Origin of the sequence: Herbiconiux gentiana, from assembly GCF_024978135.1 — a bacterium.
Classification (GTDB): domain Bacteria; phylum Actinomycetota; class Actinomycetes; order Actinomycetales; family Microbacteriaceae; genus Herbiconiux; species Herbiconiux gentiana.
On sequence record NZ_JANTEZ010000001.1, the window covers coordinates 738,301 to 794,148 of the forward strand.

Here is a 55,848-nt window from a genome sequence, read left to right on the forward strand (position 1 = left end):
GAAGCCGTCGATCAGCACCGCGCGCTCGACGGCGAGGCGCAGCTGGGCGCCGGTGACGCTCTCGCCGGCGCCGACGACCGGCATGGGGGTCGAGGCGGCATCGGCGAGCCCGCCGAACCCGGCCGTGGCGAGCAGCACGAGGCCGGTCAGACCGGTGACCACGTACTTCGTGGGCACCTTCTCGCCGAGCGCCCTGGCACGGTCTCGTGCTCGCGCGCGCGTCGGAGGTGCCGGCGGAGTGGTCGTCACCCGTCACATGGTAGCGGGGGTGACGACCACGGCGAGGCGTCGGCGCCTGCCGGTGACGGTGCCAGTGCCGCGGATCAGTACCAGTTGACCGACTGCGAGTGCGACCAGGCCGAGCAGGGCGTGCCGTAGCCGGCCGCGATGTACTTCAGCCCCCAGCTGATCTGGGTCACCGGGTTCGTGGCCCAGTCGTCGGCGATGGTCGACATCTTGCTGCCGGGCAGCGACTGCGGGATGCCGTAGGCGCCGCTCGAGGCGTTCTCGGCCTGGTAGTTCCAGCCCGACTCCTTCGTCCAGAGCGAGTCGAGGCACTGGAACTGGTCGCTGCCCCAGCCGTAGTCGGAGGCCGCGATCTGGGCCGCGGCGGCGCGGGCGCCGTCGGGGGTGGTGGAGGCGGCGAGCTGCTCGGCCGCGGCCTGCGCGGCGGCCGCGGCTTCGGCGGCGGCCTGGGCGGCAGCGGCCTCGGCGGCGGCCTGAGCTGCCGCAGCGGCGTCGGCGGCGGCCTTGTCGAGAGCGGCCTTCTGGTTCTGCACCGAGGCGGTCTGGGTGACGGCCTGATTCGTCAGCGTCTGCACCGTGGTGGTGTCGAGGTAGGCGTAGTTCGCCAGCGAGGCGATCGACGTCGACAGTGCGGTGGTGTCGACCTGACCCTTCGCGGCCGAGAGTACCGAGGTGGCCTGGCTGACCGCGCGGTCGGCCCGCTCGTCGGCCTGCTTCGACGTCGTGTCGAAGAGGGCGTCGACCGCCTTCTGCGCGTCGGTGCTCGGCAGGGCGGTGCCGGCCGCCGTGACGGTGGAGGCGATCGTCGAGCCGACCGAGACGGTCTGCGCGTTCGCGATCGTGGGGTGCGCGAAGCAGGTGAGGGTGACGAGGAGGCCTGCGGCGGCGAAGCCGGCCACCGGCACGGCGGCGGTGCGGTGCTTGCGGCGGCGCTCGTCGGCCTTGCGGGCGGAGGCGCTGCGCTCGTCGGCGCGGCGGTCGCGGCGGGTGAGGGTCGGGGTGGTCTGGGGCCTGTCGGGGGTGGTGTTCTCAGCGGTGCTCATGTGTTCCCTGGGGTGGGCCAACGGATGCACGGCGTGCGCAGATCGGGCAGCCTGCAGTCCAGCCGCGGTTCGAGCTCGGGTGAGAACGACAGCGCAGAGGCCCTCGTGGGGTGGGGGCGCGGTGCCTGGCGGCGATTGGCGGTGACGGTCGGTGTCGGGTTGAAGCCGTCACGGCTTCTGTCACGATCCGCCCGGCCAGGATGGGTTCCCGGCGTCGCAGGCGAACGATTGAAGCCACAAGTATGGGTCGCGTTTCTGGGAAACCTCTCCATACGCGGTAATGGGTCAGAGGCCTCCGCCGCCTCCAGGCGCCGCTTCCGCCGTTCCCGCCGTCTGCGCCGGCCAGACGTAGGGCAGATCGATCGGCACGCCGGGGAAGAGCTCGCCGTAGAACTCGGGATCCTTGCGCAGGAGGTTGGAGCGGTGACTGAGGTGGAAGGCTTCGTCACCGATCCACGGCGGCAGCGCGAGTGCGCTCTGCGGCAGCGCGTCGACCTCCGGCGCGAACGCGAGCACCTGGGGGCGCACGGTGTCGGCGTGGCCCTGCGCGATCCACTCGTCGGTCACCTCGAGGGCGTACTTGGTGAGCGCCGGGAGGTACCCCCGCCACATCGTCGCGGCCGGGTGATTGCGCCACCCGTAGGTGAGGATCGTGACGGCGCGGAGCACCTGCAGCGCCTCGACCCGCTGCTTGCCGAGCCGCGCCCGGTCGAGCGCTCGGGCACTGGCGCGGAAGTCGGGGTACGGCAAGAAGGTCTGCACCCCGACGACCGTACGCCGCGGCAGGCAGGATGGGGGCACCGGGATGGGGTACATCCCGCACGGTGCCGTGAGCGCCCGGCAAAGCGCCGGGAGCCCCTTTGCGGAAGGCGCCGACCGGAGAACGATGGGGGGAAGGGCGGTCTTGCACCGCATCCGCGAACTGAACGGACAGCACTCATGAAGAAGATCCTCGTCATCGTCGCCTTCGCCGCCGGCTACGTGGTCGGCGCCCGCGCCGGTCGCCGCCGCTACGAGCAGATCCGCGACAAGGCCCAGCAGCTCTGGAACGACGACCACGTGCAGTCGGCGGTGCAGAACGCCGGCGACAAGGTCGAGCAGGTCGCGGGCAAGGCCGTCGACAAGGCGGGCGACCTCATCGGCAAGGTACGCTCGCACTGACCTCCCGGGAAGGACCGTCCATGGCGAAGAAGAAGTCCAGCGAGCAGCTCTCGGTGCCGAAGGCCATCTCCGAGGTGGCCCGCGGTGTCGCGACGGCCCGCACCATGCGGCCGCACGACCACTCCGACGCGGGCCCCGCCGGTGCCGACGGCGACGTGGAGCGCGAGGCGCCCCAGCGCAGCCGGGCCGAGCTGAAGGCCGACATCGCGGCGACGCGGGCGCAGCTGGCCGGGCTCGTCGACGAGATCGAGCACCGGCTCGACGTGCCGGCCCGCGCCGAGGTGATCGTCGACGATTTCAAGGCCGACCCGAAGACGGCGGTGGTCACGCACAAGAAGACCACCGTTGCGGCGGCCGTCGTGGTCGCCGCCGTGGGCACCGGGATCGCCCTGCTCGTGCGGGCGATCGCCAAGAAGTAGCACCCTCCCTCAACCAAGAACGCCCGGCCACCGCAGACGCTGCGGGGCCGGGCGTTCTCATTCCCGTGCCGGGGCGGGGCGGGGCGGGGCGGTCGAACCTATGCCACGACCTCGGCCGGCGGTGCCGGGGGTCCGGCCTTCGCCGCCGGATCCTTCTTGCGCCGCTTCCGATGCGGCTCGGGCTCGGGCGCCGGCCCGTTCCAGACCTTGATGATCGCCCAGCCCACCGCCGCGATCGGCACCGACAGCACCGCACCCACGATGCCGCCGAGGATGGTGCCCGCGGTCAGTGCCACCAGGATGACCAGCGGATGCAGCTTCAGCGACTGCGCCATCACCACCGGCTGCAGGAAGTTGCCCTCGAGCTGGTTCACCGCGATCACGATGCCCACCACGACCAGCGCCGCGACCGGGCCATTGGCCACCAGGGCCACCAGCGCGGCCAGCACCCCGGCGAGGGTCGCCCCGATCAGCGGGATGAACGCCCCGATGAAGACGATGATCGCGAGCGGCAGCGCCAGCGGCACCCCCACGATCGCGATGCCGACCCCGATCGCCACCGAGTCGACCAGCGCCACGACGGCGGTGCCGCGGATGTAGCCGCCGAGGGTGCGCACTGCCGTGTGCCCGATGCGCTCACCGCGCTCGTGGCGGTAGCCCTTGAACGGCTTCAGCAGGAAGGCCCAGATCTGCGGTCCGTCTTTCATGAAGAAGAACAGGATGACGATCGCGAGCACGGCCCCGGTGATGACCTCGCCCGCCGCCGACACCCCGGCGAGCGCCCCCGAGCCGAACTGGCTGCTGGTGAGGAAGTCGATGCCGGCGTTCTTCGCGTCGTCGATCTGCTGGGCGCTGATGTCGAACGGCAGGCTCGTCACGAAGTCCTGCAGGTTGTCGACGCCCTGCGACGCCCGGTCGCCGAGCTCGTCCCACTGGCCGCGCACGGCGAAGACGATGAGGGTGATCAGCCCGCCGAACACCACGATCGCGGCCACCAGCGTGACCCACGTGGCCATCATCGCCGAGAAGCCGTGGTGCTTCAGCCAGCGCAGCACCGGGCTCACGGCCGCCGCCAGGATGACCGCGATCAGCAGCGGGATGACGACGAGCTTCAGCTGCACCAACGCGAACACCACCACCGTGGCGAGGATGAGCACCACGATGATCTGCCCGCTCCGCAGCGCGAGCTGCCCGAACTTGTCGGTGAGCATCGACGTGAGCGTGGGGCGCGACACGGGGTCGGCGGACGTCGGGGTCGCGGCGCCCGGCGGATTGGGTCGGGCGAGGGCGGAGTCGTCTGTCGGCATGGGTTCACCTTCTCACGATCGTCGGCCGACCGCGCGGTCAGCCGACCTCGACCAGCACCCGCGGCAGCTCGCTGAGCAGCTCGCTCGCGAGGAAGCCGAGCGGGCCGACCCGCACCGCCAGCCGGTCGCCCGCCGCCGCGTGGGCGTGCGTCGCCCAGACCGCCGCCTGCTCGAGCGACGTGCCCCGGGCGCAGAGCCCGGTGATCGCCCCGGCGAGCACGTCGCCGCTGCCGGAGGTGCCAAGCCCGCCGTGACCGGTGCCGACGACCCACAGGCGCCCGTCGGGGTGCGCGACGTGGTTCTGGCACGACACGACGGCATCGTACTCGCGGGCGACGGCACGGGCCACCGCGCCGAGGTCGGGGTCGTCGCCCTCGGCGAGCTCCGCGTCGTCGGTCGACGCCAGGAGCCGCCCGGCCTCCCCCACGTTCGGCGTCAGCACGAGCCGCCCGGCGAGCGACTCGCGCGCCGAGGAGTCGGGCAGCACACCGAGCGCGTAGGCGTCGAGCACCACCACGGTGGAGTCGTCGAGAAGCTCCGGCAGTCGGTCGAGCATCCGCTTCGCCTCGTCGGCGTCGTCGAGCCCGGGACCCACGAGCACCGCGTCGGCCGAACCCAGGTCGTCGGCGGCGACGTCGATCGAGCCGCCGTCGATGTGCCCCGCGCTCTCGGGCAGCGGCACCACCCCCGACTCGGGCAGGGCCACGGCCGCCGTCAGCGCCACGCTCTCGGCGAGCGCGATGGTGAGCCGACCGGCCCCGACCCGCAAGGTGGCCTCCGCAGCGAGCAGCGCGGCTCCGGGCGAGCGGCGGTCGCCGCCCACGACGAGCACCTGCCCGCGGTCGTACTTCGAGGAACCGGGGCCCGGCAGGGGCCAGTCGCGCAGCACGCCGGGGGTGACGACGACGGGCGGCGGCGCATCCTGAACCCGGTCGGCGGTGGTCGACGCGGTGGTCGAAGCGGTCTCGTCACTGGTCATCGGTGTCTCCCGGATGCTCGGTCGGCGCCGCCAGGGCGTCGAGGTGCTCGTGCTCGGCGAACGTCGCCACCGCCCAGCGACCGCGCCCCGAGGGTCGCACCAGCCGGGTGACGGACGCGTTGGTGACGGTGTGGTCCTGCGCGAAGTCGAGGATCTCCTCCTCGCCCATCTCGCCGCAGACGTAGAGGAAGAGCATCACGACGGCGTCGTGGGCGGCCACCAGCGCGGTGCCCTCGTCGTCGACGTCGTCGACGTCCTTCAGGAACGAGCGGATGCGCAGCGCCACGTCGGCCCACGACTCCCCTCCCGGCGGCCGGTAGTAGAACTTGCCCAGCCACCGGCGGCGAGCGGCCTCCTCGGGGAAGCGGGCCTCGACGCCGACGGCGGTCAGCCGGTCGAGGATGCCGAGCTCACGGTCGCGCAGACGCTCGTCGACGCGGGGTGTCATCGCGACCCCGGCCTCGGCGAGGGCGAGCTCGATGGTCTGCCGGGCCCGCAGATAGGAGGAGCTCCACACCGTCGTCGGCACGCCGTACTCGGCGTGCTCGGCGATCCAGGCTCCGAGGGCCCGCGCCTGCTGCTCGCCCAGCGGCGAGAGCGGCACGTCGGCGTCCCGCCATTCGACGGGGATCTCCTCGTCACCGGCCTCCTGCGCCGCCGTGGCCTGCACGTTCGCCGTGCTCTCCCCGTGCCGCACCAACCACAGCTCTGTCGCGCCCATCCCCTCACGGTATGCCGCCGCCGCGCATCCGCCACCCCCGCCCCCGGCCCCCTTGACGCCGCTGGCCGTCTTGACGCCCTGGCCCCCACGGCCACGCCGGGCCATGATCGAGGCATGAGCACGATCGCGCCGATGCTGGCCAAGGCCGTCCCCGCCGTCCCCGCGCCCGAGAGCGTCGACGGCGGGCTCCTCTACGAACCGAAGTGGGACGGGTTCCGCGGGGTGATCTCCTACGACGGCTCGGGCACGGCCGACGGGGTCGAGATCGGCAGCCGCGGGTCGAAGCCGCTGACGCGGTACTTCCCCGAGCTCACCGAGGCGCTGGCGCGCATCCTGCCCGGGCCCTGCGTGCTCGACGGCGAGATCGTGGTGCCGATCGCGGTCGACGGAGGCCGGGCGAAGCTCGACTGGGAGGCGCTCTCGCAGCGCATCCACCCGGCGGCCTCGCGCGTGGCGAAGCTCGCCGTCGAGACCCCGGCGCTGTTCGTGGCGTTCGACCTGCTGGAGCGGGACGACGAGTCGCTGCTCGAGCGGCCGTTCTCGGCCCGGCGCGACGCGCTCGAGGAGCTCGCCGACGGGCTGCCTGCGCCGTTCCACCTCTCGCGCACCACCGCCGACGTCGAACTCGCCCGGCGCTGGCTCGAGGAGTTCGAGGGCGCCGGGCTCGACGGGGTGGTCGCCAAGCCGCTCGCCGCCGCCTACGCCCCGGGCAAGCGCGTGATGCTGAAGGTGAAGCACCACCGCACCGCCGACGTCGTGGTGACGGGCTACCGCGTGCACACGAGCGGGCGCGGCGTCGGATCGCTGCTGCTGGGGCTCTACGACGGCGACGGGCGGGGCGACCTGCGGGGCGTGGGCGGGGCCTCCGCGTTCACCGACAAGCGCCGGCTCGAGCTGATCGACGAGCTGGAGCCCTACGTCGAGCGCGACGCCGACGGGCAGCCGGTGCGGGGCGAGGGCGAGCGCAGCCGCTTCTCGTCGAGCAAGGACGTGTCGTTCGTGAAGCTGCGGCCCGAGCTGGTGGCCGAGGTGCGGTACGACCAGATGGAGGGGCTGCGGTTCCGGCACACGGTGCAGTTCGAGCGCTGGCGGCCCGATCGCGAGGCGCGCTCGTGCACCTTCGAGCAGCTCGACCGGCCGATCGCGTACGACCTGGGCGACGTGCTCGACTGAGGCGCGCGCCCTTCGGGGGGCAGCCGATCAGTCGTCGTGGCGGGCCCGGCTCGGCTGCACGCGCGGCGGCTCACCTGGCATCTTCGGGTAGTCGGGCGGGAACGGCAGCTCGCCGAGCCCCGACTCGAGGTCGCGGGCCCACCACTCCATCAGCACGTCGATGGTGCCCGGATGCTCGGCCATCCCCGCCCACGGATCGCCGACCGTGCGCAGCCGCTCGGGCACCGTCAGCACGGTGAACGCGGTGGGGTCGGCGTCGGGCAGCTCGTCCCAGGTGATCGGGCACGAGACCGGAGCGTGGGCGAGCGCCCGAGGGCTGTAGGCGCCGGCCATGGTGCGGTCGCGGTTGGCCTGGTTGAAGTCGACGAAGACGCGCTGCCCGCGCTCCTCCTTCCACCAGTTGGTGGTGACCTGCTCGGGCATCCGTCGTTCGAGCTCGCGGGCGGCGGCGATCACCGCGTGCCGCACGTCGAGGAACTCGCGGGTCGGCTCGATCGGCGCGAAGACGTGCAGGCCGCGGTTGCCCGAGGTCTTGATGAAGGCGTCGAGGCCGGCGTCGGCCAATACCTTGCGCAGCTCGAACGCGATCGGCACGGCGTCGCCGAAGTCGGTGCCCGGCTGCGGGTCGAGGTCGATGCGCAGCTGGTCGGGGAAGTCGCTCGTCTCGGCCCGCGACGCCCAGGGGTGGAAGACGACCGTGTTCATCTGCACCGCCCACACCGTGACGGCGGTCTCGTCGATGACGATCTGCGGATGCGCCCGGGCACTCGGGTAGGTCACCGTCTCAGAGCGCACGTAGTCGGGCGCACCCTTCGGCGGGTTCTTCGAGAAGAACTGGTCGCCGTGGATGTCGCCGCCGAAGCGCTGCAGCGAGATCGGGCGGTCGCCGTTGGCGGCGAGGAACGCCTCGCCGACGGCGATGTGGTACTCGGCGAGGCCGAGCTTGGTGATGCCCGCCTCGGGGAAGACGAGCCGCGAGGGGCTCGAGATGCGCACCTCGCGGGTGCCGTGCGGTCCGTCGACGTCGACCGTGGTCGCCTCACTAGCCATGGCGCTCACGCTACCCGGCACCGCCCCGTCCGCCTAGGACGGAGGGGCGGTGCGGCGGCGCAGCGGTGCAGCGGTGCGATCGGGTCAGATGGCGGCGTCGGGCGATGCGGTGCGCGGGGCGGCGCCCGCGTCGGCGAGGGCCTTGCCCGCGGCGGCTCCGGCGGCGGCGCCCGAGGCGCGGCCCGTGACGATCTCGGCGATGTCGATGCCCACGAGGTCCTTCACGATCTGCATCGACGACGCGAGCTGGCTCGCGACGTTGCCGCCGACCTGGTCGACGCCGTTGCCGTCGTTCGAGATGACCGTCATGTTCGAGATCGCCGCGAGCGGCTCGGAGGCCGCGCGCACGATCGCGGGAAGCTGGCCGATCACCTGCTGGCGCAGCAGGTCGTCGGCGCGCTCCTCCAGCGCGTCGGCCTGCGCCCGCGTGGCCTCCGCCTCGGCGGCACCCTTCACGCGGATCGAGTTGGCCTCGGCCTCACCCTCGGCCCGGAGCGCCTCGGCGGCGGCGATACGACGGTTCTTCTCGGCGATGCCCTCCGCCTCCGTCGCCTCGGCGGCGCTGCGGCGGCGGTTGCGCTCGGCGATACCCTCGGCCTCGACGGCCTCGGCCTGCGCCTTGCGGCGGTCGCGCTCGGCGACCGCGGCGGCGACGGCGGCGGCCGCGTCGGCCTGCGCCTTCTTCTCCAGCGAGTACGCCTCGGCGTCGGCCACGGCGCGGATCTCGGCGTCGAGCTCCTGCTTGCGGAGGCCGACGCGCTTCCCGGCGGTGATCTCCTGCTGGGCGATGACCTCCTGCTGCGAGATCGCCTCGGCCAGCGGGCGCGACGCGGCGGCCTCGGCGCGGGCCTTGTCGGTCTCCTTCTGGATCTCGGCGTTCCGGAGGTCGAGCTTGCGCTGCTGCTCGGCGACGGCCTGGTCGGCCTCGATCCGGGCCTCCTCCGAGGTGCGGCGGGCCACCGACTCGGCGACCTCGGCGACCTGCTTCACGCGGGCGGCCTCGGCACGGCCGAGGTCGCGGATGTACCCGTTGTCGTCGTCGATCTCCTTGATCTGCAGCGTGTCGATCTGCAGGCCCTGAACGTCGAGCGACTCGCGCACGGCGTCGAGCACCTGGCCCTGCAGGGCCTGGCGGTTCGTGATGATCTCGGTCACCGTGAGCTGACCCACGATCGATCGCACCGAACCCGAGAGCACCTCCTCGGTGGAGGTCTCGATCTGGTCCTGCTGGTTCAGGAAGCGCTGGGCGGCGGCGCGCACCATCGACTCCGAGCCGCCGACCTTCACCACGGCGACGGCGTTGACCTTGATGGTGATGGCGTCCTTCGTCTGGGCGGTCGCCTGCACGTTCAGCTGGCGGCTGCGCAGCGAGAGCTTGAAGTACGCCTCGACGATCGGCTTGACGAACACGCGCGAGCCGAAGACGACGCGCTGGCCGGCGTTCTCGTCCTCCTCGAGGGAGGGGGTGCCGGGCTTCACGGTCTTCTGACGGGAGGTGACGATGATCGCCTCGTCGGGCTTGGCGACCTTGATGCCGCGGAGCAGGGTGATGACCACGATCAGCGCGATCAGCACCACGAGGCCGATGACGGCGACGATGATGAGGGAGTCGAACGGGAACAAGAGGGCGGCCTTCCTGAAGGAGCGGTCGTGCGGAGATCGGAGCCGTTCGGGTCGAGTCCGCTACCAGTATGTCGGAGGACGCCGTCACCGCGCCTGCCGGTGGGCCTCCTCGATGATCCGCAGCACCGCGACGGCGTCGGAGACCTCGACCGGCACCGGCGCCCCCGACAGCACGGCGGCCGCGAAGCTCGCATAGAACGCCGGGTAGTCGCCGCGCTCGAGCGGCACCTCCTCGTCGGGCGCATCCGGCCGCAGGAGCACACCCGCGGTCGCGGCGAGCCCGTATCCCGGGTCCGCCGGGGTCGCGCCGCCCGCCAGCTGCGCCTCCTGCGGGTCGAGCCCCCGCGTCTCGAACACCCCCGCCGATCCGATCACCCGGAACCGCGGCCGGGGCGACGGCGCCACGACGCTCGTCCAGAGCCGCGACCGCACCCCACCCTCGTGCCGCAGCGTCACGAAGGCGTCGTCATCGGCCACCGCGCCGTCCCGCCGCGCGTCCAGCTCGGCGTGCACCCGGTCGACCGGCCCGAACAGCTGCAGCGCCTGGTCGATCACGTGCGGCCCCAGGTCGAACAGCACTCCCCCTCCCTCGGCCGCCGCCGCGCCCTCCTTCCACTTCTTCGCGCCGAGCGTCGGCTTCCAGACCTCGAACGCCGACTCGAACACGCGCACCTCCCCGACGAGGCCCGACTCGAGAACCGTGCGCACCGTCAGGAAGTCCCCGTCCCACCGCCGGTTCTGGAACACCGAGAGCGTGCGGCCGACCTCCGCAGCGTGCACGGCGAGCGCCGTGGCATCGGCCGCGGTGAGGGCGACGGGCTTGTCGACGACGACGTGCAGTCCGGCATCCAGGGCCCGGTGCGCGAGAGGCGCGTGGGTGGCGTTCGGGGTGGTCACGACAACCACGTCGAAGTCGGCGGCACGGGCGAGGAGGGCGTCCGCATCCGGGATCACGATGTCGCCGTACCGCTCGCGCACCTCGTCGGCCCGCTGCGGCGACCCGGTGACGACCCCGTCGAGCGTGTAGTCGGGCGACGCGGCGAGGAAGGGCGTGTGGAAGACGCGGCCGCCGAGGCCGTAGCCGATGACAGCGGTGCGGAGGGGTGCGGAGGTCATGCCCCCACGCTAGCGAAGGCGCTCCGACGCGAGCGGCTCAGCCCCAGGTGCCGGGCGGCGACGCGTAGACGGGCACCGGCGACTGCGACCAGTGCGAGCCGTTGCCGTAGTGCGAGGTGGCCCACGGCGACGCCCAGATGGCCGCCTCGATCTGCCCGGTCGGCGCCGAGGTCGAGAACCCCTCCACGATCGCCGCGTAGCCCGGGTTGCCGTGCAGCGCGTTGCCGACGTTCGCCGCCGCCGTGACGAGGGTGTCGTAGCTGCCGAGCCCCGACCCGCCGCCCGAGCCCCAGCCGTTGTTCAGCGGATTGTTGCGCAGCCACCAGTCGTCCGGGCCGTTCTCCTGGCGCATCCACCGCATCATCACCGTGATGTTCGACTCGCTCGTCGGGAACCCGGCCATGTAGAGCACGAGTACCGCCCAGTCGCGGTTGGTGCTGCCCTTCGAGAGGTTCTGCAGGCCCGAGACGGCGTCGTACGAGTCTCGGGCGACGGATGCTCCCGCCACCCCGCCGGGCACGGTGAACGTCTGCCCCACCGAATCGGGGCCGGCGGCCGCCTGGGCCTGTTCGATCTGCTGCTCGAACGGCGACTCGACGGGCAGGGGCGGCGGCGCGAGCGCGGTCAGCGCCGCGAAACCGACGACGGTCACACCGGCGACGACGGAGAGCGCGGTACGGACCATACGTCCATCATCCGGTGTTCTGGAGCCCGGCGGCGATTCCGTTGACGGTGAGCAGCAGGAGGCGGTGCGGAGCGTCGTCGGGATCGGTGCTCCCCGTGGCCCGCACCTCGCGGAGCGCCCGCAGCTGCAGCAGCGACAGGGCGTCGACGTAGGGGCTCCGCAGTCGCACGGCGCGGCGCAGCACGGGGCGGTCCTCGAGCATGGTGGCGTGCCCGCTCGTGCGGGCCACCCACTCGCGGGTGAGCTCCATCTCCTCGCGCACCAGGGCCGCGAGGTCGTCGCGGTCTCCGAGCTCGAGGTAGCTCGCGGCGATCCGCGCATCCGTCTTCGCCAGCGACATCTCGACGTTGTCGATCATCGAGGCGAACAGCGGCCAGCGGGCGTAGGCGGCGCGCAACCGCTCCTCGTCGCCCACGGCGGCGAGCGCCGAGCCGAGGCCGAACCAGCCGGTGAGGTTGATCCGGGCCTGGGTCCACGAGAACACCCACGGGATGGCGCGGAGGTCCTCGAGCGACTCCACCGACAGCCCGCGGCGGGCGGGACGGGAGCCGAGCGCGAGCAGGCCGAGCTCCTCCATCGGGGTGACCTGCGCGAACCAGGGCGCGAAGCCCTCGGCCTTGACCAGCTCGAAGAAGCGCGAGCGCGAGGCCACGTCGAGCGCGGCGGCGACGTCGGAGAACTCCTCGGCGGCGGCGCGGTTGCGCTCCTCGTTCGCGGGGCTCGAGGCGAGAAGGGTGGCCGCGGCCATCTGCTCGATGTGCCGGGCGGCGATGGTCTTGTCGCCGTACTGCGCGAAGATCACCTCACCCTGCTCGGTGAGCTTGAAGCGGCCGTCGACCGACCCCGGGGGCTGCGCGAGCACGGCCTCGTTGGCCGGTCCCCCGCCCCGCCCGAGGGCTCCGCCGCGGCCGTGGAACAGCGTCAGCTCGATGTCGTTCTCCTCGGCCCAGCGCGAGATGCGCGCCTGGGCGTCGTAGAGCGCGAGGGTGGCCGAGACGGGCCCGACGTCCTTCGAGGAGTCGGAGTAGCCGAGCATCACCTCGAGCCGGCGCCCGGTGGCGGCGAGTCGCTCCTGCACCGGCGGCAGCTCGATCATCTCGGCCAGGATGCGCGTCGAGGCGTTCAGGTCGTCGAAGGTCTCGAACAGCGGGATGGCGTCGAGCACGGGTGCAGCGTCGGCCGATCCGAGGGCGGCCTCGGCGAGGGCGTAGACCGTCGCGATGTCGGCGGAGGACTGCGTGAACGACACGATGTAGCGCCGGGCCGACCGCACGCCGTAGCGCTCCTGCAGCTCGGCGATGGTGCGGTAGACGTCGAGCACCTCGACGGTCATGGCGTCGAGCTCGCCGCCCGTCCGCACGTCGGCGAGCGCCTTGCGGTGCACCTGCGAGTGCTGGCGCACCTCGAGCTCGGCCAGGTGGAAGCCGAAGGTCTCCACCTGCCAGATCAGGTTCTGCAGCTCGCCGTTGGCGCTGCGGTGCGCTCCCCCGTCGCGCAGCGAGCGCTGCACCACGAGCAGGTCGGCGTGCAGCTCCTCGGGCCGCCGGTAGGCGAGCGGATGCTCGTCCCGCCGCGTCGCCGCGAGACGCTCCGCCACCACCAGCAGCACCCGGCGGTGCGGCTCGTTGGGGGCACGGGTGCCGATGCCCGAGGTGATGTGCCCGGCCATCCGCTCCTGGACAGCGGCCAGCTCGCGGAGCTCCTCGCTCGCCGGCGTCTCCGCCGCGTCGAGGGTGAGGGTGCGGCCGATGCGGCTAGTGGCGTGCTCGAGGCCGAGCAGCACGTGCTCCGAGGCGATGGCCGCCGCGGCCTTGGTGACGTCGGCGGTGACGAAGGGGTTGCCGTCGCGGTCGGCGGCGATCCACGAGCCCAGGCGGAGGAACGCGGGGGCCTCGGCCGGGACGCGACCGGCGTCCGGTCCGAGCAGCCAGTCGTCGAGCATCCGGTAGACCCGGGGCACGACCTGGAACAGGGTCTGGTCGAAGATCGACATCGCCGTGCGCACCTCGTCGAGCGGGGTGGGGCGGGTGGTGCGGAGAGGCGAGGTGCGCCAGAGCACGTCGATCTCCTCGAGCAGGCGGCGCTCGTTGTCGGCCAGCAGCACCGACTCCTCACCCGCGCCGTCGCGCTCGGCGAGCAGCTCGCTGATGCGGCGGATGGCCGACGCCACGGCGCGACGCCGGGCCTCGGTCGGATGCGCGGTCAGCACCGGGTGGAACCGCATGGTGCGGAGCCTCTCGGCGGCCTCCTCGGCGCCGACCTCGTCGACGATCTGCTGCACCGCGGCGGGCAGCGAGTCGGCGCCCGTGGCCGGGCGGGCGTGCAGCACGCGCACCCGGTGGTGCTCCTCGGCGAGATTGGAGAGGTGGAAGTAGCAGGTGAACGCCCGCGCGACCTGCTCGGCCCGCTCCTGCCCGAACGACGCCACGAGCGCCTCGGCGTCGTCGAGGGAGGCTCCGCCGTCCTGCTCGTAGGCGCGGATGACGAGCCCGCGGAGCCGCTCGACATCGGCCAGCAGCTCCTCGCCGCCCGCCTCGGTCAGCACGCGGCCGAGCAGCGCGCCGAGCAGGCGCACGTCGGAGCGCAGGTCGAGGTCGACCTCGTGGCTCACGCTGCGGCGGTCGGCGTCGGCGGGAAGGGGTGGTGTCGCGTCGGATTCGCTGGTCACACGCTCACGGTACTGCCCTCCGAGCGCCCGGAGAAAATCGGGCCCGGCACCCGCTGACACGTGAGGACACGGGGCGACGGGGTACCGTTGTTCCATGGCATCATCCAGCACCACCACGCCCGACGAGGCGACCGACGCCCCCGAGCAGACGACCTTCGCCGACCTGGGCCTCAGCGACCCGGTGCTGAAGGTCCTGAAGGACGTCGGCTACGAGACCCCCTCGGCCATCCAGGCCGCCACCATCCCGCCGCTCCTCGAGGGCCGCGACGTGCTCGGAACGGCGCAGACCGGAACGGGCAAGACCGCCGCGTTCGCGCTTCCCATCCTGTCGCGCCTCGACCTGGCGCAGAAGACCCCGCAGGCCCTCGTGCTCGCCCCCACCCGTGAGCTCGCCCTGCAGGTCTGCGAGGCGTTCGAGCGCTACTCGGCCCACCTCCGCGGCGTGCACGTGCTGCCCGTCTACGGCGGTCAGGGCTACGGCGTGCAGCTGTCCGCGCTCCGTCGCGGGGTGCACATCGTGGTCGGTACGCCCGGCCGCATCATGGACCACCTCGACAAGGGCACCCTCGACCTCACCGAGCTGAAGTACCTCGTGCTCGACGAGGCCGACGAGATGCTCAAGATGGGCTTCGCCGAAGACGTCGAGACGATCCTCGCCGACACCCCCGACTCCAAGCAGGTGGCCCTGTTCTCGGCCACCATGCCGGCACAGATCCGTCGCATCTCGCAGAAGTACCTGCACGACCCCGAAGAGATCACGGTCAAGACGAAGACCACGACCTCGGCGAACATCACCCAGCGCTACCTGATCGTGTCGTACCCGCAGAAGGTCGACGCCCTGACGCGCATCCTCGAGACCGAGAACTTCGAGGGCATGATCGTGTTCACCCGCACGAAGAACGAGACCGAGACGCTCGCCGAGAAGCTGCGCGCCCGCGGGTACGCCGCCGCCGCCATCAACGGCGACGTGGTGCAGGCCCAGCGCGAGCGCACGGTGAACCAGCTGAAGTCGGGCAAGCTCGACATCCTCGTGGCCACCGACGTCGCCGCCCGCGGGCTCGACGTCGAGCGCATCAGCCACGTCGTGAACTTCGACCTGCCGATCGACACCGAGTCGTACGTGCACCGCATCGGCCGCACCGGCCGCGCCGGCCGCACCGGCGACGCGATCAGCTTCGTCACGCCCCGTGAACGACGGATGCTCACCGCCATCGAGAAGGCGACCCGGCAGCCGCTCACCGAGATGAGGCTGCCGACGGTCGACGACGTCAACGCGACGCGCCTGACCCGCTTCGACGACGCCATCACGGCGGCCCTCGCGGAGCCGGAGCAGATCGCGACCTTCCGCGACATCATCGAGCACTACGTCACGCACCACGACGTGCCCGAGGCCGACGTGGCCGCGGCCATCGCGGTGATGGCGCAGGGCGGCACGCCGCTGCTGCTCTCCGCAGAAGACGAGCGCCGCTCGCAGGCGGTCGAGCGCGACCGCGCCCGCGAGGAGCGCGCCGAGCGCGGCGGCGACCGCGGCGGGCGCCCCGAGCGGGGTTCGCGCGACCGCTTCTCCGACGGCGGCGGGGATCGCGACCGCGGGCCTCGCGGCGGTGGCGGCCCCAAGGCGACGTACCGCATCGCGGTGGGCAAGCGCCAGATGGTCGAGCCGCGCCAGATCGTGGGCGCGCTGGCCAACGAGGGCGGGCTGCGTCGCGAGGACTTCGGCGCCATCCAGATCCGGCCCGACTTCTCGCTCGTCGAGCTGCCGGCCGATCTGCCCGCCGACACGCTGCGGCGCCTGAAGGACACGCGGATCAGCGGCAAGCTGATCGAGCTGAAGCCGGATCGCTTCGGCAGCTCGGCGAAGCGGCCGGAGCGGGGCGACCGCGGCGACCGCGGCGACCGCGAGTCGCGCCCGCCGCGCGAGCGCTACTGAGCGACGCGGGCCGGCGTGTCGGCGCCTCAGCCGTTCCCGTCTTCGGCGCCCGACGGGCTCACGGGCAGCCGCAGCTGCGGCGGATCGTGAGCCCGACAGGCACGACGGTCGACGGCTCGTAGCGGGCGCTCGGAGCATTGAACCGCTCGAGCGCGCGCGTCGCCGCCAGCCGGCCGAGACGTGCCGGGTCCTGGTCGATGACGCTGACCGAGGGCGTCAGCCGATCCGCCATCGGGAAGTCGCCGAAGCCGACGAAGGCCGTGCCGGCGTCTTTCAGCGCCGAGAAGGCGTGCATCGTGACACGAGCGTTCGACGAGAAGGCGGCGGTCGGAGCATCCGTCAACCGGCGCAGCCGTTCGAGCTCGCGGGTGGCGCCGTCGTCGCTGCCCGCGTCGAAGGCGATCAGGCGCTCGTCGAGCGGCAGGCCGGCGTCGGCCAGCGCCTCGGTGTAGCCCGCGAGACGACGGCGCGAGCTCGGCGGATGCGTCTGGTCGGCGAGGAACGCCACGCGGGTGTGCCCGTGCTCGATCAGGTGCCTCGTCGCAAGGTAGGAGCCGTGCCGGTCGTCCTCCACGAAGGAATCCGCCTCGAGGTCGATCGGCGCGCGGTCGACGAACTCGATCGGGGTGTGCTCGGTCCACGGCGCGAGCCAGGCGTGGTCGGCCGCGACCGGCGCGAGCACGAGACCCATCAGCTGGGTGCGGAGCAGTGCCTCGAGCACCGGCTTCTCGCGCGCCGGGTCGTCGCCGATGCTGGTGACGAGGGTGGTGATGCCGCTCGCCGAGCAGACCCGCTCGACGGCGCGCACCACGGCGGCGAAGAACGGGTCGACCACGTCGGGCACCGCCACGCCGACGCTCGTGGAGCGTCCCGCGCGGAAGGTGCGGGCCAGCACGTTCGGCACGTAGTTCAGGGTGCGCATGGCCTCGGCGACGCGCTCCCGGGTCTCGGGCAGCACATGCGGGTCGTCGTTGAAGACGCGCGAGACTGTCTTGGCGCTCACGCCGGCGCGGTCGGCCACGTCCTGCATCGTCGCCATGTGCACGCTCCTCTGTCGGGATGCGCCGGGGCGGGCATCCGCTGTTCTGACCCGACGAGAGTCTACGGCGGGCCCGGGCGGGTGGCCCGGCGGCCCCGGCGCGGCGCTCGGCCGGGCCGGGGCCGCTGCCGGGGGCTACTCGCGGTTCGCGAGCACCTCGTCGATGATCGCGGCGAGCTCCTTCAGGCGGGGCACGGCCTTCGTGCTGAGCAGCTCCTCGCGCTTCTCGGACGAGATCGAGAGGCTGTCCTTCCAGAGCGAGCGGCCGGCCATGGCACCGCGGGCGCCGTTGACGACGGCGGTGCGCACCTGGTCGACGAAGGTCGCGTGGTCGACACCGGCCGAGAGCACGGCCCACGGCACACCGGCGGCGGCCTCGGTGACGGCGGCGGCGGCCTCGGCCGACCCGGCGTACTGCAGCTTCAGCACCTTGGCGCCCGCGGCGACGCTGAGCTCGGCGGCACCCGAGATGAGCGAGGGGAAGACCTCGGCGTACTCCTCGTCGCTCTCGTCCTCGAGCTGGTAGGTCAGGATCTCGACGATCAGCAGCACGCCCTCCTCGGCGCACTCCGCGGTGAGGCGGGCGATGTCGTCGAGCACGACCTTCTCGTCGTCGCGGCGGTCGGCGCGCAGGTACCAGAGCATCTTGGCGGCGTCGCCTCCGAGCTCACGCACCTTTCGGGGGGTCATGCCCTCGACGTAGCGGGTGCGCTTCAGGCCGTTCTCGACGGCGAAGCCCGACTCGTCCATCGCGACCACGAGGCCGGTGTCGCTGTCGAGCGTGCCGTCGTCGACCACGCGGGGCAGCGCGGTCGAGGGGTCGAGCAGGATCGCGGGCGCCGCGTTGCCGAGCACCTTCAGCAGGTCGCTCTTGGCGTCGGCGAGCTCGTCGCGGCTGATGCCCTCCGCGCCGTTCGGGGCGTCCTTCATGACGGCCTTCATGCCGTTGCGCTGGTCGGCGGCGACGATCAGCATGCCGCCGGCGGGGGTGCTGATCTTCGAGAGGGCTCGGCGCTCGAGGGTGGTGAGTTCGTTCACGGGGTGGCTCCTTGGTGGGGTGGTGGTTCGGGGGTGGTGGGTCAGGGGTGGTGGGTCAGGGGGTGGGATGGCTTGGGGTCGGTGGCCGACGAGGTCGGGCGGGTCAGGGGGTGGGGTGGTCGGGGCGCGCGCGGGGTCGGCGCGGTCGCGGGCGGTGCCGCGGCGTGGGTCAGGCGGGTCGGTCGGGATGCGCATCCGTCGCCAGCAGACGCGCGGCGAAGACGGCGGCGCCGTAGGCGGTGTCCTGCGAGCGGTCGGACACGCGCACGCCCGCCAGCACCTCGGCCCGGGCGCGCTGCACCGAGCGCATGCTCGCCCAGCCGCCGGTGAGCAGGGCCGAGGTCGCGGGCGGCACCTCCCGGTCCATCGCCTCGACGAGCAGGGCGAGCTCGTCGTTGCCGTGCCGCAGCACCGCTCCGAAGAGGTCGGCCGGGCCGGCGCCGTCGGCCTGCACGACGAGGCGCAGCACGCCGTCGTCGTTGCGGGCGCCGGTCACCTGCACGTCGCCGTCCTGCAGCACGCCCTCGTAGGGCTGCTCCATCACGGCGGCGTCGAGCGCGTCGCGGCCCGCGCGGTCGTTCACGCCGACCAGCTGCAGGGTGCGGCGCATCAGCAGCCCGGTCTTGACGCCGGCGACGAGCACCCAGGTGCCGGGCACCACGTGGCGCACGCAGTTGATCAGCCACTCGGCGAGACGCTCTCGGGCCTCGAACGGCAGCGGCGCGGGGAGCACCCGCAGCAGCACCTCGGCGGTGCCCATCGAGACGTGGTAGCGGTCATCCGGGAACTCGCCCGTCGACACGGCCGAGACGAGATGGTCGTGGCCCGCGACGGTGAGGAGTGCCCCGGCGAAGGCGGCCGGCAGCCACTCGGCGTCGGCCCGACCGAGCGGGGTGCCCGCGTCGACGAAGGGCGGCAGGAAGTCGGAGCTGACGCCGAGGTGCGCCAGCAGCTCGGGCCACGGGGCGCCGGTGTCCTGGTCGAGCAGGCCCGTTCGGGAGCTGAGCGAGTACTCGGCCGCCTGCTCGCCGCCGAGCGCCGCCACGACGAACTCGGGCAGGTTCAGCCAGCGCGCGCCGGTGAGGTCGAGGCCCTGGTCGCGCAGGTGCAGCAGCTTGATCACCGAGACCTGCACGCCGAGCGGCAGTCCGGTGCGTCCGGCGAACTCGGCGCGGATGCTCGGCGGCAGCGCCTCGAGCTGCTCACCGCCCCGGGGGTCGAACCACGCGATCGCCGGGGCGATCGCCTCACTGTTCGCGCCCAGCACCACGCCGGACTCCCCCATGCCCGAGACCGCCACCGCGCCGATGCGGGCATCGCCGCCGCGCAGCTCGGCGAGGTCGGCGGCGACGAGCTCGAACAGCTCGCGCACGGTCTGCACGAGGTCGGCGGCCTCCATGGTCGTCGTGCCGGCGGCGCCCGCGCGCCAGGGCGTCGGCAGCTGCCGGATCAGCACCTCGGCGCCGGCCTCGTCGGCCACGAGGATCTTCACGCCGGTGCTGCCGAGGTCGAGCCCGGCGACGAGGGGTGTGCTCACGGTGGAACTCCTGGATCCCGATGCCTACTCGGGCGCTGCGCCTCTGCAGCCGCCCATGTCATCGATGTCATAGATGACGCTACCACGCCATGTCATCGATGTCACACCCCCATCGCACGCCGGTGATCGCCTCGGGCGCGCCGTGTCCACCCCGGGCGCGCGCCGGTGCCCACCCAAGGCCCGCGCCGGTGCTCGCCCCAGGCACGCGCCGGTGCTCACCCCAGCCGCCCGCCGGTGCTCACCCGGGCGCGCGCCTGCGTTCACCCCGGGCGCGCGCGCCCGTACTCAACCCGGGCGCGCGCCTGCGTTCACCCCGGGGCGCACGCCGGCGATCGCCCAGCCGCTTCACCGCGAGATCGAGTTGCCTCTATCCGCCCTAAACGCCGCCTTTTGGGGCGGATCGAGGCAACTCGCTCCGCCGCCGCGAACCGACTTGGCCCTTCCCGTTCCAAAACGCGGATCTTGCAACGGGACGGGCCAAGTCGATCGTGCGAACGGGGACCGCCGCCTCGGCGTCGGCGCGCGAGGCCGCCCGCCGCGGCGCGTCAGACCGCCGTGTACCCGCCGTCGATCACGATGCTCTGCCCAGTGAGGTACGACGAAGCGTCGGACGCGAGGTACAGCGCCAGCCCGTGCAGGTCGTCCGGCTCGCCCATCCGCCCGGCCGGGATCGTCCCGATCCACTGCGCGGCGAGCTCGGGGTTCGCCTCGGTGAACTCCCGCGTCATGTCCGACAGGAAATACCCCGGCGCGATCGCGTTCACCCGCACCCCCGAAGGCGCCCACTCCACCGCGAGCGACGACGCGAGGTGGCTCACCGCCGCCTTCGAGGCGTTGTACGACGCCTGGAATTGCGGCTGATTCACGATGAACCCCGACATCGACGAGATGAAAATCGCCGACGCCGGCACCCCCGCCCCGAGCGCCCGCCGCCCGAACGACTGCGCCGCGAAGAACGTCCCGTCGAGGTTCACCGCGAGCACCTTCCGCCAGGTGTCGGCCGGTACATCCACGCTCGCGCCCCAGATCGTGATGCCCGCGGCGGTGACGAGCAGCGACGGCACGCCCAGCTCGGACTCCGCAGCGGCGAAGGCCGCCTCGACGGCGTCGGCATCCGTCACGTCGACCTCGTAGCCGCGCGCCTCGACGCCGTACTCACTCGTCAGCCGGGCCGCCGACGACCCCACGATCGGCAGCAGATCGAGCAGCGCGACGTTGACGCCCTGCCCCGCCAGCGCGGTGGCGAGCGAATAGCCGAGCCCGCGGGCCCCGCCGGTGACGACCGCGGTGCGGCCTCTCAGATTCTCGAACACGGGCACTCCTTCGTGATGGATGGCGACGCCACGGTCAGATCTCCTGATCCGTCGGCAGGATGACCAGGTCGCGCACGGTCACGTGCCGCGGCCGGGTGAGCATGTAGAGCACGGCGTCGGCGACGTCCTCAGAGCGGATGCCCGTGCGGGCCCCCACCGCCTGGTCCACCCCGTCGGCGCCCTCCGCGAACCCCCACAGCTCGTTCAGCACGACCCCGGGGGCCACCGCTCCGACGCGCACGCCGGTTCCGACGAGCTGGCGTCGCAGGGTGTGCACGAACGACTGCATCGCGTGCTTCGTGGCGGAGTAGACGGGCTCCCAGTGGATGTCCTGGTGCCCCGACACCGAGCTCGTCACCAGCACGTCCCCCGTGCCGGCGGCGATCAGGTGCGGCAGGGCGGCGCGCACGGTCGCCATCGCGCCGAAGACGTTCACCGACACGAGCTGCTCGATCAGCGCCGGATCCGTGTCGACGAAGTCGCCGCCGGTGTACAGCCCGGCGTTCGCGAGCACGTCGTCGAGCCGCCCGAAGTCGGTGAGGGCCACGTCCACGGCCCGCTCCGAGACCGACGGATGCGCGACATCACCCGCGACCACGCGCGCCTCCCCCGGCAGGGCGTCCGCGACCTGGCGCAGCCGATCCTCGTCGCGCCCCACCAGCACGAGCCGCGCACCCTCGGCGGAGAGCAGCTGCGCGTAGGAGCGGCCGATGCCCGAGCTCCCGCCCGTGATCAGGGCGACGCGCCCGTCCATCCGGCCTCCGGTCGGCGGCGTGCTGGTCATGGGCGGGCTCCGTTCGAGGGGGTGGGAGGGGTGGCGGGGGTGGCCGACGGCGAGGGCGAGGTCGCCGGGTCGGGCGAGGTCGGCAGGGCGCCCGCGCCCGCGGCGGCGAGGGCCGCGCGGCGGAGGAGCTCATCGGGGCGGGTGTCGATGCGCGCCACGTCGTCTGGCGAGAGGAAGACGGGTCCGCCGGCGGGCAGCGAGCCGAGGATCGTCTCCGCCACCTTCACCGCCATCTCCGTGATGCGCAGCACCTCGGCGGGCGTCGCCCCGAGCGCGAACATGCCGTGATTGGCGAGGTAGACCGCCTTGGGCACGGAGCCGGTCGACGCGAGACGTTCGGCGAGCATCCGCCGCACCGCCCGCGCGAGCGGAAGCCCCGGGTCGATGTACGGCACCAGCAGCGGGTCGGTTCCGAGCACGACGATCTGGTCGGGGAAGAGCGAGCCCTCGACGAGCAGCGACGCCCGCGGCGAGCAGAGCAGCGCGTTCACCGGGACCGGATGCGTGTGTCCCACCGCCTCGACCCCCGGCAGCGCCAGGCAGACCGCGTGCAGCAGCGCCTCCACGGACGGCCGCCGCCCGCCCGGACCGCTCCCGCGCGCGAACAACTCCCGCACCGCCTCATCGTCGCCCGCGCCGCCCGCGTGCGCGTCAGCCGCCGAGCCAACGAGCGCGTTGGCCGCCGGATCGACGGGCGCGTTGGCCTTTGGGTCGACAGGCGCGTCGACCGCCGGGCCATCGTGCCCGTGGGCCGCCAGGTCGTCGGCGGTCGGGCGGGCGGGCGGTTCGACGGGGTCGACGGCCGCCGGCCCGGTGGGCGTGTCGGTCGAGGTGCTCTCGGCGTCGACCAGGGCCAGCACGTCCGGCAGGCCGACGGCGACGAAGTCGGTCGGGTCGGCGATCGCCATCGACGCGCCCGAGGCCTTGACGAGCATCCGCCCGTCGCCGAGGGCGATCGAGGTGTTGCCCTCGGCCAGCACCGCCCACCGGCGGTCGGGGCGCCCGAGCTCGCGCGAGAGCTCGACCAGCTCACTCCGTGCGACTGCGTCGTCCATCATCGCGTCACCACCTCTCCCGACTGATCCTGCGCAATGCCGTCGCCCACGCCGCGCGAGTCCGCGCCACCGGTGACCCCGCCCGGCTCGTAGCGCACGATGCCATCGGTCGCGGCGGCCACGGCGGGACCGGTAGCATCCATTCCGCCGGACGCATAGACCTCGGCGAGGGTCGCGAACTCCCCCGCCGCCACCAGCTGCACCGCGAGGTTGCCGAACGCGGACGCCTCGGCCGGCCCCGCCACCACCGGCAGCCCCGTCAGCGCGGCGGTGCGCCGGCAGAGCAGTTCGTTCCGCGACCCGCCGCCGACGATCCGCACCGAACGGAGGCGCTCCCCCGTCACGCGCTCGAGCAGCCCCACCGACTCGGCGTACGCGGCGGCGAGGCTCTCGACGATGCTCCGCACGGTGCCGAGCACCCCCTTGGGCGCCGGATGCCCCCGCTCCACGCAGAGGGCGGCGATGCGCTCCGGCATCCCACCCGGCGCCAGCAGCCGCGGATCGCCCACGTCGAACACCGGGACACCCGAGTCCGGCAGGAGCGACGCTTCGCGCACGAGGTCGAGGGGGTCGAGCATCCGCCCGCTCTCGTTCGACCACTGGCGCGCGCACTCGGTGAGCAGCCACAGGCCCGCGAGGTTGCGCAGCAGCAGGGTCGAGTCGCCGACCCCACGCTCGTTGGTGAGCCCGGCGGCCAGCGCCTCGGTCGAGAGCACGGGCGCGGCGACGCTGATCCCGGCGAGCGACCAGCTGCCGCTCGACACGAGCAGCTGCCCGTCGCCCGGCGCGGCGAAGGCGAGAGCGGATGCGGTGTCGTGCCCGGCGACCCGGTGCACCGGAACCGGCCGTGCGGCTCCGAGGCGGGCGGTCACCCACGGCAGCGTGACGCCGGCGGGGGTTCCGGAGGGGGTGACCTCGGGGAAGTCGACCGCGCCGAGCCCCCAGGCGTCGATCAGTTCGCGGGACCACGTACCGGTTCGGGCATCGAGCAGCTGGGTCGTCGAGGCGATGGTGCGCTCGGCGCCGATCGTGCCGGTGAGCAGCCGCACCCACAGGTCGGGCACGAGGAGCAGGGTTCCGGCGCGCGTGTGTCCATCAGGCTCCGCACCCGACATCGCGGCAGGGCCTGCAGGACTGGCCGTGTGCGCGGGGCGGGCGGATGCGGCGGTGCCACCGGGTGACGTCACAGCGGCGCGGAGGCGCGCCGAAGTATTGATCGGATGCGGCGGTATGCCCGTGACGGCATACACCCGCTCGTCGCGCACGACGGCCGCCGCCTCGGCAACCCACGCAGGGTCGGCGCCGCGGTGGTGCGCCACGGACGGGATCGACACCGCCCCGCCACCCTCGGCCGCCACATCGTCCAGCGCGTAGTCGACGCCCCAGGAGTCCACGCCGATGCCGGCCAGCACGCAGCCCGCTGCCGCTGCCGCGTCGACCGCCGCCGCCAGGCCCGTGAGCGTCTCGTCGAAGAGACGATCGACGTCCCACTCCAGCGTCGCCCCGGGCGCGAGCGAATCGGGGCGTGGGCCGTTGGCGAAGCGGTGTACCTCGGTCATCCGGATGCGCGGCGACCCGTGCGAGCGATCGATGAACCCGAGCATCACCCGCCCGCTCGACGCCCCGAGGTCGACCGCCGCGTAGGCGCGCCCCGCTCCGCCAGGTGCGGCAGCAGCGCCGGAAGCGCCAGGTACGCCGACAGCGCCAGCAACGCCGGAAGCGGCCGGCCCGTCGGTGCGATCCATGTCACGTCCTCGTGATTGATGTTATTTCGTGTGAAATGTATCATCGGCGAACAGGGCCGGGCAAGGGCCCGCACGACACCCGACCGGAGGACGGCATGGCACTGAAGGGCACGCTCGACGGCGAGACCCGCCGCGCCGCCCTGCTGGAGCTCGCCGAGGAGCGCGGCGGGCTGCCGCTGGCCGAGGCGGCCGAGCTGTGGGACGTGCATCCGATGACCATCAGGCGCGACTTCGAGCTGCTCGAGAGCGCCGGCCGGGTGCGCCGGGTGCGGGGCGGGGTGGTTCCGGTGCAGGCCGATCCGTTCGCGGCGCGGCAGGCGCAGAACGTTCGGGCGAAGCAGCGGATCGCGGCGAAGATCCTGCCTCTGCTGCCCGCGGGTGCCGCCGTGGGGCTCGATTCGTCGACCACGGCGTTCGTGGTGGCCGAGGCGCTGCCGGCCGAGCATCCGCTCACCGTCGTGACCAACGGCCTCGCCGCCTTCGACGCCCTCTCACGCAAGCCCGGCGTGCGTGGCTACCTCACCGGCGGCGAGCGCGAGGAGCAGAACCTCAGCCTCGTGGGGGCGCTCACCGAGTCGGCGTTCTCGGCGTTCCACTTCGACGTCGCCGTGGTGTCGGCGCTCGGCGTGCACGGCGAGAGCGGCACGAGCGAGAGCACGCTCGCGCAGGCGGCGGTGAAGGATGCACTCGCCCGCGCCTCGGCGGAGGTCGTGCTGGCGCTCGACGCCTCCAAGCTCGAGTCGCGCGCCCGGGTGCGCTCGCTCACCCTCGACCGCGTCGACGTGCTGGTCACCGAGCTCGACCCGGCGGATGCCCGCCTCGACCCCTACCGCGCGCACCTGCCCCGCATCCTCTGACCCGCAGCAACTCCTCCGACAAGTGCGACGCGTCGCGCAAGGTACTCCTGGCGGGTGAAGCAGGGCCCGCTCAGGGCGCGGCGGGCGCCGTGGTCAGGGCGCGGCCGGCTCCGTGAGTGGCGTCGACGGGTCGGGGTCGCGCACGAGGGAGGCCCGAGGCGCCGACTCCACCGACGACAGCAGCGTCGTCGCCTGCCCAACCGCCAGCGCCCCCCACGACGCCGCGAGCCGCACCCCCGAGGCCACATCGAGCGCGCCACCCGCCCCCGCCGAGCCCACGAGGAACCCCGCCAGGGACGCGTCGCCCGCGCCCGCCGTGTTGACGACCCGGGCCCGCGCCCGGGCGAGCTGCAAACCCGACTCCGACACGGCGAGCGCCCCGTCGGCGCCCATGCTCACGTAGACGACGTCGCAGCCGGCCTCGTGCAGCGTGCGGGCCGCCGCGACGACGTCTCCCACGGTGCGGAGCGCCGAGCCGGTCAGCTCGGCGAGCTCGTGCGTGTTCGGCTTGATCAGCGTGACGGCCGAGAGGTCGGCGACCACGGCGGCCAGCGCCGCCCCCGCCGTGTCGACCGCGACCCGCACGCCGCGAGCGGCGGCGCGCTGCACCAGCTCGAGAAACGGCACCGGCTGCGAGGTGCCGGCCAGCAGCGGGATCGACCCCGACACCACCAGCCAGGACGCGTCGAGCCGGACCAGCTCCGCCTCGGTGCGGTCGACGATCGCCGCCCACAGCTCGGCGGAGACGGGCGGCGCCGCCTCGTTCACCTTCGTCGTAGTGCCGGAGGCGTCGACGAGCGTCGTGTTCACGCGCGTGCGGCCCGCATCGGGCACCCCCGCGAGCAGCTCGGCGAAGCCGCCGTCGCGCGCGAGCTCGGCTCCCTGGGCGCTGAGCGCGAGCACGGCCGAGACGGGAAGCTTGGAGAGGGCGATCGCCCGGGCGACGTTGACACCCTTGCCACTCAGCTCGGTGTGCACGGCGTCGGCGCGGTTGACCTCGCCGAGCTCCAGCCGGCCCACCCGGTAGGTCAGGTCGATGGCCGGCGCCGGCGTGACGGTGACGATGGCGCTCATGCCGCCACCTCCGTGACCGGGGTGCCGCGTTCGGCCAGCAGCTCGAGCGCCGCGCCGTCGAGGGCGCCGGGGACGACGACCGCGTGGTCGATCCGGTCGAGACTCATCGAAGCGGCGAGACCCTCCGCCTGGTGCGCCGCCAGCACCAGCACGACGGTGCCGGCCGTGGCGGCGACGGCGCCCGTCACCGCGGCGCGGTCGGGGTCGCTCGCGAACAGAGCGCCCCCGGCCACACCGACCGGCTCGATGACGGCGACGTCGACGTGCACCGATCCCGCGAGCTCGCGCGCCCAGTGGCCCGACGCGGTGCCCTCGGCGCCGACGACCCCGCCCAGCAGATGCGTCTCGGCGGGCTCCGGCACCAGCGCGGCGGCGAGCGCCACGGCGACCGAGGCGGTCACGATCCGCACACCGCTCCCCGCATCGAGCATCCCGGCGAGCGCCTCCCCCACGGCCCCCGCCTCGAGGAACACCGAGGCCCCCGCGGGCACCAGCCCCCGGGCAGCCCCGGCGATGGCCCGCGCAGCTCCGTCCGGTTCAGGATGCTCGCCCACCGAATCCACGGAAATGGCCCCGCCGTGGGCCCGGCGCAGCATCCCCTCGCCCTCGAGCGCACGCAGATCCCGCCGCACGGTCTCCTCGGCGACCCCGAGTTCGACGGAGAGCTCCCCCACCTCGACCCGCCCGACCACGCCCAGCGCCGCCACGATCCGCTCCCGCCGCCGCGCGCCCGCGGACGGCCGCTGATCGTCTGTGGACACCCGCCCTTCGGCCACGGACAGGCGCCCATCGCCGGCGCCCGCAGCTGAACCCCTATCGACCGCGGCGCTCTCCACCCCGCTCACGCCCCGGCCCCCTCGCCCCGAACGGCCGCCGGCCGCCCATCGACCTCGACCACCGACCCGCCGGCCGAGCCCGCGTCGGCCGCGCCCGCAGCAGCGGACACGCCGCCCGCCGCACCCGCGCCACCGCCACCGCCACGGGCATCGGCAGCCCCGCCGCCCACCGCACCCGCGCCACCGCCACCGCCACCGGCACCGCCACCGGCAGCCGCGCCCGCCGCACCGGAACCACCCGCCTCACCCGCGCGCGCCTCCCACCACGGCCCCAGCGCCTCCACGGCCTCGTCGAACGCCCGCACCACCCCCGCCCAGTACCCCGCCGACGCCGTCGTCGGCCGCACCGGCGCCGCCCGCGTCACCAGCTCCTGCGCCTCCTCCACCGACGCGAACACCCCCACCGCCGCCCCCGCGACCGCCGCAGCCCCGAACGCCCCGGCCTCCTCGTTCTGCACCACCGTCACCGGCGACCGCAGTGCGTTCGCCACGAGCTGCACGTACAGCGGCGCGCGGGCGATCCCGCCGCCGAGCACCACCGGCTCGTCCCAGTCGAACCTCTCCCCCAGCGCCCGCGTGTGCCACACGTGCATCAGCGCGATCCCCTCGAGGGTGCCGCGCAGCACATGCGCCGGCGTGTGCCAGCCCCGCACCCCGGCGAGGGCCGCCGAGCTCGAGGCCCCGAGCGGCGAGTCGAACAGGAACGGCAGCACCAGCGGCACCGCCTCCTCGGGGTCGAGCGCCGCGGCGGCCGCGAACAGCCGGTCGCGCGCCTCCTCCCCGCCCGGTGCCGCGAGGTCGACTCCGAGCAGTCGCAGCACCCAGTCCAGCGCCGGAGACGCCGTCGCCGACGTCGACATCGCGATCCGCAGCGACGGCGTGATCGACAGCCGCGACTGCCACCGCACGTCCACGTCGGGCCGCGTCGTCGTCACCCCGTTGGTGCTGAACGACCCGGCGACGAGCGCGAGCCGTCCGGGCACGAGCGCGCCCATGCCGATCGACGCGGCCTGCACGTCGTGCATCCCCGCGATCACCGGCGTGCCCTCGGCCAGCCCGGTCAGCGCAGCGGCGGCCGGAAGCACCGTGCCGACGACGTCGCCGCTCGCGTGCAGCTCGGGCAGCAGCCGCATCAGCGACGACGGCAGCCCGTACGCCGCCAGGATCTCCGGGCTCCACTCAGCCGTGGCGGTATCGAGGAAGGAGGCCGTCGCATCCGAGTAGTCGGTCGCCACGACGCCGGTCAGCCGAAGCCGGATCACGTCCTTGCAGAACAGCATCGCCGCCGCCCGATCGATCCGAGAGGGGTCGTGCGCGAGCAGCCAGCGCAGCAGGTTGCCCGCGGCCCCCGGCGTCGGCTCCTGGCCCGAGCGCTCGAGCACCACGCGCATCCGCGACTGGTCAGCCGCGAGCGAGGCCGCCTCGACGTGCGCCCGCGAGTCCATCGCGGTGATGGCCGGCCCCACAGGCGCGCCCATCGCGTCGACGAGGTGCAGGCCGTCGCCGTGCCCCGTGATGCCCACGGCCACGATCTGCGCCGGGTCGACGCCCGACGCGTCGACGGCCTCCCGGATCGCCTCTGCCGCGGCCTGCCAGAGCGCCTCCTGCGGCCGCTCGGCGAAGCGGGGCGTCGAGCGGTCGACGGGGCTCGAACGCCGCCCGATCCCCACGGGCCGCAGCTGCTCGTCGTGCACCACGGCCTTCACCGCGGTTTGGCCGGCGTCGACCCCCAGCAGGTAGCGGGGGCCCTCGGGTCGTGCAGCCATCTCGATCCTCTCCGATCGACGTGCGAGATCGCGGGTCCGACAGCGACGAGCGGATGCTCGCGCCCGACTTCGCCCGCTTCGAAAAGCATATCAACCGAATCGGTCACTCTATCGGGCGAATTCGGGTAGAGTCGCGCTGTCACGACCCGGATCGGCGGAGCAGATGTACCCAGCGGAGCGGCACACCGCCATCCTCGCCGCCGCGCGCGAGCACCCCGACGGTGTCGCGGTGCAGCAGTTGAGCGCGCAGCTCGGCGTGACCCCCGAGACCGTGCGCCGCGACCTCGCCGCCCTCGAGCGCCGCGGCCTCGTGCGCCGCCGCCACGGGGGCGCCGTGCCGGTGACCCGGGCACCCTTCGAGCCCACCCTCTCGCAACGCGCCCGCGAAGACGCGGCCGAACGCCGTGCCGTCTCCCGGGCCGTGGTCGACGAGCTGCCGCAGGAGGGGGTGCTGCTGCTCGACAGCGGCTCGATGACGCTCGAGATCGCGTCGGCGCTCCCCCGCCGTTCCGCGCTGGTCGTGGTGACGAACAGCCTCCCCATCGCGTCGGTGCTGGGCGCGCATCCGTCGATCACCGTGCTCGCGCTGCCCGGCGCCGTGCGCGCCGTCACCCAGGCCGTCGTCGGCGCCTGGACCGAGCAGCGGCTCGACGAGCTGCACGCCGACGTCGCCGTGCTCGGCGCCAACGGCGTGCTGCCCGGCCGGGGCGCCTACACGACCCTGCCCGACGAGGCCGCGGTGAAAGAGCGGATGCTCGCCGCCGCCGACCGCCGCCTCCTCGCCGTCACGGCGCCGAAGTTCGGCACCGCCTCCCTCTGCCGCTTCGCGACCCTCGACCGCTTCGACCGGATCGTCTCCGACGACCGGCTCGACCCCGCCACCGCCCGGCAGCTGCGCGACGACGGTGTCGACCTCGTGCTGGCGAACCCCCGAGCATCCACCCCCGAGAGGAACCCATGACCCTGGTCACCACCGGCGACGTACTCGCCCGCGAACGAGCCGTGCTCGCCTTCAACGTCATCCAGCTCGAGCACGCCGAGGCCATCGTGCGCGGCGCCGAGGCCGCCGGCCGTCCGGTCATCCTGCAGATCAGCGAGAACGCCGCGCGGTATCACGGCGGGCTGGCCCCGATCACGCTGGCGACGCTGGAGCTCGCGCGCACGGCCGGCATCGATGCCGCCGTGCACCTCGACCACGCCGAGAACGAAGCCCTCGTGCGCGAGGCCGTCGAGCTCGGCGCCACCTCGGTGATGTTCGACGCCGCGACCCTGCCCGACGACGAGAACGTCGCCCGCACCGCCCTGATCGCCCGGGCCGCCCAGGAGCGCGGCGTCTGGGTCGAGGCCGAGCTGGGCGCGATCGGCGGCAAGGGCGGGGCGCACACCCCGGGTGTCCGCACCGACCCGGCCGAGGCCGCCTCCTTCGTGGCGGCGACCGGCGTCGACGGGCTCGCCGTCGCAGTGGGCTCCTCGCACGCCATGACCTCGCGCAGCGCCACCCTCGACTTCGGGCTCATCGCCGAGCTCGCGGCCGCCGTTCCCGTGCCGCTCGTGCTGCACGGGTCGAGCGGGGTGGCCGACGCCGATCTCGTGCGGGCCGTCGAGCACGGGATGCGCAAGATCAACATCTCCACGCACATCAACGGCGTCTTCAGCCGCCGGCTGCGCGAGGTGCTCGCCGCCGACGAGAACCTGGTCGACCCCCGCAGATACCTCGGCCCGGCCCGGGACGCGGTGGCCGCCGAGGTCGAGCGCCTGCTGCGTCTCGTCGCCTGAGCGGTCGGGCATACGCCAGAGGCGGCGCCGGGGAGAACCCCGACGCCGCCTCTGTTCGTGCGTGCTGACTAGCAGCTGGACTTGTAGACCGCGTCCGCTCCGTCACCGTCGATGTTGTCCTTGGTGAGGATGGTGAAGCCGGTCTGGATCTCCTTCTCGGGCGAGCCGCCGTCGAGGGCCGCGATGGCCTGCTCCACGCCGTCCTGGCCGATGGTGGCGGGCTCCTGGGCGACGAGCGCCTGAACCGTGCCGGCCTTCAGCTGCTTGACCTGGGCGGGGCCCGCGTCGAAGCCGACGATGGTGACCGAGTCCTGCTTGCCGGCCTGCTGCACGCCGGTGGCGGTGCCCTCGGCGGCGAACAGGTTGGCGGCGAAGATGCCCACGATGTCGGGGTCCTTCTGCAGCGCGGCGGTCACGATCTCAGCCGCGGTGGCCGGCTCGTTGTGGCTGTACTGCACGCCGAGGTACTCGAACTTGCTGTCCGCCTCGGCCGCCTTCTGGAAGCCCTCGACACGGGCGTCCGTGGTCGAGATGCCGGGGTCGACCGACACGACGAGCACCTTGCCGCCGTCCGGGTGGGCGTCCTGGATGGCCTTGAAGGCCGCCTCTCCGCCACCGACGTTGTCGGAGGCGATGGCCGAGACCGCGAACGAGGGGTCCTCGACCGTGGTGTCGACGAGCACGACCTTGATGCCGGCGTCGGCGGCCGCCTTGAGCGGAGCCTCCATCGCCTTGACGTCGGTCGGGGCGATCAGCAGGGCGTCGGGCTTGGAGGCCACGACCGAGTCGACCAGCGGCTTCTGCAGCGTGGGGTCGAACTTCTCCGGGCCCTGGGTGGTGACGGTCGCGCCGGCCTCCTTGGCCGCGGCCTCGATGCCGCACTGCATGGAGATGTAGAACTCGTCTCCGGCGACACCCTGCACGAACGCGATCTTGTAGCCGTCGCTGCCGGCGGCGCCGGTGCTCGAGGCCCCGCCCGAGTCGCCGCCCGCACATCCGGCGAGAGCCAGACCGGCGGTCGCGCCGATGGCGACGACTCCCAGGATCTTCTTGTTCCACTTCATCGTGTTACCTGTCCTTCTTCTAGTGATGCAATTACGGGAGTGGTGCTGTTCACTTGTTGTTCCGTCTGGCGAAGTGGCGCCAGAGGCTGGTGGAGGCCCCGCGGGCCGCGGAGGCCCGTCGGACCTGGTCGACGTAGACCGCCGCGATCAGCACGGCGCCCACGGCGACCTGCTGCCAGAACGGCTGCACGCCGGTGATGACGAAGCCGTTCTGCAGCACGGCCGGGATGAAGAGACCGACGACCGTGCCGAAGATCGTGCCGTAGCCGCCGAACAGCGAGGTTCCGCCGATGACGACCGCCGCGATGACGTTCAGGTTGGTCTGCGACTGGCCGGCGATGGCCGTCGTGCTGAACTGCGACAGCGACAGGATGCCCGCGAGGCCCGCCAGGGCACCCGACAGCGCGTAGACCTTGATCAGGTGCCGGTCGACCTTCACGCCGACGCGGCGCGCCGCCTCCTCGCTCGAGCCCACCGCGTAGGTGTAGAGGCCGAACTTGGTCTTGTGCAGCACGATGGCGCCGATGATCACGATCACGAGAGCGACCACCGAGATGATCGGGATGCCGCCGAAGATGTTGCCGTAGCCGATCGAGTTCGTCAGCACCGAGGGCACGTCGCGGATGTCGACGCCGCCGGTGATGATCTGCGAGAGGCCGAGCGCCATGCCGAGCGAGCCCAGCGTCACGATCAGCGGCGGCACCTTGGCCTTCGAGATCAGCAGGCCGTTGAAGATGCCCCAGGCGAGGCCCGACAGGATCGACACGATGATCCCGACGGTGGCCGTGCCCCAGTCGTCGCCGCCCATGGCCCTCATCACGATCGCCGAGACGACACCCGAGAACACGAGTACCGAGCCGATCGAGAGGTCGATGCCCGAGGTGATGATGATGAAGGTCATACCGACGCCGAGCACCGCGAGGATCGAGGCGTTCTGCACCACGAGCCGGAGGTTCGACAGCTGGGCGAAGGTGTCGGGGGCGAGCGCGCTGAAGATCGCGACGATCACGATCAGCACGATCAGGATCTGGAAGGCCTGCGCCTTCAGCAGTCGGGTGAGCGCGGTCTCCTTGGACTGCGCCATGTTGATGGAGGTCGTCTCCGGGCCGGCCGCATCGGTCTGGCCGAACTCCGCCTTTTTCAGGTCGGCGTCCCTCACGTCGTCGGTCATGCCACACCCCTCGTGCTCGCGCCGGTCATCAGGCCGACGAGTTCTTCCATGTTGGTCGTCTTGGTGTCGATCGCCGCGGCGCGGTGACCGAGACGCAGCACCTGGATGCGGTCGGAGACCTCCATCACGTGCGGCATCGAGTGGCTGATGAACACGACGGCGATGCCCTTGTCGCGCACCCGCCGGATGGTCTCCAGCACGTTCTTGGTCTGCCGTACGCCGAGGGCCGCGGTGGGCTCGTCGAGGAAGACGACCTTGTTCGCCCAGTGCACCGCACGGGCGATGGCGATCGCCTGGCGCTGACCGCCCGACATCGATCCGACGGGCGAGGTGAGCGAGCGCACCGTGGCGCCCAGCTCGTCGAACGCCCGGCGGGACTCGGTCCGCATCTCGGCGACGTTCATGAAGCCGAACGCACCGCCGATGCCCTTCTTCATGACCTCGCGACCGAGGTACATGTTCTGCACCGGGTCGAGGTGGGGGGCGAGCGCCAGGTCCTGGTGCACGGTCTCGATGCCGAGCGCGCTCGCCTGCATCGGGTTGGTCAGCTGGAGGGGGTTGCCCTCGAACTTGATCACGCCGGTGTCGACGGCGAGGTTGCCCGACAGCGCCTTCACGAGCGTCGACTTGCCGGCGCCGTTGTCGCCGATCAGGGCGGTCACTTCTCCGGGGTAGACCTCGAAGTCCACGTCGTCGAGAGCACGGACGTGTCCGAACGCGCGGGAGAGGCCTCGGGCCTCCAATACGGGGGTGGTCATGTCAGTTCACTCCTTTCCGGCCGGTCGGGGCCTGCGGGTGGTTCCGGGTGTGGTCATCGGGTGCTCCTGGATCTTGGGATGCTCTGAAGTGGTCGGGGGTCTCGCGCTCGGGGGTCATTCGACTCCTCCTGCGGCCAGCGAGTGCGGCCAGCCGACGCCCGGGGTGGCGACGAGCACGCTTCCCGTGCCCCGCACCTCCCAGGGGCCGAATCCAGCGGGCACCGCGACGACATGGCCCGCGCGGTAGGCGAGGCGCTCGTCGGTTCCGACGAACTCTCCCTCCCCCTCGAGCACGAGGGCCACGGCGAAGCCGGGCCCGAGGGCGACGGTCTCGCCGGCGGGTGGCGCCGCGTGCAGCACGCGGAAGTAGGGATCGGCGGCCGGGGCGAGCACGCTCGTGGCCCGCCCGCTCCGCGCCGACAGGTCGTGGCGGCTGACGAGCCGCTGCAGCGCATCCGCCCCGAGCGCGTCGACCGAGACGGCGGGCATCACGGTCTCGAAGCCGAGACCGAGGTGCGACTCGTCGCGGGTGGAGGTCGTGATCGACCACTCCAGCACGATCGAGAAGTCGGTCGGCTCCTGCACCTCGGCGAGGAAGATGCCCTCGTCGATGGCGTGCACGGTGCCGGCCGGCACCACGACACCCATGCCGCGGGAGACCTCGATGCGGTTCATCCGCGCGAGCATCCACTCGGAGTCCTGCGCGTCGCGGCGGCGGTCGAGCTCGTCGCGGTCGACGGGCTCGCTCCAGCCGAGGTGCACGGCGGCTCCGGGCTCCGCGTCGAGGATGAACCAGGCCTCGGTCTTGCCGTAGGGGCAGTCGAGGTGGCTCGTGGCGAAGGCGCGGGAGGGGTGCACGTGCACGGGGAGGCGCTGGCGGGCATCCAGCAGCTTGACCAGGATGCCCGTGTCGCTCGTGCTCGCGGCGTCGGCGTGGTCGGGGCCCACCCAGGCCGCCGGGTCGGCGGCCACGAGGTCGCGCAGCAAGTCGCCGTCGACGGTGCGGCTGAGCCCGATGTCACCGTGGTCGGCGCGGGAGACGGTGGCGCCCAGCCATTCCTCGGGCTGGTACTCCGAGGTCTGCTCGATGCCGCGCAGGGCGGCGATGCGGTCGCCGCCGCGGTAGAAGTGCTCGATCTGGTTGGGGGCGAGAATGGTCGGCTTCATGCGACGTCTCCTTCGGCGAGGCGGGCTGACGGGGCCGGGTGGGTCGAGGCGGCGGAGGCGGCGGGCACGGCGGCGGGTGTCGACGCGGCGGGCACGGCGGCGGATGTCGAGGCGGCGGACGCGGGGGCGGGTGCCGTGGCGGATCCCCCGGCGAGCGGCCCGGTGATCTCGCCCGAGCCCCGCTGCAGCAGCGCGGTCGGCACGATCCATTCGCGCGGTTCGCCCGACGACTCCTCGCGCAGGGCCAGCAGCCGCTCGATGGCGGCGTTGCCGATCAGGAACGGGTCCTGGTCGATGCAGCTGACGCCCGGCCGAAGCACGTCGGCGAACGAGAAGTCGCCGAACGCGATCATCGCCGTGTCCTGGCGGTGGATGCGGTGCAGCGCGGTGGTGAGGCCGATCGCCGCCTTCGCGTTGGAGGCGAAGAAGGCGGTCGCGGGGTTCGCGAGCCCGAGCAGCCGCCTGGCCTCGCCGAGGTAATCGAGGTCGCCGTCGACAGTCGACGACACCAGCTCGGGGTCGAACTCGATGCCCGCTCCTTGCAGCACGTCGAGGTAGCCGCTCAGCCGCCGGTGGATGGTGGAGAAGCGCTCGTCGCGGTCGAAGAAGGCGATGCGCTCGTGGCCGAGGTCGACGAGCTGCTGCACGGCGAGCGCCGCCGCCCCGCGGTCGTCGACGACCACGCTGTCGTAGCCGGCTCGCGAACGGTCGACCGCGACCACCGGCGTGGTGGTGCGGTAGGGCGCGAGGTACGGATGCTCGGACGCGACCGGCGCGAAGATGACGCCCGCGACCTGATGCCCCGCCACGAGGCTGAGCAGCTGCTCGCGCTCCCGGTCGGGGTCGAGGCTGGACGAGGCGACGAGCACGCTGAGCCCCTCGTTCAGGGCGCGGGTCTCGATGGCGCTCACCAGGGCGGCGAAGAACGGGTCGGCGAGCGAGTCGATGACGACGCCGATGGCGCCGCCGGTTCCCGACTTGAGCGAGCGGGCCGCCGTATTGGGCACGTAGCCCAGCTGCTGGATGGCGTGCAGTACGCGCGCCCGGGTCTCGGGGTGCACGGCCTCCTCGGCGTTCACGACGCGGGAGACGGTCTTGATGCTGACGCCGGCGCTGGCCGCGACGTCCTTGATGCCGGGTCGGCGGTTCATGAGCGCACCGCCGGAGCGGAGGCGGTCAGCGAGTTCGGGGTCGTACCGGGCATCTCGCCCACCTCCTTTGACAGCGTTGTCATTCGCGGAGAGATCCGGGATTCCCGAACCTCGTCGTTCTCGTGTCCGCCTATACTGACTCGCGGCGACAACGTTGTCAAGCAGTCGCGATGTCTCAATTCGATAACCTCGGGAGCACCATGATCATCGTCGTCGCCGGAGCCGCGGGAAGCGGCAAGAGCACCCTCGGGCTGGAGCTCGCCCGCGCCCTCCCCGCCGCCCTGCTCGACCTCGATTCGCTCACCAACCCGGTGCTCGAGGGCCTCGGCCCGGAGCTCTCGGGCGGCGCCCACTGGAACGACCCCGCCCTCCGTCCCGTCGTGCGGCCCGCTCGCTACGCGGCTCTCCGTGCCGCGGTCGCCGACCAGGTGCGCGCCGGGGTCGATGCGGTCGTCGTGGCCCCCTTCACGGCCGAGCTCGCGGGCGGTGAGGAGTGGCGGCAGCTGGTCGACGCGGCCGGAGGCGTGCCCGAGGTGGTCTGGCTCCGCGCCTCCCCCGCCCTGCTCACCGAGCGACGCGGGCTCCGGGCTGCCGCGCGCGACGTGCACGTCGTCGACCCGCCCGCCGAGGCCGAGCCGGCCGTGCCGCACCTCCTCGTCGACGCGTCCCTCTCCACCGCCCAGCAGCTGGCCTCGGTGCGCCGGCGTCTCGGCGGCGGTCGTCGGCTGCCCGCCGACTCCCCCGTCTTCGGGCGCACCTTCGCGGCCGGACTGTTCGACCTCGACGGCACCCTGATCGACTCCACCCCCTCCGTCGTGCGCTCCTGGCAGCAGCTCGCCCGCGAGTACGGCCTCGAGGTCGACCTCCTGGCCGAGGGGCACGGGCGTCCGGCCGCCCAGGTGATCGACTCCTTCTTCTCGGGCGACCAGGCCGCCGAGGCACTCGCCCGGGTGACCGAGATCGAGGTGAACGACCTCGGCGACGTGATCGCGCTCGACGGCGCCGCCGCGCTGCTCGGCTCCCTGCCCGACGATGCCCGCGCCATCGTCACGAGCGGCACCCGCGTGATCGCCACCAGCCGGCTGCGCGCCGCCGGGCTGACCCCGCCGGCGGAGCTCGTGACGTTCGACGACGTGGTGAACGGCAAGCCGCATCCGGAGCCCTTCCTCACGGCGGCCGAGCGCCTCGGCGTCGACCCCGCCTCCTGCGTCGTGTTCGAAGACGCTCCGGCCGGTCTGGCGGCGGCGAAGGCGGCCGGATGCACGACCGTCGCGATCGCGGGAACCCACGACCCGCACGAGCTCCACGCCGACCTCGTGATCGACGGCCTGTTCCAGCTGCGGGTGGAGCTGCAGGCTGGCGGAGGCTTCCGGCTCAGCGCCGGCTGAGCATCCGGGCCCCCTCCCGCGCGGCGGGTGCCCTGTGGCAGAATCCGGAGCGTGACCACCGCATCCGCCGACCGCCTGCGCGAGCTCGCTCGCTTGCGGAGGGTGCGCGACCGGATCGACCGGGAGTACGCGCAGCCGCTGAACGTCGAGGCGCTGGCCCGCGGCGAGCACGTCTCGGCCGGGCACCTCGGCCGGGCCTTCAAGGAGGCGTTCGGCGAGTCGCCCTACAGCTACCTGATGACCCGGCGCATCGAGCGGGCCATGGCGCTGCTGCGCCGAGGCGACCTCAGCGTCACCGAGGTGTGCACCGCGGTCGGCTGCTCGTCGCTCGGCACCTTCAGCACCCGCTTCAGCGAGCTCGTCGGGGTGCCGCCGAGCGTCTACCGACGCCAGGCCGCTTCGGCCACCGTCGCCCTGCCTTCGTGCGTCGCCCGGCAGGTGACGAGACCGGTCAGGAATCGAGAAGCGCCGGCGCTGCCCGCGCCAATAGTGTGACGGCCATGGACATCAGCATTCAGTCGACCTTCCTCCCGCAGAACGACCCGGAGGCCTCGCTCGCGTTCTATCGCGACGTGCTGGGCTTCGAGGTCCTGAACGACGTGGGCTACTCCGGCCTCCGCTGGATCACCGTCGCACCCGCCGGGCAGAGCGCCCCCTCGGTGGTGCTCTACCCGCCCGAGGCCGGCCCCGGGCTCACCGACGACGAGCGCGGAACGATCGCGGCGATGATGGCGAAGGGCACCTACGCCACGCTCATCCTCTCGACCCCCGACCTCGACACGACCTTCGACCGCATCGTCGCAGCCGGCGCCGAGGTCGTCGAGGAGCCCACCGACCAGCCCTACGGCATCCGCGACAGCGCGGTGCGCGACCCCGCCGGCAACCTGCTGCGCATCCAGCAGGCCCACTGAGCATGGCGGAGGTCATCCGGGTTCGCGGGGCGCGCGAGAACAACCTCAAGGACGTCTCGATCGAGATCCCGAAGCGGCAGCTGACGGTCTTCACGGGAGTGTCGGGCTCGGGCAAGAGCTCGCTCGTGTTCGACACCGTGGCGGCCGAGTCGCAGCGGCTGATCAACGAGACCTACAGCACCTTCGTGCAGGGCTTCATGCCCACACTCGCCCGGCCCGACGTCGACCTGCTCGAGGGGCTCACCACGGCGATCATCGTCGACCAGGCGCGCATGGGCTCCGACCCTCGTTCGACCGTGGGAACGGCCACCGACGCGAACGCGCTGCTGCGCATCCTGTTCAGTCGGCTGGGTGAGCCGCACATCGGTTCGCCCCAGGCCTATTCGTTCAACGTGGCGTCGATCTCAGGGGCGGGAGCCGTCACCACCGAGAAGGCGGGCGTGGTGACGAAGGAGCGGCGCAGCTTCTCGGTGACCGGCGGCATGTGCTCGCACTGCGAGGGCCGGGGCAGCGTCTCGGACATCGACTTGGCGCAGCTCTTCGACGAGAGCAAGTCGCTGAACGAGGGCGCCATCACCGTGCCGGGGTACACCGCCGACGGGTGGATGGTGCGCATCTTCGTGAAGTCGGGCTTCCTCGACGGCGACAAGCCGATCCGCGACTACACCGCCGCCGAGCGGCAGGACTTCCTCTACAAGGAGCAGGTCAAGGTCAAGTTCGACAACATGAACATGACCTACGAGGGTCTCGTGCCGAAGATCCAGAAGTCGTTCCTCGCGAAGGACCGCGAGTCGATGCAGCCGCACGTGCGCGCCTTCGTCGACCGGATCGCCACCTTCACGGCCTGCCCCGAGTGCGGCGGCACGCGCCTGAGCGCGGCGGCCCGCTCGTCGAAGGTCGCGGGGCTGAGCATCGCCGACGCCTGCGCGATGCAGATCAGCGACCTCGCCGAATGGGTGCGGGGCCTAAACGAGCCGTCGGTCGCGCCGCTGCTCGAGGGGCTCGTGCACCTGCTCGACTCCTTCGTCGGCATCGGGCTCGGCTACCTCTCGCTCGACCGCGCCTCGGGCACGCTCTCGGGCGGTGAGGCGCAGCGGGTGAAGATGATCCGGCACCTCGGCTCGGCGCTGACCGACATCACCTACGTCTTCGACGAACCCACCACGGGGCTCCACCCGCACGACATCCAGCGCATGAACGGGCTGCTGCTGCAGCTGCGCGACAAGGGCAACACGGTGCTCGTCGTCGAGCACAAGCCCGAGGCCATCGCGATCGCCGACCACGTGGTCGACCTCGGCCCGGGCGCCGGGGCGGCCGGGGGCACGGTCTGCTTCGAGGGCACGGTCGACGGGCTGCGGGGCTCGGGCACCGTCACCGGGCGGCATCTGGATGATCGGGCCGCCCTCAAGGCCTCGGTGCGCACGCCCTCGGGCACGCTGCCGATCCGAGGCGCGACCTCGCACAACCTGCAGGGGGTCGACGTCGACGTCCCGCTCGGCGTGCTGGTCGTCGTCACCGGGGTCGCCGGGTCGGGGAAGAGCTCGCTCATCCATGGCTCGGTCTCACCGCGCGAGGAAGTGGTGACGGTCGACCAGACGCCCATCCGCGGGTCTCGGCGCAGCAACCCCGCGACCTACACGGGACTGCTCGAGCCGATCCGCAAAGCGTTCGCGAAGGCCAACGGGGTGAAGCCCGCCCTGTTCAGCGCGAACTCCGAGGGCGCCTGCCCGGTCTGCAACGGTGCCGGGGTCGTCTTCACCGACCTCGGCATGATGGCCTCGGTCTCGACCACCTGCGAGGAGTGCGAGGGTCGGCGCTTCGACGCGTCGGTGCTCGGCTACCACCTCGGCGGAAAGGACATCACCGAGGTGCTGGCGATGCCCGTCTCCGAGGCGCTGCCGTTCTTCGCCTCGGGCGACGCCGCTCTGCCGGCGGCTCACGCCATCCTGACGCGCCTGACCGACGTCGGGCTCGGCTACCTCGCGCTCGGCCAGCCGCTGACGACGCTGTCGGGCGGCGAGCGCCAGCGCCTCAAGCTCGCCGCCGACATGGCCGGCAAGGGCGGCGTCTACGTGCTCGACGAGCCCACCACGGGCCTCCACCTCGCCGACGTCGCTCAGCTGCTGGGGCTCCTCGACCGCCTCGTCGACTCGGGCAAGTCGGTGATCGTGATCGAGCACCACCAGGCGGTGATGGCGCACGCCGACTGGATCATCGACCTCGGCCCCGGCGCCGGCCACGACGGCGGCCGCGTGGTCTTCGAGGGCACGCCGGCGTCGCTCGTGGCGGCCGGGGACACGCTCACGGCGCAGCACCTCGCGGCCTACGTGGCCCCCTGACCCTCCTCCCCCGATCGAGCCGTCGCAAATCGCCCTCTCAGCGCTCTGGAAGGGCGATTTGCGACGGCTCGATCCCGACCGGGCGCGGGGCGGGCGGGGGTCAGCGTGTCGCGAGCGACTGGAGGGCGCCGCGCGCGCCGCGGGACGCGAGGAGCGCCCGCGCCTCGACGAAGGCCGCGCGCAGGCGGGCGTCGGAGCCGAGGTCGCCGAAGACGGGGGCGTAGTCGAGGAAGCTCCCGGGAGCATCCGCCTCGCCCGCCACCGCGACCCGCAGCTCGTCGAGCCGCTTGTCGACGGGCGAGAGCGCGCTGCCGTCGTCGGCCACCCCCTCGAGAAACCGGCTCCACGCGGCGAGCACCAGCACCGAGCGCTCGATCTCGCCACCCGACGCGAGCTGCGCCCGCACCACCGGCAGCAGGAACTTCGGGATGCGGTCGGAGCCGTCGACGATCTGGCGCATCAGCGTGTCCTTGATCGCCTCGCTGCCGAAGCGGCGCATCAGCTCGGCGCTGTACTCGTCGAGGTCGACGCCCGGCACCGGAGCGAGCGTCGGCCGCGCCTCGTCGCGCATGTACCCCAGCAGGAACTCCGCGAACAGCTCGTCGCGGCAGACCTGGTGCACGTACTCGGCGCCCGAGAGCAGCCCGAGGTAGCTCATCGCCTGGTGCGAGGCGTTCAGCAGCCGCAGCTTCATCAACTCGTAGGGCTCGACGTCCGAGACCACCTGCACCCCGACCTCCTCGAACGCCGGGCGGCCCGCGGTGAACGAGTCCTCGAGCACCCACTGCACGAACGACTCCGAGAGCACGGGCCACCGGTCCTCGACGCCGAACTCGTCGGCGACGCGCTGCCGCGACTCGTCGGTGGTGACGGGCGTGATCCGGTCGACCATCGAGTTCGGGAAGGCGACCGTCTCGCCGATCCACGCGGCGAGCGCCGGGTCGACCCGCTCGGCGAAGGCGAGCACGGCGGCGCGGGCCACGTGCCCGTTGCCCTGGATGTTGTCGCACGACATCACCGTGAACGGCACCGCCCCGGCGTCGCGACGCTCCCGCAGCCCGGCGACGACGAAGCCGAGGGCGCTCTGCGGCGCGGCTCCGTCGGCCAGCCCGTCGAGGTCGGCCAGCGTCGCCGCATCCCGTGGCTCGAACGCGCCGGTGGCGTCGTTGATGCCGTACCCGCCCTCGGTGATCGTCAGCGACGCGATGCGGGTGGCCGGGTCGCGCAGGGCCGCCAGCACGGCCTCGGGCTGCTCGGGCGCCAGCAGGTAGCGGATGATCGACCCGACCACCCGCGCCTCGACCACCCCGTCGGGCGCGGTCGTGACGAGCGTGTACAGGTCGTCCTGGGCCGAGAGCGCGTCGCGCATCGCCGCGTCGGACGCCAGCGTGCCCACCCCGACGATGCCCCATCCCTCGGCCCCGGCCGACAGCAGCCGGTCGACGAACATCGCTTCGTGCGAGCGGTGGAACGCGCCCACCCCGAAGTGCACGATGCCCGGCCGCACGGCGGCGCGGTCGTAGGAGGGGACGGCGACGCGCGGGTCGAGGTCGCTGAGGGTCCGGGCGCTCAAGGTGGTCATCGTGTCTCCAGTCGGGTCGGGGTGGGGCGGATGTTCACGTCAGAGCACCGTCGTCAGGTGCAGCAGCAGGTCGGCGTTGGCCCGCGAGCCCTCGACGATCTGCGCGTTCTTCTCGTCGACCTCGCGCACCCAATCGGCCGAGTCGCGCGGAGTGTGCCCGTACGAGACGCGTCGCCGCACGAGCCGGTCGTGACGCACATCCGGCGCCACGTCGAGGAACCACGACTCGTGCAGGTGCTCGCGCACGCGCTCCCAGCCGTGACCATCACCGAGCAGGTAGTTGCCCTCGGTGATCACGAGCGGAACCTCGGCCGGCACGGGCACCGCGCTGCCGATCGACTCCTCGAGGGCCCGGTCGAACACGGGGGCGTGGACCACGGGGGCGTCGGCGCGGGCGAGCCGGCCGAGCAGGGCGACGTAGCCGTCGACGTCGAAGGTGTCGGGGGCGCCCTTGCGGTCGCGCCGGCCGAGTCGCTCGAGCTCCTGGTTGGCGAAGTGGAAGCCGTCCTGACCGACCAGCACCGCGTCGCCGTCGAGCGCGGCGATCAGGGCCGCGCACAGCGTCGACTTGCCCGCGCCGGGCGTTCCCGCGATGCCGAGGATGCGCCGCTCACCGGTTGCGACGAGCGCCCGGCACCGCTCCAGCAGCTCGTCGAGCCCGGTCGGCCGCGCCTCGGGCAGCGGTGGGGTGGGGTCGCTCACGGGTCCTCCTGGTCGTCGTCGACGGATGCTCGGCGGCGGCTCCCGAAGGCCCTCCGCCGCGCCTACCGTACGCACCGCGGCGGCCGCTGTCAATCGCGATGACACCGGTGTCAGGAATTTTCGTGACACGGGTGTCATCGCCGTCGTTCCGCCGCTATGCTGATGCCGCTCCGACGTCGCGACGACGCGCCGTCCCGCCCACTCGAACGGACTCACCATGACTGACTTCACCGGCCGCACCATCCTCGTCACCGGCGCCAGCGGCGGCATCGGCGGCGCCGTCGTGCGCCACCTCGTCGCCGCGAACGCGACCGTGCTGGCCGCCGGCCGCAACCTCGAGCACCTCGAGGCCCTCGCCGCCGAGACCGGCGCCACCCCGCTGCCCTTCGACCTCACCTCGGAAGAGAGCGTGCGCGAGGCCATCGAGGGCAAGGACATCTGGGGCGTCGTCAACTCGGGCGGCTGGGGCGGCGAGATCGCCACCCCGCAGGACACCGACATCGATGTCTTCGACAAGGTCATCAGCATCAACGCCCGCGGCTCGCTCCTCGTCACGAAGTACGCCTCGCGCGAGATGATCCGCCTGGGCGGCGGCGGCGCGATCGTGAACATCTCGAGCCAGGCCGGCCTCGTCGCCCTCACCGGCCACATCTCCTACGGCTCCTCGAAGGCCGCGCTCGACAACATCACCCGCGTCTCGGCGCTGGAGCTCGGCAAGTACGGCATCCGCGTCAACAGCGTGAACCCCACCGTCGTGATGACGCCGATGTCGGCCTGGTACTGGGGCCGCCCCGACATCGAGGGCCCCTTCCTCGAGGCGATGCCGCTCGGCAAGTGGGCGACCGAGGACGACATCGCGGGCCCCGTCGTCTTCCTCCTCTCCGACGCGGCGGGCATGATCTCGGGCGTCTCCCTCCCCATCGACGGCGGCTACACGGCCCGCTGACCGGGCCCGCCCGGCGCGCGTGGGCCGGGCGGCCCGGCGCGCATGGGCGGCCTGGCGCGTATGGGCCACCCCGCCCGGGCGACGCAGGCGACCCACCCCGCCCAGGCACCCACCCCACCGCGCGCTCCCACCCACCGGGTGCCCCACGATCCGGGCACCCCACCCGCACCCGCCCGCGGTCACCATCCCCACCCCATCCGCACCGAGCCCCACGAGGAGACGCCATGGCCACCATGCGCGAGGTCGCCGCCGCCGCCGGCGTCAGCCCCAAGACCGTCTCCCGCGTGCTGAACGACGACCCGCACGTGTCCCCGGCGACGCGCGAGCGGGTCGAGGCGTCGATGCGCGAGCTCGCCTACGTGCCGAACGCCCTGGCCACGACGTTCCGCTCCGGCCGCTCCCCCGTGATCGGCGTGGCCGTTCCCGACCTGATCGACCCGTTCTTCGCGGCCATCGTGACGGCGGTCGAGGAGGAGGCCCTCGCCCACGACCTCTCCACCCTCGTCACCAGCCTCGGCCACGACCCGTCCCGCGAGCGCACAGTGCTGGAGTCCGTCCTCCGCCGCCAGCTCAGCGGCCTGGTCGTCGCGCCCACGACGAACGACCACGCCTACCTCGAGGCCTGGGCGGCGCGCATCCCGATCGCCTTCGTCGACCGCGCGCCCGGCCGACTCGAGGCCGACGCCTTCCTGCAGGACGACCACGGCGGCGCCCGCGACGCGACCGCCCACCTGATCGCCCACGGCCACCGCCGCATCGGCTTCCTCGGCGACTCGCTCGCGGCTCCCACGATCGCCGAGCGCCTCGAGGGCTACCGCGAGGCCCTGGCGGCCGCCGGCCTCCCGTTCGACGACGACCTCGTGGCGCTCGACGCGGCGACCCGCCCCGGAGCCGCCGAAGCCCTCCGCCGGCTGCGTGCGCCCGATCGCGCGGTGACGGCCGTCTTCTCCTCGGATGCCCGCTGCACCATGGCCGCCGTCCCCACCGTCACGGCGCATCCGATCGCCCTCACCGCCTTCGGCGACTTCCCCCTCGCCGACTCGCTCACCCCCGCGATCACCGTGATGGCCCAGAACCCGGCGGCACTCGGCCGCCTCGCCGCCGCTCGCCTCGTCGAGCGCGCCGCGCATCCGACCCGCACCCTCCCCCGCCGCACGGTCCTCCCCGTCACGCTCGTCGAACGCGCCTCCTGCCGCGTCTGACGGCATCGAGTTGGCCCTATCCGTCCCAAAAACAGAGCTTTAGGACGGATAGGGCCAACTCGATCGTCCGCTAGGGCGCGACCGCGCGGCCCTCGGCGTGCGAGGTCGCCGCCGCGCGGTAGATGCGGTGCGTGAGCGCCGCCTCCTCGGGGCGGGCCGCGCCGAAGCGGTCGCCGAGCGACCCGTTCCGCTCCGCGAGGAACACAGCCCACATCTGCAGGATCGAGTCCGAGAACCCCGACTCGAAGATGCCACCGGTCACCGTCGGCCACACCGACTGACTGCCCACGTCGATCTGCTGCCAGACCTGCTCGCGCCCACCGCCCGGAACATCCGTCACCGTGAACACCGACACCGTCTTGGGATTCTTCGTGCTGAACCGCACGCCCCCGTCGAGCCCGATCGCCTCGAACTCCCAGGTGTTCTTCTGCCCGGGGTCGATGCGCTTCGTCTCGGTGGTCAGCGGGAAGAGCTGCCCCTCGTGGCGGGCCCAGCTGTGCAGGGCGGCGTTGTCCCAGGTGTCGCACGGCACCGGTTCGCCCGAGGGACCGGGCCGCGTGGGCACGAGGTTCTGCAGCACGCCGTAGACCGTCTCGGGCACCCAGCCGAGCCGCAGTGGAACGTGCCAGGTGTGCATACCCAGGTCGTTCATCACGCCGGCCTCGCCGCAGAACTGGGTCTGCCGCTTCCAGTTGATCGGCTTGTCGACGTCGAGGTCGCTGGAGTGCAGGAAGCTGTTGCGCGCCGACACGATCGTCCCGAGCGCGCCCGATCTCACGTAGTCGATCGCGAGCTGCGCCCCGGGGAAGAAGGGCATCTCGCTCGAGACCCGCACGAACGACTCCGGATGCTCGGCCATCGCCGCGAGCACCGCCTCCGCCGCGGCCTGGTCGATGCCGAACGGCTTCTCGGCGAGCAGGCTCTTGCCGCTCGCGACGACGTCGCGGTAGATCTGCTCGTGCAGGTCGTGGCGCACGGCCACGTAGACCACGTCGATGCTCTCGTCGGCGAGGATCTCGGCGTAGTCGGTCGTCTTCGTGACCACCGTGTCGATCTCGTCGAACCAGTCCATCGCGGCGGGGTTGATGTCGCAGACGGCGGTCAGCCGCGGCCGCACCGGGTGGTCGATCAGGGCAGGCCAGCGCTGGATGGCCGCGGCGATCTCGCGGCCCATCAGCCCGCCGCCGACGATGGCGACGTTCACGGTCTGGGGCCGGGTCTCGGCGCTCATGCCGACACCGCCTCGGTGCCGGTGCCGGTGCCGCTCGTGCCGCTCTCGCTGCCGGTGCCGGCAGCAGCGCTCGTGCCGCTGCCGCTCTCGCCGCCTCCGGCCGGGGCTCCGGATGCCCGCCCCGCCGACTCCGCCAGGATCCCCAGCCCGTCCTCCACGCTCGCGCCCTCGTGCAGCACCGCGAGCAGAGCCGCCGTGATGCCCGCGGGGTTCTCGTGCTGCACGATGTTCCGCCCGTAGACGATGCCGCGGGCCCCCGCCGCCAGCACCGCCACCGTGCGCTCGAGGAGGGTGCGATCATCCACCCGCCCCCCGCCGCGCACGAGCACCGGAACGTCGCCGGCGACCTCGATGACCCGCCCGTACTCACTCAGGTCGTCGCTCGGGTCGGCCTTGATCAGGTCGGCCCCGAGCTCGACGCCCTGGCGCACCAGCGTCACGATCTTCTCGATGTCGCCGTCGACCATGTAGCCGCCGGCCACCGAGTTGTCCTGCATCACGAGCGGCTCGACCATCAGCGGCATGCCGTACTTCGTGGCCTCGCGGCGCAGCTCGAGGATCGAGGTGATGTTCGCCTCGCGCACCTCCGGATGCCCGGGCAGCTCCATCAGGTTGACGCAGACCGCGACGGCGTCGAGCCGCACGGCCTCCTCGATCGCGTGCGGCACGTGCCGGCTGAAGAGCACCGGGTCGAGCGGGTTGCCGTAGACGTTCGCGATGTCAGTGCGCAGCACGAGCCCCGGCTTCTGCTTGCCCGGGATGCTCTGCAGCCGCCGCGCCTGGCCGATCGTCAGCTGCACGGCGTCGGGGCCGGCGTCGACCAGGGTGCGCACGACCTGATCCATGTCCTCGATGCCGGTGATGAACGAACGCTCCCCGAAGAAGCCGTGGTCGACGGCCACGTCGAGGGCGCGGCCGGAGCGCGGATTGAAGAGGCGATTGAGGCGGTACAGCGTCATTGCGGTGCTCCTGATCATCGAAACGTCGGGTCGGGGCTATCACAACGGCCCTCGATGTGTCAGAGTAGCCCCGTGAGACAACGTTGTCTAGCCGGTCGCACCGGCTCGTTCGCCCACCGTCGAGAGGATGCCCGATGACCCCCATCGTCGTCGCCGGCCACATCTGCCTCGACCTCACCCCCGCGCTCGGCGCCGGCGTCCGACTCGACCCGGGTCGCCTGATCGACGTCGGCGCCCTGCGCATCGGACTCGGCGGCTGCGTCGCCAACACCGGCCTCGCCCTGGCCGACCTCGGCGCCGACGTCTCGCTGCACTCCACCGTCGGCGACGACGAGCTCGGCCGCATCGTCGCCGACACCATCGCCCGCCGCCCCGGACTCACCGCCGACCTGCACGTCGACCCCGGCCACGCCACCTCGTACAGCCTCGTGCTCGAGCCCGACGGCCACGACCGCACGTTCTGGCACCACACGGGCGCCAACGCCGTCTTCACGGGCGAGCACCTCGACGTCGGCGACGCCGACCTGCTGCACCTCGGCTATCCGCCGCTGCTGCCGGCGCTGCTCGCCGACGGCGGGGCTCCGCTCGAGGCCGTGCTGGCGCGCGCCCGCGCCCGCGGCGCCACCACGTCGCTCGACCTGGCGGTGGTCGACCCGGCGTCGGCGGTCGGCGCGGTGGACTGGGCGGGCATCCTGAAGCGCGCCGTCGCCGTCACCGACGTGCTCACGCCGAGCCTCGACGACCTCACCTCGGCGCTCGGCCCGACCCTCGGCATCGCACCGCTGCCGGCCGCCCGCGCCGCGGGGCTCTACGCCGACCTGCTGCTGTCGTGGGGGGGCGCGGTCGTGGCGATCTCGGCCGGCTCCGAGGGGCTGCTGCTGCGCACGGCCTCCGCCTCCCGCCTGGCCGCTGGGGGCCGGATGCTCGCCCCGCTCGCCGACCGCTGGGCCGACGTGTCGCTGCGGGTGCGCCCCGTCGCCGTCCCCCGTGTCGCCACCACCAACGGGGCCGGCGACGCCTCGACGGCGGGGCTGCTCTTCGCCCTCTCCCGCGGATCCTCCCCCACCCTCGCCGCCCACCTCGCCGCGGCCACGGCCGCCGCGGTCATCGCGGGCGACCGCCCCACCCCGGCGACCCTCGCGGCCCTCCTCCCGGCGACCGCCTCCCTCTTCCGCCCCTCCCCGGCCCCCGACCCGGCGGTGGCGCCCGCCCCACTCGCTTCCGGCACGTCACGCGACTCCGCGGCGTCGCCCGCCCCACTGCCAATCACGGATGCGCCCGCATCCGCGCCACCGTCCGGCACGTTCCAGCCCGGCACTTCCCCCGCCGCGCCCACTGATGCGCCCGCATCTGCGCCACTCTCCGGCACGTCCCAGCCCGGCACGTCCCCCGCCGCCCTCTCCGATCCACCCGCGGCATCACCCACCCTCCGCACACCCATCGCCGCGCCCGTCCCCAGCGCGCCCGCACCCGACGGGCCGCCGCACCCGCCACAATGAACCCCATGCCCAAGCCGCCCACCATGAAGGACGTAGCGGCGGCCGCGGGCGTCGCCCTCAAGACCGTCTCGCGTCACGTCAACGGCGCCACCAACATCGACCCGGCCCTCGCCTCGCGCATCGCCACCGCGATCACCGAGCTCGGCTACCGCCACAACCTCGCGGCGGCGAGCATCCGCCCCGGACGCTCCGCCAAGGTCATCGGCCTCGTCATCTCCGACCTGGCGAACCCCTACTGGTCGGTCCTCGCGCGCTCGGTCGAGCGCACCCTGAGCGAGAACGGCTACCTCCTCATGACGGTCAGCTCCGAGGAGGACGCCGACCGCCACCGCCTCCTCGTCGACCGCCTGATCGCCCAACGCGTCGACGGCCTCATCGTCTCCCCGCCCCGCCGCGACACCACCGGCTGGGCCGCCGACGCCGCCCCCCTCCTCCCCGTCGTCGCGATCGACCGCCCCCTGGCGCCCCTCCTCCCGAGCCCCACGGATGCCCACCCCGCCGCCGCGCCGACCCCCACCCCGCCCGCCGCCGAAGCCAGCGCCCCGCTACTCACCTCGCCCGGTGCCGACGCCGACGCCCCGCACCCCACCCAGCCCGGCGCCGCAGCCGACGCGCCGCTCGTCGACACGATCCTCGCGGATAACGCCGGAGGCGCCGAGGCCGCCACCCGCGAACTCCTCCGCCACGGCGCCCGCCGCATCCTCTTCCTCGGCGACTCCCTCGAGCTCTACACGATGCGTGAGCGCAACGCCGGCTTCCGCCGCGCGCTCGGCCTCGATCCCGCATCCGACGACGACCGCGCATCCGTCGCCACCGCCCACACCGCGGCCGAGGCCGCCGAGGTCGTCACGGCCCTCCTCGGCACCGGACGCATCGACGCCGTCTTCGCCGCGAACAACCGCGCCTCCACCGGAGCCGTCGACGCCTTCACCCGGGCCGGCACCCGCCTCCCCCTGATCGGTTTCGACGACTTCGAAGCGGCCACCCTCGTGCGCCCCGGCATCTCGGTCGTCGCGCAGGACGTGGCCCAGATGGGCGAAACGGCCGCCCACGCCGTCCTGGCGCGCCTCGCGGGCGAGACCCCGCCGCCCACCACGACGACGCTCCGCACCCGCCTCGTCCTCCGCGGCTCCGAGCTGCCGTAGGTGGTCCGGTCTGATCGCGACGATGCCCTCAGCGCGTTGCCCGGGCCAGCTCGAGCAGCGCCAGGTGCGCGGCCGAGGCCGACCGGACATCCGCGGCTGAGACGGAGTTCGTCGAGTATCCAGCCTTCGTCTTCACGGCGAGCAGACGACGCAGATGCTTGACCGCCTCGCGGTCGCCCTTCTCGAGAAGCTTCAGCGACTCTTCGTGGTTGCCGGACGCGTTGTAGCCGAGGCCCCGGCGAATGCATATGACGTCAGCGGCCGCGATGCCGGCATGCACGGCGAGCGTCACGTAGGCATCGGGGGCGTCGGCAGAACCGCTATCGGAGTCGTGAAGAAGAGCCGCCGCGTCGGCGAACTCATCGGCCTTCCTCATCCGAGCGTCAGCGTCCGCCGCCGAGGCGCCTCGCACCGGAGGGGTCACAGGCCGACCAGCTTCGTGAAGTCTCCCCGTCCGCCGGCGATCGTCACGCCCTCCGCGGCGATCTCGCGGAGGACTGCTTCCCGATCCCCGCGTCCACGGATCTCCTCCGTCGTGAAGACGAGGGGCCGGACGTCGTTGCCCGTCCAGTTCTCCAGTGCTCTCGTCAGGTGGGCGACCTGATCCTCCCAGAGAGCAGAGTCGACGTCGTCGACCACGAGCAGGATGTCGATGTCACTGTCAGGACGCATCTGCTGCCGTGCGACGGAACCGAAGAGGGCGCCATAGACGGGCTGCTCCACCCAATCGGCGATGTGGTCACGAATCCGGTTGCGAAGCGTCGTCGGGAGCTCGGCGAGAGCGGTGATGGCCGGGGCCGCGATATGCGCGCGATTGAGTCGATAGGACGTCGCTCGTCCGATCGACTGCCTGATGACGATGCCTTGCTCGACCAGGCGCTCGAGTGCGCGCCGCACTCCCTCGGTGGAACGGTGGAGCTTCACGTGCAGCTCGCTCACTGTGAAGTCCTGATCGGCACGAGCGAGGACAGCGAGCACCTCCCCGTCAACCGAGGCGGTGACCACTCGAAAGGGCGATTGGATCTGCACGGTTCAATCGTACAGAAGTACGTGGTCGCGTACAATAGTACGCCACGGTCCTACTGGGTGGTGGTGGTCTCGATGCTCATGACGAGCACGACGCGGTCGGGCGAGTCGGGCGGCGGGGTCTGCGCGGGGTTGCCGTAGCGCTTGCCGAGCACCACGTAGAAGGCGCCCGTGGGGTCGGGCTCGACCGCGATGAGGCGGCCCCGCACCTCGAGGTAGCGGAACGGGTTCGCCGGGTCGACCACCGACAGGCTCATCGACGGGTTGTGCTGCAGGTTGCGGTACTTCGCGCGCTTGGTGGTGTGCGTGAAGCGCAGGGTGTCGCCATCGCGGAGGTACCACATCGGGTTCACCTGCACGGTGTCGTCGGGGCGGATGGTGCCGAGGTGCCCGTAGTTGGGCTGCTCGAGCAGGTCGGCGTAGTCGGGAGGGATGATGTCGCTCATGCGGGCATCCAATCACCTGCCGCCGACGGTGCGGTAGGACTGGGTGCGGAAAGCCGTGGTGAGCAAGTCACCGGCCCTGCACAAGGCGGGGCGCTAGACGTGGCGCCGGATGCAGCGCGGGCGTGTCGGGCTGACAGGTTGTGACTCCCCACCGGCGCCCTCCACTCGCCGCTGGACGCGGCGTGCGGAGCCTCTGCGCGGCGTGGGCCCACGGGCAGCTTCGCGTCCGGGCAGCACGTCAGTAACGAAGAAGAGAGCCGCCCGGATGGGCGACCCTCTCTTCGTTTCTGTCGGGCTGACAGGATTTGAACCTGCGACCCCTTGACCCCCAGTCAAGTGCGCTACCAAGCTGCGCCACAGCCCGTGGCCGTCACCCGGAGAAGCGGACCGCTCCAGACAACTTGTCCATGATAGCGCCTCCCGAGATGCCCCGCTGACACCTCACCGAATCCGCCGACGGAACGGGAAAACGCATGCCCGGGAAGTTCGTCCGAAAGTTTGGGACTCGGAGTCCTAAAACAGGGCAAATCCTGATCTTCGGCATTGCATAATTGAGCATGCCCCAGTCAACCGCCTTACCCGCGACTCCATCCCGACGTCAGGGCGCATCCGTCAACCCGGCCGAACCCCGAGCGGCCCGCACCCACGAAGCACTGACGACTGCCCTGTTCGAACTCCTCCGCCAGCACGATCTCACCGCGATCTCCATCTCCGAGCTCTGCCGCACAGCAGGGGTGCACCGCACCACCTTCTACGGCCACTACGCCGACATCTTCGCCTTCGCGGCCGACTCGTTCGCGCACATCCTCGACGAGCTCGGCACCGTGCGCGAGGGAACCTTCGACGGCTACACCCCCGAGGCCGTCACCGAGGTCTACGCCGATTCGATCCGGCGCGAGCTCGGCCACATCGTCGACCACCGCGCGGCCTACCGCATGATGTTCGGCACCCGGGTCGACGCCGGCTTCCGCCGCGAGCTCTACCAGCGCTCCCTGCGCCGGGCCTCGCTCGCGATCGCGGTCTGGCAGCGCCACGGCTACGGCGTCGGCCTCGACACCACGACCGCCGCCGCCTACATCGCCGGCGGATCGGTCGGCGTGCTCGAGGCCTGGGCCTACAGCGACGCGGTCGACGTCGACGCCCACACGGATGCCGTCATGGCCTCCTGGCCCGCCTGGTGCGCCTCGTCGGCGCCCACTGCCGCGTTGGCCGAGAAGGCCGGCTAGCCCCGACCCACCCGACCCGCCGATTGCGCGCCGACCCGAACGGTGCGCACCCGGTGCCCCCAGGAGCCCGGCCCGTCCCCGACAGGCCGGGCTCCTGCACGTCCGCCCCCGCCTCCACGCACCGAGCGACGTGCGTCCCCTCCTGCACAGGCGGGGCCCTCCCCGCGCCCCTCCCCACGACCCGGCGGGTGCGCCGACCCTCCCCCGCCATGGACTTGAATGGATCCGTGACCCCCACCGCACCCGCCGCCCGCCCGCTCGCCCTCGCGGTCGACGTCGGCGGCACCAAGGCCGAGGCGGCCCTGGTCGACGTCGACGCCCGAATCGTCCCCGGCACCCGCTTCCGGGCCCCCACGGGTTCGACCAGCAGTCGCGAGCAACTGGCGGATGCTGTGCGCCACGTCGTCCGCGAGGCCGTCGCCGCCCTCCCGACCGAGGCACACCTCCTCGGCGCCGGCATCGGCAGCGCCGGGCCGATCGACGCCGAGGCCGGAACCGTCTCGCCCCTGAACCTCGCCGCCTTCCAGCGCTTCCCGCTGCGCGATCTCGTCGCCGACGCGTCGGGCCTGCCCGAACCGGTGCTCCGGCTCGACGGCCTCTGCATCCTGCTCGCCGAGCACTGGGCCGGAGCGCTTCAGGGCTACCGCACCGCGATGGGCATGATCGTGTCCACCGGCATCGGTGGCGGCCTTCTCGTCGAGGGCCGACTGGTCGGCGGACGCACGGGCAACGCCGGCCACGTGGGCCAGATCCAGCTGCACACCCACCGCGAAGAGGGTCGCGACCTCTCCGTCACGCTGGAGGGCATCGCGGCGGGCCCCCGCATCGTGGCCTGGGCCAACGCGCAGGGGTGGGAGGGGTCGAGCGGCGAGGAGCTGGCCGAGAGCTACCGGAACGGGCATCCGCTCGCCCGCGCGGCCGTCGAACGGTCGGCGAACGCCATCGGCGAGGGCATCGCCTCGGTGTGCGCGCTGCTCGACCTGGAAGCGGTCGCCATCGGCGGTGGCTTCTCGCGGGTAACGCCCGACCTGTTCGGCCTCATCCGCGCGCGCATCGCCGCGATGGCGCCACTCGACACCATCCCGGGCGTGCAGGTACTGCCCTCGGCGCTCAGCGACGAGGGGCCGCTGATCGGCGCGGCCGGCCTCGTGCACCGCGCCGAGCTGCTCCCGTGACTGAGTAGCCGCACCCCGCAACACCCGCAACGACGCAGCACCGCAGCACCGCAGCACCGCAGGGCGGCAGTACCGCAGGGCGGCAATACCGCAGGGCGGCAGCACCGCAGGGCGGCAGCGCCCCCGGGCCCCCCGACCTACCGCTTCCGCTTCTCCCGAACCCGCATGTTCACCACGATCGGCGACCCCTCGAAGCCGTAGATCTCCCGCAGCCGGCGCTGCACGTACCGCCGGTAGCCCGGGTCGAGGAACCCGGTCGTGAACAGCACGAAGGTCGGCGGACGCGAGGCCGCCTGCGTTCCGAACAGGATGCGCGGCTGCTTGCCGCCCCGCACCGGGTGCGGGTGCGACGCCGTGAGCTCGGCGAGGAACGCGTTGAACTTCCCTGTCGGAACCCGCGTGTCCCACGACTCGAGCGCCAGTTCGAGGGCGGGCACGAGCTTCTCGAGGTGACGCCCGGTGCGCGCCGAGATGTTGACGCGCGGCGCCCAGGTCACGTGGTGCAGGTCCTGCTCGATCTCGCGCTCGAGGTAGCGGCGGCGGTCGTCGTCGAGCAGGTCCCACTTGTTGAACGCGAGCACGAGCGCACGGCCCGACTCGAGCACGAGGTCGATGATGCGCAGGTCCTGCGTCGAGATGGGCTCGGTCACGTCGAGCACGACGACGGCGACCTCCGCCTTCTCGAGCGCGGCCGAGGTGCGCAGCGACGCGTAGAAGTCGGCGCCCTGCTGCAGGTGCACCCGCTTGCGGATGCCGGCGGTGTCGACGAACGTCCACACCTTGCCGCCGAGCTCGATCTGCTCGTCGACCGGGTCGCGGGTGGTGCCGGCGAGCTCGTTCACGACGACGCGCTCCTCGCCCGCGGCCTTGTTCAGCAGCGAGCTCTTGCCGACGTTCGGCCGGCCGAGGATGGCGACACGACGCGGGCCGCCGAGCTCCTGCTTGGCGACGGCGGAGACCTCGGGCATCTTGGCCATGATCAGGTCGAGCAGGTCGGCGACCCCGCGGCCGTGCAGCGCCGACACCGGGTACGGCTCGCCGAGCCCGAGCGACCACAGCGCCGAGCTCTGCGGCTCCTGGCGAGCGTCGTCGACCTTGTTCGCGGCCAGGAACACCGGCCGGTTCGCCCGGCGCAGCAGCTTCACGACGTGCTCGTCGGTGGCGGTGGCGCCGACGTTCGAGTCGACGACGAAGAGCACCACGTCGGCGAGGTCGATGGCGACCTCGGCCTGCGCGGCGACCGCGGCGTTGATGCCCGCCGCGTCGGGCTCCCAGCCGCCGGTGTCGACGAGGGTGAAGCGGCGCCCGGCCCACTCAGCCTTGTAGGCCACGCGGTCGCGGGTGACGCCCGGCTTGTCCTCGACGACGGCCTCGCGGCGGCCCAGGATGCGGTTGACGAGCGCCGACTTGCCGACGTTCGGCCGGCCCACGATGGCGAGCACGGGCAGCGCCGGCATCGCGACCATGCCGTCGGGGAACTCCTCGGCGAACTCGAGCAGGTCGAGGTCGCCCTCGTCGAGCTCGTAGTCGGCGAGGCCCGAGCGCAGCGTCTCGGCACGTCGCTCGGCGAGCTCCTCGTCGACGACCGCGAGCCGCTCGGCGAGATCGTCGTCGGGCGCGTCGAACTCCTCCGACGCGTCGAAGTCGTTGCCCGAGATGGGGCCCTGGTTATCCGCCATGCGGGATCCTCGCTGTCTGCGGCGCCGAAGACGCCGGGGTCGTGTGGGAAGTCAGTGTGTGGGGTTCGAACGAGCGGCCTGGTCGTGCACCACGTCCACGACCGCGGCCACGGTCTCGTCGAAGTCGAGATGGGTGGAGT

The 55,848-nt window shown here is 72.7% G+C and carries 52 protein-coding genes and 1 tRNA gene (2 of these 53 cut by a window edge); 17 read left to right on the forward strand and 36 right to left on the reverse strand.

Going from position 1 to position 55,848, the window contains the following annotated elements:
- The 3 genes from NVV95_RS03390 to NVV95_RS03400 all read right to left on the reverse strand — a co-directional run.
- Positions 1-249, reverse strand: partial view of a hypothetical protein gene (locus tag NVV95_RS03390; RefSeq protein ID WP_259485122.1) — the 5' end (the start) only. It extends 414 nt beyond the left edge of the window; 249 of the gene's 663 nt are visible here — the first part of the coding sequence; the start codon lies at positions 247-249; its stop codon lies off the left edge, out of view.
- Between the two features lie 74 nt (positions 250-323).
- Entirely contained in the window at positions 324-1,289 is a 966-nt protein-coding gene (locus NVV95_RS03395) for an aggregation-promoting factor C-terminal-like domain-containing protein (protein WP_259485123.1), read from the reverse strand.
- A 285-nt stretch (positions 1,290-1,574) separates the two neighbouring features.
- Positions 1,575-2,051 (reverse strand): MSMEG_6728 family protein, encoded by a 477-nt coding sequence (locus tag NVV95_RS03400; protein WP_259485124.1) that lies wholly within the window; start codon positions 2,049-2,051, stop codon positions 1,575-1,577.
- Between the two features lie 177 nt (positions 2,052-2,228).
- Here NVV95_RS03400 and NVV95_RS03405 point away from each other — a divergent pair, with 177 nt between their 5' ends.
- Together NVV95_RS03405 and NVV95_RS03410 are read left to right on the forward strand one after the other, a co-directional pair.
- Positions 2,229-2,450: a hypothetical protein gene (locus NVV95_RS03405; protein ID WP_259485125.1), complete on the forward strand. Its 222-nt coding sequence runs from the start codon at positions 2,229-2,231 to the stop codon at positions 2,448-2,450.
- A gap of 20 nt (positions 2,451-2,470) precedes the next feature.
- Positions 2,471-2,869, forward strand: a complete 399-nt coding sequence (locus NVV95_RS03410; protein WP_259485126.1) for a DUF3618 domain-containing protein — start codon at positions 2,471-2,473, stop codon at positions 2,867-2,869.
- Positions 2,870-2,967: 98 nt separating this feature from the next.
- Here NVV95_RS03410 and NVV95_RS03415 read toward each other — a convergent pair whose 3' ends face one another.
- Genes NVV95_RS03415 through NVV95_RS03425 form a run of 3 tightly spaced genes read right to left on the reverse strand, consistent with a single transcriptional unit; the run spans position 2,968 to position 5,876 of the window.
- Complete coding sequence (locus tag NVV95_RS03415; RefSeq protein WP_259485127.1) at positions 2,968-4,176, reverse strand: AI-2E family transporter; 1,209 nt, start codon at positions 4,174-4,176, stop codon at positions 2,968-2,970.
- A gap of 37 nt (positions 4,177-4,213) precedes the next feature.
- Positions 4,214-5,155, reverse strand: a complete 942-nt coding sequence (locus NVV95_RS03420) for an NAD(P)H-hydrate dehydratase (protein WP_259485128.1) — start codon at positions 5,153-5,155, stop codon at positions 4,214-4,216.
- A complete protein-coding gene (locus tag NVV95_RS03425) occupies positions 5,145-5,876 on the reverse strand; it encodes a histidine phosphatase family protein (RefSeq protein WP_259485129.1) in 732 nt (243 codons plus the stop codon). The genes NVV95_RS03420 and NVV95_RS03425 overlap by 11 nt, the downstream gene beginning before the upstream one ends.
- A gap of 114 nt (positions 5,877-5,990) precedes the next feature.
- Between NVV95_RS03425 and NVV95_RS03430 the strand changes: the two genes are divergently transcribed.
- Positions 5,991-7,049, forward strand: coding sequence for an ATP-dependent DNA ligase (locus NVV95_RS03430; RefSeq protein ID WP_259485130.1), 1,059 nt, complete (start codon positions 5,991-5,993; stop codon positions 7,047-7,049).
- A gap of 27 nt (positions 7,050-7,076) precedes the next feature.
- On the opposite strand, the gene ligD is transcribed toward NVV95_RS03430, so the two are convergent.
- From ligD to NVV95_RS03455, 5 genes are all read right to left on the reverse strand, one after another.
- Complete coding sequence (gene ligD / locus NVV95_RS03435; protein WP_259485131.1) at positions 7,077-8,099, reverse strand: non-homologous end-joining DNA ligase; 1,023 nt, start codon at positions 8,097-8,099, stop codon at positions 7,077-7,079.
- 84 nt (positions 8,100-8,183) lie between these two features.
- Positions 8,184-9,722, reverse strand: coding sequence for an SPFH domain-containing protein (locus NVV95_RS03440; RefSeq protein WP_259485132.1), 1,539 nt, complete (start codon positions 9,720-9,722; stop codon positions 8,184-8,186).
- A gap of 84 nt (positions 9,723-9,806) precedes the next feature.
- Positions 9,807-10,838, reverse strand: a complete 1,032-nt coding sequence (locus NVV95_RS03445) for a Gfo/Idh/MocA family protein (protein WP_259485133.1) — start codon at positions 10,836-10,838, stop codon at positions 9,807-9,809.
- A gap of 37 nt (positions 10,839-10,875) precedes the next feature.
- Entirely contained in the window at positions 10,876-11,523 is a 648-nt protein-coding gene (locus tag NVV95_RS03450) for a hypothetical protein (RefSeq protein ID WP_259485134.1), read from the reverse strand.
- A 7-nt stretch (positions 11,524-11,530) separates the two neighbouring features.
- A complete protein-coding gene (locus NVV95_RS03455; RefSeq protein ID WP_375163775.1) occupies positions 11,531-14,191 on the reverse strand; it encodes a phosphoenolpyruvate carboxylase in 2,661 nt (886 codons plus the stop codon).
- Between the two features lie 94 nt (positions 14,192-14,285).
- Here NVV95_RS03455 and NVV95_RS03460 point away from each other — a divergent pair, with 94 nt between their 5' ends.
- Positions 14,286-16,121: a DEAD/DEAH box helicase gene (locus NVV95_RS03460; protein WP_259485135.1), complete on the forward strand. Its 1,836-nt coding sequence runs from the start codon at positions 14,286-14,288 to the stop codon at positions 16,119-16,121.
- Between the two features lie 58 nt (positions 16,122-16,179).
- Here the strand turns inward: NVV95_RS03460 and NVV95_RS03465 are convergent, their stop codons facing one another.
- The 7 genes from NVV95_RS03465 to NVV95_RS03495 all read right to left on the reverse strand — a co-directional run bounded on the left by NVV95_RS03465 (position 16,180) and on the right by NVV95_RS03495 (position 24,632).
- A complete protein-coding gene (locus NVV95_RS03465; protein WP_259485136.1) occupies positions 16,180-17,160 on the reverse strand; it encodes a LacI family DNA-binding transcriptional regulator in 981 nt (326 codons plus the stop codon).
- 135 nt (positions 17,161-17,295) lie between these two features.
- Positions 17,296-18,198 carry a hypothetical protein gene (locus tag NVV95_RS03470; protein WP_259485137.1) on the reverse strand — a complete coding sequence of 301 codons (903 nt, stop codon included), beginning with the start codon at positions 18,196-18,198 and terminating at the stop codon, positions 17,296-17,298.
- A gap of 169 nt (positions 18,199-18,367) precedes the next feature.
- The gene (locus tag NVV95_RS03475; protein ID WP_259485138.1) at positions 18,368-19,735 is read right to left on the reverse strand and encodes an FGGY-family carbohydrate kinase; all 1,368 of its coding nucleotides are present in this window, start codon (positions 19,733-19,735) and stop codon (positions 18,368-18,370) included.
- Positions 19,736-20,280: 545 nt separating this feature from the next.
- Complete coding sequence (locus tag NVV95_RS03480) at positions 20,281-21,048, reverse strand: SDR family oxidoreductase (RefSeq protein WP_259485139.1); 768 nt, start codon at positions 21,046-21,048, stop codon at positions 20,281-20,283.
- 34 nt (positions 21,049-21,082) lie between these two features.
- Positions 21,083-21,832: an SDR family oxidoreductase gene (locus NVV95_RS03485; protein ID WP_259485140.1), complete on the reverse strand. Its 750-nt coding sequence runs from the start codon at positions 21,830-21,832 to the stop codon at positions 21,083-21,085.
- The gene (locus tag NVV95_RS03490) at positions 21,829-22,890 is read right to left on the reverse strand and encodes a class II aldolase/adducin family protein (protein ID WP_259485141.1); all 1,062 of its coding nucleotides are present in this window, start codon (positions 22,888-22,890) and stop codon (positions 21,829-21,831) included. Before NVV95_RS03490 ends, NVV95_RS03485 begins: the two co-directional genes overlap by 4 nt.
- Positions 22,887-24,632 carry a rhamnulokinase gene (locus NVV95_RS03495; protein ID WP_259485142.1) on the reverse strand — a complete coding sequence of 582 codons (1,746 nt, stop codon included), beginning with the start codon at positions 24,630-24,632 and terminating at the stop codon, positions 22,887-22,889. Before NVV95_RS03495 ends, NVV95_RS03490 begins: the two co-directional genes overlap by 4 nt.
- 95 nt (positions 24,633-24,727) lie before the next feature.
- Here NVV95_RS03495 and NVV95_RS03500 point away from each other — a divergent pair, with 95 nt between their 5' ends.
- On the forward strand, positions 24,728-25,489 hold the full coding sequence (locus tag NVV95_RS03500) for a DeoR/GlpR family DNA-binding transcription regulator (RefSeq protein ID WP_259485143.1): 762 nt from the start codon (positions 24,728-24,730) through the stop codon (positions 25,487-25,489).
- 93 nt (positions 25,490-25,582) lie between these two features.
- On the opposite strand, the gene NVV95_RS03505 is transcribed toward NVV95_RS03500, so the two are convergent.
- From NVV95_RS03505 to NVV95_RS03515, 3 genes are all read right to left on the reverse strand, one after another.
- Positions 25,583-26,563, reverse strand: coding sequence for a 1-phosphofructokinase family hexose kinase (locus tag NVV95_RS03505; protein WP_259485144.1), 981 nt, complete (start codon positions 26,561-26,563; stop codon positions 25,583-25,585).
- Positions 26,560-27,324: a DeoR family transcriptional regulator gene (locus NVV95_RS03510; protein WP_259485145.1), complete on the reverse strand. Its 765-nt coding sequence runs from the start codon at positions 27,322-27,324 to the stop codon at positions 26,560-26,562. Before NVV95_RS03510 ends, NVV95_RS03505 begins: the two co-directional genes overlap by 4 nt.
- Positions 27,325-27,404: 80 nt before the next feature.
- Positions 27,405-29,165 carry an FGGY-family carbohydrate kinase gene (locus NVV95_RS03515; RefSeq protein WP_259485146.1) on the reverse strand — a complete coding sequence of 587 codons (1,761 nt, stop codon included), beginning with the start codon at positions 29,163-29,165 and terminating at the stop codon, positions 27,405-27,407.
- Between the two features lie 163 nt (positions 29,166-29,328).
- Here NVV95_RS03515 and NVV95_RS03520 point away from each other — a divergent pair, with 163 nt between their 5' ends.
- Both NVV95_RS03520 and NVV95_RS03525 read left to right on the forward strand, forming a co-directional pair.
- On the forward strand, positions 29,329-30,126 hold the full coding sequence (locus NVV95_RS03520) for a DeoR/GlpR family DNA-binding transcription regulator (RefSeq protein ID WP_259485147.1): 798 nt from the start codon (positions 29,329-29,331) through the stop codon (positions 30,124-30,126).
- Positions 30,123-30,941, forward strand: a complete 819-nt coding sequence (locus tag NVV95_RS03525; RefSeq protein ID WP_259485148.1) for a class II fructose-bisphosphate aldolase — start codon at positions 30,123-30,125, stop codon at positions 30,939-30,941. Before NVV95_RS03520 ends, NVV95_RS03525 begins: the two co-directional genes overlap by 4 nt.
- A 68-nt stretch (positions 30,942-31,009) precedes the next feature.
- Here the strand turns inward: NVV95_RS03525 and NVV95_RS03530 are convergent, their stop codons facing one another.
- From NVV95_RS03530 to NVV95_RS03550, 5 genes are all read right to left on the reverse strand, one after another.
- Positions 31,010-32,005, reverse strand: coding sequence for an ABC transporter substrate-binding protein (locus tag NVV95_RS03530; RefSeq protein ID WP_259485149.1), 996 nt, complete (start codon positions 32,003-32,005; stop codon positions 31,010-31,012).
- A 49-nt stretch (positions 32,006-32,054) separates the two neighbouring features.
- Entirely contained in the window at positions 32,055-33,176 is a 1,122-nt protein-coding gene (locus tag NVV95_RS03535; RefSeq protein ID WP_259485150.1) for an ABC transporter permease, read from the reverse strand.
- On the reverse strand, positions 33,173-33,934 hold the full coding sequence (locus NVV95_RS03540; protein WP_259485151.1) for an ATP-binding cassette domain-containing protein: 762 nt from the start codon (positions 33,932-33,934) through the stop codon (positions 33,173-33,175). Before NVV95_RS03540 ends, NVV95_RS03535 begins: the two co-directional genes overlap by 4 nt.
- Positions 33,935-34,048: 114 nt before the next feature.
- Entirely contained in the window at positions 34,049-35,101 is a 1,053-nt protein-coding gene (locus NVV95_RS03545; protein WP_259485152.1) for a class I mannose-6-phosphate isomerase, read from the reverse strand.
- Entirely contained in the window at positions 35,098-36,252 is a 1,155-nt protein-coding gene (locus tag NVV95_RS03550; RefSeq protein WP_259485153.1) for a LacI family DNA-binding transcriptional regulator, read from the reverse strand. The genes NVV95_RS03545 and NVV95_RS03550 overlap by 4 nt, the downstream gene beginning before the upstream one ends.
- A 170-nt stretch (positions 36,253-36,422) precedes the next feature.
- On the opposite strand from NVV95_RS03550, the gene NVV95_RS03555 reads away from it, so the two are divergent.
- Genes NVV95_RS03555 through NVV95_RS03570 form a run of 4 tightly spaced genes read left to right on the forward strand, consistent with a single transcriptional unit; the run spans position 36,423 to position 40,890 of the window.
- Positions 36,423-37,640, forward strand: a complete 1,218-nt coding sequence (locus NVV95_RS03555; protein ID WP_259485154.1) for an HAD-IA family hydrolase — start codon at positions 36,423-36,425, stop codon at positions 37,638-37,640.
- A gap of 51 nt (positions 37,641-37,691) precedes the next feature.
- Entirely contained in the window at positions 37,692-38,135 is a 444-nt protein-coding gene (locus NVV95_RS03560) for a helix-turn-helix transcriptional regulator (RefSeq protein ID WP_259485155.1), read from the forward strand.
- A gap of 5 nt (positions 38,136-38,140) precedes the next feature.
- On the forward strand, positions 38,141-38,551 hold the full coding sequence (locus NVV95_RS03565) for a VOC family protein (protein ID WP_259485156.1): 411 nt from the start codon (positions 38,141-38,143) through the stop codon (positions 38,549-38,551).
- A gap of 2 nt (positions 38,552-38,553) precedes the next feature.
- Complete coding sequence (locus NVV95_RS03570) at positions 38,554-40,890, forward strand: ATP-binding cassette domain-containing protein (RefSeq protein WP_259485157.1); 2,337 nt, start codon at positions 38,554-38,556, stop codon at positions 40,888-40,890.
- A 100-nt stretch (positions 40,891-40,990) separates the two neighbouring features.
- Here NVV95_RS03570 and NVV95_RS03575 read toward each other — a convergent pair whose 3' ends face one another.
- Together NVV95_RS03575 and NVV95_RS03580 are read right to left on the reverse strand one after the other, a co-directional pair.
- A complete protein-coding gene (locus NVV95_RS03575) occupies positions 40,991-42,472 on the reverse strand; it encodes a mannitol dehydrogenase family protein (protein WP_259485158.1) in 1,482 nt (493 codons plus the stop codon).
- Positions 42,473-42,511: 39 nt separating this feature from the next.
- Entirely contained in the window at positions 42,512-43,174 is a 663-nt protein-coding gene (locus NVV95_RS03580) for a nucleoside/nucleotide kinase family protein (protein WP_259485159.1), read from the reverse strand.
- Between the two features lie 217 nt (positions 43,175-43,391).
- Between NVV95_RS03580 and NVV95_RS03585 the strand changes: the two genes are divergently transcribed.
- Positions 43,392-44,120, forward strand: coding sequence for an SDR family oxidoreductase (locus NVV95_RS03585; RefSeq protein WP_259485160.1), 729 nt, complete (start codon positions 43,392-43,394; stop codon positions 44,118-44,120).
- A 224-nt stretch (positions 44,121-44,344) separates the two neighbouring features.
- On the forward strand, positions 44,345-45,322 hold the full coding sequence (locus tag NVV95_RS03590; protein ID WP_259485161.1) for a LacI family DNA-binding transcriptional regulator: 978 nt from the start codon (positions 44,345-44,347) through the stop codon (positions 45,320-45,322).
- 70 nt (positions 45,323-45,392) lie between these two features.
- On the opposite strand, the gene NVV95_RS03595 is transcribed toward NVV95_RS03590, so the two are convergent.
- Positions 45,393-46,553: a Gfo/Idh/MocA family protein gene (locus NVV95_RS03595; RefSeq protein ID WP_259485162.1), complete on the reverse strand. Its 1,161-nt coding sequence runs from the start codon at positions 46,551-46,553 to the stop codon at positions 45,393-45,395.
- The gene (locus NVV95_RS03600; protein WP_259485163.1) at positions 46,550-47,512 is read right to left on the reverse strand and encodes a class I fructose-bisphosphate aldolase; all 963 of its coding nucleotides are present in this window, start codon (positions 47,510-47,512) and stop codon (positions 46,550-46,552) included. Before NVV95_RS03600 ends, NVV95_RS03595 begins: the two co-directional genes overlap by 4 nt.
- Positions 47,513-47,646: 134 nt before the next feature.
- Here NVV95_RS03600 and NVV95_RS03605 point away from each other — a divergent pair, with 134 nt between their 5' ends.
- Both NVV95_RS03605 and NVV95_RS03610 read left to right on the forward strand, forming a co-directional pair.
- Positions 47,647-49,011 (forward strand): PfkB family carbohydrate kinase, encoded by a 1,365-nt coding sequence (locus NVV95_RS03605; protein WP_259485164.1) that lies wholly within the window; start codon positions 47,647-47,649, stop codon positions 49,009-49,011.
- Positions 49,012-49,016: 5 nt separating this feature from the next.
- The gene (locus tag NVV95_RS03610; protein WP_259485165.1) at positions 49,017-50,156 is read left to right on the forward strand and encodes a LacI family DNA-binding transcriptional regulator; all 1,140 of its coding nucleotides are present in this window, start codon (positions 49,017-49,019) and stop codon (positions 50,154-50,156) included.
- Between the two features lie 28 nt (positions 50,157-50,184).
- Here NVV95_RS03610 and NVV95_RS03615 read toward each other — a convergent pair whose 3' ends face one another.
- The 4 genes from NVV95_RS03615 to NVV95_RS03630 form a co-directional block, all read right to left on the reverse strand.
- Complete coding sequence (locus NVV95_RS03615; RefSeq protein ID WP_259485166.1) at positions 50,185-50,532, reverse strand: hypothetical protein; 348 nt, start codon at positions 50,530-50,532, stop codon at positions 50,185-50,187.
- A gap of 44 nt (positions 50,533-50,576) precedes the next feature.
- Positions 50,577-51,185, reverse strand: coding sequence for a nucleotidyltransferase domain-containing protein (locus NVV95_RS03620; RefSeq protein ID WP_259485167.1), 609 nt, complete (start codon positions 51,183-51,185; stop codon positions 50,577-50,579).
- Positions 51,186-51,235: 50 nt separating this feature from the next.
- The gene (locus tag NVV95_RS03625) at positions 51,236-51,628 is read right to left on the reverse strand and encodes a PPOX class F420-dependent oxidoreductase (protein WP_259485168.1); all 393 of its coding nucleotides are present in this window, start codon (positions 51,626-51,628) and stop codon (positions 51,236-51,238) included.
- Positions 51,629-51,918: 290 nt separating this feature from the next.
- A tRNA-Pro gene (locus tag NVV95_RS03630) sits at positions 51,919-51,992 on the reverse strand.
- A gap of 193 nt (positions 51,993-52,185) precedes the next feature.
- On the opposite strand from NVV95_RS03630, the gene NVV95_RS03635 reads away from it, so the two are divergent.
- Positions 52,186-52,854, forward strand: coding sequence for a TetR/AcrR family transcriptional regulator (locus tag NVV95_RS03635; protein ID WP_259485169.1), 669 nt, complete (start codon positions 52,186-52,188; stop codon positions 52,852-52,854).
- A gap of 227 nt (positions 52,855-53,081) precedes the next feature.
- Positions 53,082-54,029 (forward strand): ROK family protein, encoded by a 948-nt coding sequence (locus NVV95_RS03645; RefSeq protein WP_259485170.1) that lies wholly within the window; start codon positions 53,082-53,084, stop codon positions 54,027-54,029.
- 137 nt (positions 54,030-54,166) lie between these two features.
- Here NVV95_RS03645 and der read toward each other — a convergent pair whose 3' ends face one another.
- A complete protein-coding gene (gene der, locus NVV95_RS03650; protein WP_259485171.1) occupies positions 54,167-55,708 on the reverse strand; it encodes a ribosome biogenesis GTPase Der in 1,542 nt (513 codons plus the stop codon).
- Between the two features lie 51 nt (positions 55,709-55,759).
- Positions 55,760-55,848, reverse strand: partial view of a (d)CMP kinase gene (gene cmk, locus NVV95_RS03655; protein WP_259485172.1) — the 3' end only. Its footprint extends 655 nt past the window's final position; only the last 89 of its 744 coding nucleotides appear in the window; the start codon falls outside the window, past its right edge — the gene reads right to left on this strand; the stop codon is at positions 55,760-55,762.

What these genes read in the sequence shown, in the direction of transcription:
- NVV95_RS03605 (WP_259485164.1), top strand. Translation starts at nt 47,647, where the DNA reads ATGACCCCCATCGTCGTCGCCGGCCACATCTGCCTCGACCTCACCCCC.
- NVV95_RS03460 (WP_259485135.1), top strand. Translation starts at nt 14,286, where the DNA reads ATGGCATCATCCAGCACCACCACGCCCGACGAGGCGACCGACGCCCCC.
- NVV95_RS03585 (WP_259485160.1), top strand. Translation starts at nt 43,392, where the DNA reads ATGACTGACTTCACCGGCCGCACCATCCTCGTCACCGGCGCCAGCGGC.
- NVV95_RS03505 (WP_259485144.1), bottom strand. Translation starts at nt 26,563, where the DNA reads ATGAGCGCCATCGTCACCGTCACGCCGGCGCCGGCCATCGACCTGACC.
- NVV95_RS03545 (WP_259485152.1), bottom strand. Translation starts at nt 35,101, where the DNA reads ATGAAGCCGACCATTCTCGCCCCCAACCAGATCGAGCACTTCTACCGC.
- NVV95_RS03555 (WP_259485154.1), top strand. Translation starts at nt 36,423, where the DNA reads ATGTCTCAATTCGATAACCTCGGGAGCACCATGATCATCGTCGTCGCC.
- NVV95_RS03495 (WP_259485142.1), bottom strand. Translation starts at nt 24,632, where the DNA reads ATGGATCGCACCGACGGGCCGGCCGCTTCCGGCGTTGCTGGCGCTGTC.
- NVV95_RS03590 (WP_259485161.1), top strand. Translation starts at nt 44,345, where the DNA reads ATGGCCACCATGCGCGAGGTCGCCGCCGCCGCCGGCGTCAGCCCCAAG.
- NVV95_RS03445 (WP_259485133.1), bottom strand. Translation starts at nt 10,838, where the DNA reads ATGACCTCCGCACCCCTCCGCACCGCTGTCATCGGCTACGGCCTCGGC.
- NVV95_RS03395 (WP_259485123.1), bottom strand. Translation starts at nt 1,289, where the DNA reads ATGAGCACCGCTGAGAACACCACCCCCGACAGGCCCCAGACCACCCCG.
- NVV95_RS03515 (WP_259485146.1), bottom strand. Translation starts at nt 29,165, where the DNA reads ATGGCTGCACGACCCGAGGGCCCCCGCTACCTGCTGGGGGTCGACGCC.
- NVV95_RS03465 (WP_259485136.1), bottom strand. Translation starts at nt 17,160, where the DNA reads ATGGCGACGATGCAGGACGTGGCCGACCGCGCCGGCGTGAGCGCCAAG.
- NVV95_RS03500 (WP_259485143.1), top strand. Translation starts at nt 24,728, where the DNA reads ATGGCACTGAAGGGCACGCTCGACGGCGAGACCCGCCGCGCCGCCCTG.
- NVV95_RS03430 (WP_259485130.1), top strand. Translation starts at nt 5,991, where the DNA reads ATGAGCACGATCGCGCCGATGCTGGCCAAGGCCGTCCCCGCCGTCCCC.
- NVV95_RS03490 (WP_259485141.1), bottom strand. Translation starts at nt 22,890, where the DNA reads ATGATGGACGACGCAGTCGCACGGAGTGAGCTGGTCGAGCTCTCGCGC.
- NVV95_RS03595 (WP_259485162.1), bottom strand. Translation starts at nt 46,553, where the DNA reads ATGAGCGCCGAGACCCGGCCCCAGACCGTGAACGTCGCCATCGTCGGC.
- NVV95_RS03420 (WP_259485128.1), bottom strand. Translation starts at nt 5,155, where the DNA reads ATGACCAGTGACGAGACCGCTTCGACCACCGCGTCGACCACCGCCGAC.
- NVV95_RS03535 (WP_259485150.1), bottom strand. Translation starts at nt 33,176, where the DNA reads ATGACCGACGACGTGAGGGACGCCGACCTGAAAAAGGCGGAGTTCGGC.
- NVV95_RS03625 (WP_259485168.1), bottom strand. Translation starts at nt 51,628, where the DNA reads ATGAGCGACATCATCCCTCCCGACTACGCCGACCTGCTCGAGCAGCCC.
- NVV95_RS03405 (WP_259485125.1), top strand. Translation starts at nt 2,229, where the DNA reads ATGAAGAAGATCCTCGTCATCGTCGCCTTCGCCGCCGGCTACGTGGTC.
- NVV95_RS03610 (WP_259485165.1), top strand. Translation starts at nt 49,017, where the DNA reads ATGCCCAAGCCGCCCACCATGAAGGACGTAGCGGCGGCCGCGGGCGTC.
- NVV95_RS03615 (WP_259485166.1), bottom strand. Translation starts at nt 50,532, where the DNA reads ATGAGGAAGGCCGATGAGTTCGCCGACGCGGCGGCTCTTCTTCACGAC.
- NVV95_RS03575 (WP_259485158.1), bottom strand. Translation starts at nt 42,472, where the DNA reads ATGACCACCTTGAGCGCCCGGACCCTCAGCGACCTCGACCCGCGCGTC.
- NVV95_RS03410 (WP_259485126.1), top strand. Translation starts at nt 2,471, where the DNA reads ATGGCGAAGAAGAAGTCCAGCGAGCAGCTCTCGGTGCCGAAGGCCATC.
- NVV95_RS03570 (WP_259485157.1), top strand. Translation starts at nt 38,554, where the DNA reads ATGGCGGAGGTCATCCGGGTTCGCGGGGCGCGCGAGAACAACCTCAAG.
- der (WP_259485171.1), bottom strand. Translation starts at nt 55,708, where the DNA reads ATGGCGGATAACCAGGGCCCCATCTCGGGCAACGACTTCGACGCGTCG.
- ligD (WP_259485131.1), bottom strand. Translation starts at nt 8,099, where the DNA reads ATGGCTAGTGAGGCGACCACGGTCGACGTCGACGGACCGCACGGCACC.
- NVV95_RS03540 (WP_259485151.1), bottom strand. Translation starts at nt 33,934, where the DNA reads ATGACCACCCCCGTATTGGAGGCCCGAGGCCTCTCCCGCGCGTTCGGA.
- NVV95_RS03525 (WP_259485148.1), top strand. Translation starts at nt 30,123, where the DNA reads ATGACCCTGGTCACCACCGGCGACGTACTCGCCCGCGAACGAGCCGTG.
- NVV95_RS03415 (WP_259485127.1), bottom strand. Translation starts at nt 4,176, where the DNA reads ATGCCGACAGACGACTCCGCCCTCGCCCGACCCAATCCGCCGGGCGCC.
- NVV95_RS03485 (WP_259485140.1), bottom strand. Translation starts at nt 21,832, where the DNA reads ATGACCAGCACGCCGCCGACCGGAGGCCGGATGGACGGGCGCGTCGCC.
- NVV95_RS03565 (WP_259485156.1), top strand. Translation starts at nt 38,141, where the DNA reads ATGGACATCAGCATTCAGTCGACCTTCCTCCCGCAGAACGACCCGGAG.
- NVV95_RS03450 (WP_259485134.1), bottom strand. Translation starts at nt 11,523, where the DNA reads ATGGTCCGTACCGCGCTCTCCGTCGTCGCCGGTGTGACCGTCGTCGGT.
- NVV95_RS03635 (WP_259485169.1), top strand. Translation starts at nt 52,186, where the DNA reads ATGCCCCAGTCAACCGCCTTACCCGCGACTCCATCCCGACGTCAGGGC.
- NVV95_RS03520 (WP_259485147.1), top strand. Translation starts at nt 29,329, where the DNA reads ATGTACCCAGCGGAGCGGCACACCGCCATCCTCGCCGCCGCGCGCGAG.
- NVV95_RS03425 (WP_259485129.1), bottom strand. Translation starts at nt 5,876, where the DNA reads ATGGGCGCGACAGAGCTGTGGTTGGTGCGGCACGGGGAGAGCACGGCG.
- NVV95_RS03600 (WP_259485163.1), bottom strand. Translation starts at nt 47,512, where the DNA reads ATGACGCTGTACCGCCTCAATCGCCTCTTCAATCCGCGCTCCGGCCGC.
- NVV95_RS03530 (WP_259485149.1), bottom strand. Translation starts at nt 32,005, where the DNA reads ATGAAGTGGAACAAGAAGATCCTGGGAGTCGTCGCCATCGGCGCGACC.
- NVV95_RS03550 (WP_259485153.1), bottom strand. Translation starts at nt 36,252, where the DNA reads ATGAACCGCCGACCCGGCATCAAGGACGTCGCGGCCAGCGCCGGCGTC.